At 40.7% G+C, this 56,517-nt stretch carries 48 protein-coding genes, 4 tRNA genes and 1 other annotated feature (1 of these 53 cut by a window edge); of the genes, 11 read left to right on the top strand and 41 right to left on the bottom strand.

Going from position 1 to position 56,517, the window contains the following annotated elements; genetic code table 11:
- Window positions 1–458 precede the first annotated feature (458 nt).
- The 3 genes from clpB to rluD form a co-directional block, all read right to left on the bottom strand.
- Complete coding sequence (gene clpB, locus ACIPUA_RS17135; RefSeq protein WP_042848669.1) at window positions 459–3,032, bottom strand: ATP-dependent chaperone ClpB; 2,574 nt, start codon at window positions 3,030–3,032, stop codon at window positions 459–461.
- A gap of 123 nt (window positions 3,033–3,155) precedes the next feature.
- The gene (gene yfiH, locus ACIPUA_RS17130) at window positions 3,156–3,890 is read right to left on the bottom strand and encodes a purine nucleoside phosphorylase YfiH (RefSeq protein ID WP_042848670.1); all 735 of its coding nucleotides are present in this window, start codon (window positions 3,888–3,890) and stop codon (window positions 3,156–3,158) included.
- Window positions 3,890–4,867: a 23S rRNA pseudouridine(1911/1915/1917) synthase RluD gene (gene rluD / locus ACIPUA_RS17125; RefSeq protein WP_042848671.1), complete on the bottom strand. Its 978-nt coding sequence runs from the start codon at window positions 4,865–4,867 to the stop codon at window positions 3,890–3,892. The genes yfiH and rluD overlap by 1 nt, the downstream gene beginning before the upstream one ends.
- A gap of 138 nt (window positions 4,868–5,005) precedes the next feature.
- On the opposite strand from rluD, the gene bamD reads away from it, so the two are divergent.
- The 3 genes from bamD to pheA all read left to right on the top strand — a co-directional run bounded on the left by bamD (window position 5,006) and on the right by pheA (window position 7,842).
- Window positions 5,006–5,737, top strand: coding sequence for an outer membrane protein assembly factor BamD (bamD, locus tag ACIPUA_RS17120; RefSeq protein ID WP_042848672.1), 732 nt, complete (start codon window positions 5,006–5,008; stop codon window positions 5,735–5,737).
- Between the two features lie 315 nt (window positions 5,738–6,052).
- Window positions 6,053–6,382 (top strand): ribosome-associated translation inhibitor RaiA, encoded by a 330-nt coding sequence (gene raiA / locus ACIPUA_RS17115; RefSeq protein ID WP_042848673.1) that lies wholly within the window; start codon window positions 6,053–6,055, stop codon window positions 6,380–6,382.
- A 140-nt stretch (window positions 6,383–6,522) separates the two neighbouring features.
- Window positions 6,523–6,644: a sequence feature (Phe leader region), on the top strand.
- Window positions 6,645–6,669: 25 nt separating this feature from the next.
- A complete protein-coding gene (gene pheA / locus ACIPUA_RS17110; protein ID WP_042848674.1) occupies window positions 6,670–7,842 on the top strand; it encodes a bifunctional chorismate mutase/prephenate dehydratase in 1,173 nt (390 codons plus the stop codon).
- 76 nt (window positions 7,843–7,918) lie between these two features.
- Here the strand turns inward: pheA and ACIPUA_RS17105 are convergent, their stop codons facing one another.
- The 8 genes from ACIPUA_RS17105 to ffh all read right to left on the bottom strand — a co-directional run bounded on the left by ACIPUA_RS17105 (window position 7,919) and on the right by ffh (window position 16,480).
- A complete protein-coding gene (locus ACIPUA_RS17105; RefSeq protein WP_210814616.1) occupies window positions 7,919–9,466 on the bottom strand; it encodes a methyl-accepting chemotaxis protein in 1,548 nt (515 codons plus the stop codon).
- Window positions 9,467–9,782: 316 nt separating this feature from the next.
- Window positions 9,783–10,904: a bifunctional chorismate mutase/prephenate dehydrogenase gene (gene tyrA / locus ACIPUA_RS17100; protein ID WP_042848676.1), complete on the bottom strand. Its 1,122-nt coding sequence runs from the start codon at window positions 10,902–10,904 to the stop codon at window positions 9,783–9,785.
- A 13-nt stretch (window positions 10,905–10,917) separates the two neighbouring features.
- Window positions 10,918–12,012, bottom strand: coding sequence for a 3-deoxy-7-phosphoheptulonate synthase (locus ACIPUA_RS17095; protein WP_042848677.1), 1,095 nt, complete (start codon window positions 12,010–12,012; stop codon window positions 10,918–10,920).
- Between the two features lie 959 nt (window positions 12,013–12,971).
- A complete protein-coding gene (rplS, locus tag ACIPUA_RS17090) occupies window positions 12,972–13,325 on the bottom strand; it encodes a 50S ribosomal protein L19 (RefSeq protein WP_042848679.1) in 354 nt (117 codons plus the stop codon).
- 41 nt (window positions 13,326–13,366) lie between these two features.
- Window positions 13,367–14,131 (bottom strand): tRNA (guanosine(37)-N1)-methyltransferase TrmD, encoded by a 765-nt coding sequence (trmD, locus tag ACIPUA_RS17085; protein ID WP_042848680.1) that lies wholly within the window; start codon window positions 14,129–14,131, stop codon window positions 13,367–13,369.
- A 38-nt stretch (window positions 14,132–14,169) separates the two neighbouring features.
- A complete protein-coding gene (gene rimM / locus ACIPUA_RS17080; RefSeq protein WP_042848681.1) occupies window positions 14,170–14,715 on the bottom strand; it encodes a ribosome maturation factor RimM in 546 nt (181 codons plus the stop codon).
- Between the two features lie 18 nt (window positions 14,716–14,733).
- The gene (rpsP, locus tag ACIPUA_RS17075) at window positions 14,734–14,982 is read right to left on the bottom strand and encodes a 30S ribosomal protein S16 (protein ID WP_042848682.1); all 249 of its coding nucleotides are present in this window, start codon (window positions 14,980–14,982) and stop codon (window positions 14,734–14,736) included.
- Window positions 14,983–15,118: 136 nt separating this feature from the next.
- Window positions 15,119–16,480 carry a signal recognition particle protein gene (gene ffh, locus ACIPUA_RS17070; RefSeq protein WP_042848683.1) on the bottom strand — a complete coding sequence of 454 codons (1,362 nt, stop codon included), beginning with the start codon at window positions 16,478–16,480 and terminating at the stop codon, window positions 15,119–15,121.
- 388 nt (window positions 16,481–16,868) lie between these two features.
- Between ffh and ACIPUA_RS17065 the strand changes: the two genes are divergently transcribed.
- Both ACIPUA_RS17065 and ACIPUA_RS17060 read left to right on the top strand, forming a co-directional pair.
- Window positions 16,869–17,660 carry a cytochrome C assembly family protein gene (locus tag ACIPUA_RS17065; protein ID WP_042848684.1) on the top strand — a complete coding sequence of 264 codons (792 nt, stop codon included), beginning with the start codon at window positions 16,869–16,871 and terminating at the stop codon, window positions 17,658–17,660.
- Window positions 17,661–17,699: 39 nt separating this feature from the next.
- Window positions 17,700–18,986 (top strand): CNNM domain-containing protein, encoded by a 1,287-nt coding sequence (locus tag ACIPUA_RS17060; protein WP_042848685.1) that lies wholly within the window; start codon window positions 17,700–17,702, stop codon window positions 18,984–18,986.
- A gap of 88 nt (window positions 18,987–19,074) precedes the next feature.
- Here the strand turns inward: ACIPUA_RS17060 and luxS are convergent, their stop codons facing one another.
- The 18 genes from luxS to gpt form a co-directional block, all read right to left on the bottom strand.
- Window positions 19,075–19,590 carry an S-ribosylhomocysteine lyase gene (gene luxS / locus ACIPUA_RS17055; protein WP_042848686.1) on the bottom strand — a complete coding sequence of 172 codons (516 nt, stop codon included), beginning with the start codon at window positions 19,588–19,590 and terminating at the stop codon, window positions 19,075–19,077.
- A 154-nt stretch (window positions 19,591–19,744) separates the two neighbouring features.
- Entirely contained in the window at window positions 19,745–21,304 is a 1,560-nt protein-coding gene (gene gshA, locus ACIPUA_RS17050) for a glutamate--cysteine ligase (protein ID WP_042848687.1), read from the bottom strand.
- A 183-nt stretch (window positions 21,305–21,487) separates the two neighbouring features.
- Window positions 21,488–21,564: transfer RNA gene (locus tag ACIPUA_RS17045), tRNA-Arg, on the bottom strand.
- A 93-nt stretch (window positions 21,565–21,657) separates the two neighbouring features.
- Window positions 21,658–21,734: transfer RNA gene (locus ACIPUA_RS17040), tRNA-Arg, on the bottom strand.
- Between the two features lie 139 nt (window positions 21,735–21,873).
- Window positions 21,874–21,950 (bottom strand) — tRNA-Arg (locus ACIPUA_RS17035).
- Window positions 21,951–21,960: 10 nt separating this feature from the next.
- Window positions 21,961–22,053: transfer RNA gene (locus ACIPUA_RS17030), tRNA-Ser, on the bottom strand.
- A gap of 435 nt (window positions 22,054–22,488) precedes the next feature.
- A complete protein-coding gene (gene csrA / locus ACIPUA_RS17025) occupies window positions 22,489–22,674 on the bottom strand; it encodes a carbon storage regulator CsrA (RefSeq protein ID WP_004264815.1) in 186 nt (61 codons plus the stop codon).
- Between the two features lie 228 nt (window positions 22,675–22,902).
- Entirely contained in the window at window positions 22,903–25,530 is a 2,628-nt protein-coding gene (gene alaS, locus ACIPUA_RS17020; protein WP_042848688.1) for an alanine--tRNA ligase, read from the bottom strand.
- 325 nt (window positions 25,531–25,855) lie between these two features.
- Window positions 25,856–26,923: a recombinase RecA gene (gene recA / locus ACIPUA_RS17015; protein ID WP_048608224.1), complete on the bottom strand. Its 1,068-nt coding sequence runs from the start codon at window positions 26,921–26,923 to the stop codon at window positions 25,856–25,858.
- Window positions 26,924–27,015: 92 nt separating this feature from the next.
- Window positions 27,016–27,531 carry a nicotinamide-nucleotide amidase gene (gene pncC / locus ACIPUA_RS17010; protein WP_181469122.1) on the bottom strand — a complete coding sequence of 172 codons (516 nt, stop codon included), beginning with the start codon at window positions 27,529–27,531 and terminating at the stop codon, window positions 27,016–27,018.
- Between the two features lie 14 nt (window positions 27,532–27,545).
- Window positions 27,546–28,748, bottom strand: a complete 1,203-nt coding sequence (gene lplT / locus ACIPUA_RS17005; RefSeq protein ID WP_042848691.1) for a lysophospholipid transporter LplT — start codon at window positions 28,746–28,748, stop codon at window positions 27,546–27,548.
- Window position 28,749: 1 nt separating this feature from the next.
- On the bottom strand, window positions 28,750–30,897 hold the full coding sequence (gene aas / locus ACIPUA_RS17000) for a bifunctional acyl-ACP--phospholipid O-acyltransferase/long-chain-fatty-acid--ACP ligase (protein WP_449059891.1): 2,148 nt from the start codon (window positions 30,895–30,897) through the stop codon (window positions 28,750–28,752).
- A gap of 137 nt (window positions 30,898–31,034) precedes the next feature.
- A complete protein-coding gene (gene aroL / locus ACIPUA_RS16995; RefSeq protein ID WP_042848746.1) occupies window positions 31,035–31,532 on the bottom strand; it encodes a shikimate kinase AroL in 498 nt (165 codons plus the stop codon).
- 128 nt (window positions 31,533–31,660) lie between these two features.
- Window positions 31,661–32,914: a glutamate-5-semialdehyde dehydrogenase gene (gene proA, locus ACIPUA_RS16990; protein WP_042848694.1), complete on the bottom strand. Its 1,254-nt coding sequence runs from the start codon at window positions 32,912–32,914 to the stop codon at window positions 31,661–31,663.
- A 2-nt stretch (window positions 32,915–32,916) separates the two neighbouring features.
- The gene (gene proB, locus ACIPUA_RS16985; protein ID WP_042848747.1) at window positions 32,917–34,020 is read right to left on the bottom strand and encodes a glutamate 5-kinase; all 1,104 of its coding nucleotides are present in this window, start codon (window positions 34,018–34,020) and stop codon (window positions 32,917–32,919) included.
- Between the two features lie 117 nt (window positions 34,021–34,137).
- Window positions 34,138–34,539, bottom strand: coding sequence for a sigma factor-binding protein Crl (crl, locus tag ACIPUA_RS16980; RefSeq protein ID WP_042848695.1), 402 nt, complete (start codon window positions 34,537–34,539; stop codon window positions 34,138–34,140).
- 71 nt (window positions 34,540–34,610) lie between these two features.
- On the bottom strand, window positions 34,611–35,861 hold the full coding sequence (gene frsA, locus ACIPUA_RS16975) for an esterase FrsA (protein ID WP_449059890.1): 1,251 nt from the start codon (window positions 35,859–35,861) through the stop codon (window positions 34,611–34,613).
- A gap of 193 nt (window positions 35,862–36,054) precedes the next feature.
- On the bottom strand, window positions 36,055–36,519 hold the full coding sequence (gene gpt, locus ACIPUA_RS16970; protein WP_042848748.1) for a xanthine phosphoribosyltransferase: 465 nt from the start codon (window positions 36,517–36,519) through the stop codon (window positions 36,055–36,057).
- A gap of 439 nt (window positions 36,520–36,958) precedes the next feature.
- On the opposite strand from gpt, the gene pepD reads away from it, so the two are divergent.
- On the top strand, window positions 36,959–38,419 hold the full coding sequence (gene pepD, locus ACIPUA_RS16965) for a beta-Ala-His dipeptidase (protein WP_042848697.1): 1,461 nt from the start codon (window positions 36,959–36,961) through the stop codon (window positions 38,417–38,419).
- A 50-nt stretch (window positions 38,420–38,469) separates the two neighbouring features.
- Here pepD and dinB read toward each other — a convergent pair whose 3' ends face one another.
- The gene (gene dinB, locus ACIPUA_RS16960; protein ID WP_042848698.1) at window positions 38,470–39,525 is read right to left on the bottom strand and encodes a DNA polymerase IV; all 1,056 of its coding nucleotides are present in this window, start codon (window positions 39,523–39,525) and stop codon (window positions 38,470–38,472) included.
- Window positions 39,526–39,815: 290 nt separating this feature from the next.
- On the opposite strand from dinB, the gene ACIPUA_RS16955 reads away from it, so the two are divergent.
- Window positions 39,816–40,712 (top strand): glycerophosphodiester phosphodiesterase family protein, encoded by an 897-nt coding sequence (locus ACIPUA_RS16955; protein ID WP_048608232.1) that lies wholly within the window; start codon window positions 39,816–39,818, stop codon window positions 40,710–40,712.
- 316 nt (window positions 40,713–41,028) lie between these two features.
- Complete coding sequence (locus ACIPUA_RS16950) at window positions 41,029–41,403, top strand: hypothetical protein (protein ID WP_042848700.1); 375 nt, start codon at window positions 41,029–41,031, stop codon at window positions 41,401–41,403.
- Window positions 41,404–41,630: 227 nt separating this feature from the next.
- Here ACIPUA_RS16950 and nqrM read toward each other — a convergent pair whose 3' ends face one another.
- From nqrM to ACIPUA_RS16910, 8 genes are all read right to left on the bottom strand, one after another.
- Complete coding sequence (nqrM, locus tag ACIPUA_RS16945) at window positions 41,631–41,858, bottom strand: (Na+)-NQR maturation NqrM (protein ID WP_042848701.1); 228 nt, start codon at window positions 41,856–41,858, stop codon at window positions 41,631–41,633.
- Window positions 41,859–41,876: 18 nt separating this feature from the next.
- On the bottom strand, window positions 41,877–42,908 hold the full coding sequence (locus ACIPUA_RS16940) for an FAD:protein FMN transferase (RefSeq protein WP_042848702.1): 1,032 nt from the start codon (window positions 42,906–42,908) through the stop codon (window positions 41,877–41,879).
- A 234-nt stretch (window positions 42,909–43,142) separates the two neighbouring features.
- Entirely contained in the window at window positions 43,143–44,369 is a 1,227-nt protein-coding gene (gene nqrF / locus ACIPUA_RS16935) for an NADH:ubiquinone reductase (Na(+)-transporting) subunit F (protein WP_042848703.1), read from the bottom strand.
- 15 nt (window positions 44,370–44,384) lie between these two features.
- Entirely contained in the window at window positions 44,385–44,981 is a 597-nt protein-coding gene (gene nqrE / locus ACIPUA_RS16930; RefSeq protein ID WP_042848704.1) for an NADH:ubiquinone reductase (Na(+)-transporting) subunit E, read from the bottom strand.
- Between the two features lie 4 nt (window positions 44,982–44,985).
- Complete coding sequence (locus tag ACIPUA_RS16925) at window positions 44,986–45,615, bottom strand: NADH:ubiquinone reductase (Na(+)-transporting) subunit D (protein ID WP_042848705.1); 630 nt, start codon at window positions 45,613–45,615, stop codon at window positions 44,986–44,988.
- A complete protein-coding gene (locus tag ACIPUA_RS16920) occupies window positions 45,608–46,402 on the bottom strand; it encodes a Na(+)-translocating NADH-quinone reductase subunit C (protein WP_071547816.1) in 795 nt (264 codons plus the stop codon). Before ACIPUA_RS16920 ends, ACIPUA_RS16925 begins: the two co-directional genes overlap by 8 nt.
- Window positions 46,395–47,633, bottom strand: coding sequence for an NADH:ubiquinone reductase (Na(+)-transporting) subunit B (locus ACIPUA_RS16915; protein WP_042848707.1), 1,239 nt, complete (start codon window positions 47,631–47,633; stop codon window positions 46,395–46,397). Before ACIPUA_RS16915 ends, ACIPUA_RS16920 begins: the two co-directional genes overlap by 8 nt.
- A 4-nt stretch (window positions 47,634–47,637) precedes the next feature.
- Window positions 47,638–48,981 (bottom strand): Na(+)-translocating NADH-quinone reductase subunit A, encoded by a 1,344-nt coding sequence (locus ACIPUA_RS16910; RefSeq protein WP_042848708.1) that lies wholly within the window; start codon window positions 48,979–48,981, stop codon window positions 47,638–47,640.
- Window positions 48,982–49,395: 414 nt separating this feature from the next.
- Between ACIPUA_RS16910 and ACIPUA_RS16905 the strand changes: the two genes are divergently transcribed.
- Entirely contained in the window at window positions 49,396–50,133 is a 738-nt protein-coding gene (locus ACIPUA_RS16905; protein WP_042848709.1) for a L,D-transpeptidase family protein, read from the top strand.
- Here ACIPUA_RS16905 and ACIPUA_RS16900 read toward each other — a convergent pair.
- Window positions 50,104–50,871 (bottom strand): class II glutamine amidotransferase, encoded by a 768-nt coding sequence (locus ACIPUA_RS16900; protein ID WP_042848710.1) that lies wholly within the window; start codon window positions 50,869–50,871, stop codon window positions 50,104–50,106. The genes ACIPUA_RS16905 and ACIPUA_RS16900 overlap by 30 nt on opposite strands.
- Window positions 50,872–50,898: 27 nt before the next feature.
- Window positions 50,899–51,477 (bottom strand): D-sedoheptulose 7-phosphate isomerase, encoded by a 579-nt coding sequence (lpcA, locus tag ACIPUA_RS16895; RefSeq protein WP_042848711.1) that lies wholly within the window; start codon window positions 51,475–51,477, stop codon window positions 50,899–50,901.
- A gap of 387 nt (window positions 51,478–51,864) precedes the next feature.
- Between lpcA and fadE the strand changes: the two genes are divergently transcribed.
- Window positions 51,865–54,330 (top strand): acyl-CoA dehydrogenase FadE, encoded by a 2,466-nt coding sequence (gene fadE / locus ACIPUA_RS16890; RefSeq protein WP_449059889.1) that lies wholly within the window; start codon window positions 51,865–51,867, stop codon window positions 54,328–54,330.
- 112 nt (window positions 54,331–54,442) lie between these two features.
- Here fadE and lysA read toward each other — a convergent pair whose 3' ends face one another.
- Entirely contained in the window at window positions 54,443–55,708 is a 1,266-nt protein-coding gene (lysA, locus tag ACIPUA_RS16885; RefSeq protein WP_042848713.1) for a diaminopimelate decarboxylase, read from the bottom strand.
- 141 nt (window positions 55,709–55,849) lie between these two features.
- On the opposite strand from lysA, the gene ACIPUA_RS16880 reads away from it, so the two are divergent.
- Window positions 55,850–56,517, top strand: the 5' portion of a protein-coding gene (locus ACIPUA_RS16880; protein WP_430264822.1) for a LysR family transcriptional regulator. Its footprint extends 271 nt past the window's final position; only the first 668 of its 939 coding nucleotides appear in the window; it begins with the start codon at window positions 55,850–55,852; its stop codon lies off the right edge, out of view.

Raw genomic sequence — 56,517 nt, 5'->3', positions numbered from 1 at the left:
TTCATATATATGAATTAACGTGTTAGTCACTCTTCAAGACTTAAAATCAAATATTTTTTTGATAGTGTCCTGTGAGTGCCCACACAGATTGTCTGATAAATTGTTAAAGAGCGTTGCGACTAAATCTGTTTGATTTTCGACTTCGAGGTCGTTGTCGCGAGGAGCCGTATAATACGTTTTCCTCTGTGAGAGTCAAGCAATTTTTTGCTTTTTCTTTTCAGAATCTCTCGCTACCGTTTCAGTGTTCATCGCGCTTTGCGTTGTCTTGTTCCCGGTCAGTGGTGGCGCATTATAGGGAGTCAGAAAAATCTGGCAAGTGTTTTTTGAAAAAAAAACCTCAAGTGATTATATTTTATACTTTACGCCCAATTCTCAAGCAAAAAACGCGGTTTTATACGTAATTTGATATAAAAAAGGTGGCTAATATTAGCCACCTTTTGATTCTATAATAATATCAATTACTGCTTAGCAACTATCTCGTCATTTTCTACATCTAAAATGACAGGTTTACCCGGTAATAACCTACCTGACAAAATTTCTTGTGCCAGAGGGTTTTCAATTTCTTGTTGAATAGCACGTTTCAATGGCCTTGCACCGAAGATTGGGTCAAAACCTGCCTCACCAATTTTCTCAAGTGCAGCTGGAGTCGCTGTCACTTCATAGCCGTGTTCTTCAAGACGTTTATATAAACGAGCTAACTGAATATTAGCAATATTCGTAATTTGCTCTTTACCTAATGGATGGAATACAACCACTTCGTCAATACGGTTAATAAACTCAGGTCTGAAACTATGGGATACCACTTCCATTACCATATCTTTCATTTCTGAATAACCGATCATGCCAAACCTTTCTTGGATTAAGTCAGAACCCAAGTTAGATGTCATGATAATTACCGTATTACGGAAGTCTACCGTTCTACCTTGACCATCAGTTAAACGCCCATCATCCAGTACTTGCAATAAAATATTGAAGACATCTGGATGCGCTTTTTCAACTTCATCCAATAAAATAACAGAATATGGACGACGTCTAACGGCTTCAGTTAAATAGCCACCTTCCTCGTAACCGACATAACCTGGAGGTGCACCCACTAAACGCGATACCGCATGTTTTTCCATAAATTCAGACATATCGATACGCACCATTGCGTCATCGCTATCAAACATAAAGTTCGCCAGCGCCTTACACAGCTCAGTTTTACCGACCCCTGTAGGCCCTAAGAACATAAATGAACCTATAGGTCTATTTGGATCAGATAAACCTGCGCGACTACGACGAATCGCATTAGATACAGCAACAACCGCTTCATCTTGACCAATAACACGTTGATGTAATTGCTGCTCCATACGTAACAGTTTTTCCCGTTCACTTTCAAGCATTCTTGATACAGGTATCCCAGTCCAACGCGCTAAAATTTCAGCAATTTCAACGTCAGTGACTTTGTTACGTAAAAGCTTCATGCTTTTATTTTCCGCTTTCGTTGCGGCTTCAAGTTGTTTTTCAAGCTCTGGAATGCGGCCATATTGCAATTCAGACATTTTAGCTAAATCGCCCATTCGGCGTGCTTTTTCCATCTCTATACGTGTATTCTCTAGTTCAGCTTTTATATGCTGTGTACCAGTAAGAGATGCTTTTTCTGCTTTCCATTCTTCTTCTAACGCAGAATACTCACGTTCTTTCTCTGTTAGTTCTTCCTCTAACATTTCAAGACGTTTTTTACTTGCGTCATCAGATTCTTTTTTCAGAGCTTGCTGCTCGAGTTTAAGCTGAATAATCCGACGTTCTAGTCTATCTAAGGATTCAGGTTTTGAATCCATCTGCATACGCAAACTTGCACCAGCCTCGTCAATTAAGTCAATAGCTTTGTCTGGCAGCATACGATCGGTAATATACCGATGGGATAATGTTGCCGCTGCGACAATTGCTGGGTCAGTAATTTGTACATGGTGATGTAGCTCATAGCGCTCTTTCAAACCACGTAAAATCGCAATAGTGTCTTCAACTGACGGTTCTGCGACATAGACTTTTTGGAAACGGCGTTCCAACGCAGGGTCTTTTTCAATATATTGGCGATATTCATCTAACGTTGTCGCACCAACACAGTGTAATTCACCGCGAGCTAGCGCAGGTTTTAACATGTTGCCGGCATCCATTGCACCGTCAGCTTTACCAGCACCAACCATGGTGTGTAATTCATCAATAAATAGAATGACATTACCTTCTTGCTTTGCAAGGTCATTCAAAACGCCTTTTAAACGTTCTTCAAATTCACCACGGTATTTAGCGCCAGCAATTAGTGCGCCCATATCGAGTGAAAGTACACGTTTGTTTTTTAACCCTTCAGGAATTTCACCATTAACAATACGCTGAGCTAAACCTTCAACAATCGCAGTTTTACCAACACCGGGTTCACCAATAAGTACTGGGTTATTTTTAGTACGGCGCTGCAACACTTGGATCGTACGACGAATTTCTTCATCACGACCAATCACAGGGTCTAATTTACCTTGTTCTGCTCGCTCGGTTAAATCGACAGTATATTTTTTCAAAGCTTGGCGCTGGTCTTCAGCGCTTTGGTCATTCACTTTTTCTCCACCACGCATCTGTTCTATTGCCTTTATTAAGTTATCTTTATTAACACCTGCTGCTTTGAGCATGTCTGCTAATGTTGTATTGGCTTCTAAAGCGGCGATAAGAAATAATTCTGAGGAGATAAATTCATCCCCATGCTTTTGTGCCAATTGGTCACATAAATTCAAATGACGCATTAAGTCACTTGATGGTTGAACATCCCCCGCAACACCTTGCACCTGAGGCAAACGTTCCAATGCATCTTCAATCTTTTGCTTAAACTGCACAGCATTAACGCCTAGCGTTGTCAGTAAAGGACGAACAGTGCCACCGTCTTGATTAAACAAGGCACTTAATAGATGAATTGGTTCGATAAATTGGTTTTCGCGCCCAAGGGCTAATGATTGGGCGTCAGCGAGAGCTTGCTGGAATTTATTAGTTAAACGGTCCAGACGCATAACACCTCCGATAAATGAGATTAAATTTGCTACTGGTTACTAAATGAGGTCTATTTTTAACTATTCAAGTTTTGCATGGGATTATTTTTATTATATTTGTTAATTTAGATTATAACTCTAAAATTAGTTGGATACCCATATTAGAGAGGCCATTCTGCCCGTTTTTCCTTCACGTCTATAGGAAAAAAATCTGTTTTCATCCGTTACTGTACAAAAATCACCACCATAAATGGCATTAATTCCCATCGTACTCAGTTTTTTACGTGCTAATAAATAGATATCGGCTAAATATTTTCCATTATGGGGAGTAAAAGCTGAGGCCAAATCAGACGATTGATTAACAAATGCGTCTTTCACTTCGCCGCCAACTTCAAATTTCTCAGCTCCGATCGCAGGCCCTAACCATGCCATAATTTCATTTGTTGGGCTGACAAATTGGCTCACCGTATTCTCAAGTACACCATTGCATAAACCTCGCCAACCCGCGTGTGCCGCTGCGACTTCACTACCTGCCATATTACAAAAAAGCACGGGTAAACAGTCTGCGGTCATGATTGCACAAACCTGACCTTTTTGATTGGTATATACCGCATCAGCTTGTTTATTCTTGATTTTACTGCCATCAAGATGAAGCACGCGGGTACCGTGTACTTGCTCAAGCCACACCGGTTGTTGCGGTAATTGAGCAAGTTTAACTAAACGTTGGCGATTTTCACTGACGGCCTCAAAGCGATCCTCAACGTGATCACCTAAATTTAAGCTATCAAAAGGTGGTAGGCTCACACCACCAGCACGGGTCGTACTACAGCTTGATACACTTTTAGGCTGTGGCCAGTCAGGGAAAATCAATATGCTCATTACCAGTCCATATCGTCTTTGTGAAGTTCAGTATCTGCCTTTAAGGCATCAATAAGCTTAACCATATCATCCGGTAACGGTGCATGCCACTCCATTTGAATACCTGAAATTGGGTGATACAGGCGCAACATAGTCGCATGCAGTGCTTGCCTATCAAAGCTACGCATGACTTCGAAGAACTCTTCTGTTGCGCCTTTTAATGGACGCGGACGACCGCCATATAAAGGATCTCCAATTAAAGGATGATTAATATGAGCCATATGGACACGGATTTGGTGAGTTCGACCTGTTTCCAAACGTAAACGTAAACGAGTATGAGCTCTAAAATGCTCCATCACACGGTAATGTGTCACCGCAGGTTTCCCCATTGGATGAACAGCCATGTGGGTTCTTTTGGTTGGATGGCGTGAGATTGGCTCTTCCACCATGCCACCAGCAGTCATGCGGCCTACCGCTACGGCTTCATATTCACGCGTAATTTCTCTGCGTTGTAACGCTTCAACTAAATGAGTTTGCGCAGGAACCGTTTTTGCAACAACCATCAAGCCAGTCGTGTCTTTATCTAAACGGTGGACGATACCCGCTCTTGGTACATCGGCAATTTCAGGGTAACGATACAATAATGCGTTAAGGATCGTCCCATCTGGGTTGCCAGCGCCAGGATGAACAACTAAATTACGTGGTTTATTAATAATTAGGATATCTTCATCTTCATAAATAACATTAAGTGGGATATCTTGAGGCTCCCAGCGATTATCTTCTTCGATAAGGGCATCGATTAAAATTTGTTCGCTACCAAAAACTTTTTCTTTTGGCTTATTGATAACTTTGCCATTAACCTGCACTCTATCAGCTAAAATCCATTCTTTTATGCGTGAACGAGAATAATCAGGGAACAATTCGGCTAAAGCCTGATCTAAACGTTGACCAAGCTGTGATTCAGCGATAGTTGCACTAAGTTGTACTTGTTGAGCCATAAATTAATCTACTTTTTTGGTGTTTGTATTTTGACGGCACAGCCGTTTCATTTAAAATATATGCTATTGTAACTCGAATTTTGCCGGGAGCCTTATGGATAGTCTCCCTCGAAACACTCAGAGGATAACCTACACGTGATGATACGTATGAAAAATCTGGTGGCCGCTGCCACGTTAAGTCTGGTCTTAGTCGGCTGCTCCAGTAACAATGAAGTCAGTCCTGATAGCTCCCCAGCTGAAATTTATAGTACGGGTCAGCAAAAATTACAGGACGGCAACTTTAAAGCTGCTATCAAACAATTTGAAGCACTCGATAACCGTTATCCATTTGGTCCATATGCTCAGCAGGTCCAATTAGACCTCATTTACGCATATTATAAATCAGCAGAGCTGCCAATGGCGATAGCTGCGATTGACCGTTTCATGCGTTTGAACCCAACTCACCCAAATATTGACTACGTCCTTTACATGCGTGGTCTTACTGCTATGGCATTAGATGATAGTTTACTGCAAGGGCTCTTTGGTATCGACCGCTCAGATAGAGATCCACAACATGCACGCGTTGCATTTAAGGACTTTAGCCAATTAGTTCGCTACTATCCTAACAGTTTATACTCAAATGATGCGAGTAAGCGTTTAGTCTACTTAAAAGACCGCTTAGCGAAATTCGACCTTTCCGTGGTTGAATACTACAACAAACGCGGGGCTTATGTCGCGGTTGTTAACCGTGTCCAACAGATGCTAAAAGATTACCCAGACACAGAAGCAACACGTAATGCCTTGGCATACATGGAAATTGCTTATAAAGAAATGGGGTTAAATCAAGAAGCGACTAAGGTTGCGAATATTATTGCAGCAAACCCACAATAATATAACCGAGTAATCTTAAACAGCAGCCTTGGCTGCTGTTTTTCTTTGTTTGCTATTTTGAGACTAACAATACTTTCATTGGCTTAATTTTAACCCAAAAAAAGTTCCGACTATTTGCCGTATCGATAGCCAACTTAACCAGTTTGTCTTAATCTACTCATTTTGGCAATGCTTTTTCACCCCTTTTATACGTGAAATCACACTTCAAATGTACCGACTCCCTCCCCTTAATTAGATGTGATCTATATCAATTTTTTATTAGAGATAATAGGTATTCTGGACTCATCAAAGACGGAAACAATGAGAGGTAACTATATGATAGTGAACATTACTAGCAAACAAATGGATATTACCCCAGCAATTCGCGAGCACATTGAGAACCGTCTAACAAAACTTGATAAGTGGCAAGTCTCACTCATTAACACTCACGTAGTGTTATCAAAAGAGCCACAAGGTTTCATGGTTGATGCAAACATAAAAACAGCGACAGGTAAACTGGTCGCAAGCGCCAAACATGAAGATATGTACGTTGCAATTAATGAACTAATTAACAAACTCGAAAGACAACTTAATAAAGTGCAACATAAAGGAGAATCAAGAAGAGCCAACAATAGTGTAAAAGAAGCGAACCTCGTTACGTTATAATTTTATATTATCTATCAACTTATCTTGAACCTTGTAAACGCGCCTACTATAGGCGCGTTTTTTTGTGTTCTTAACCTTTTTTATTGACATCTTATTAAGTATCGGGTCTATTTAATACAGGTCTAATAATAGGTGTTGCAGATGAATCTTAATTTTGTCTTTTTTTTCTTCTTTTTTAGTGACTCTTAAATAAGGGGCTTTTGTCGTTCGAGAAAAAAAGAAGACAAGATTAGAAAGCCCCCAGCTAGGGGGCTTTTTTATATCATGATATTTACAGGGTGGGCAGAATGGATAACAGTAATAATCTACTGAAAGTAAGAGAGAAAATCAGCCAATTGGATAGTGAATTACTTGGCCTTTTGGCAAAACGTCGTGGTTATGCCGTTGAAGTGGCAGAAACAAAGATTGATGATAACCGCCCCATTCGAGATAAAGATCGCGAACGCCAACTCCTTGATGTTTTGATTAATAAAGGCAAACCCCTTGGACTAGACGGGTTTTATATTACTCGTCTATTTCAGATGATTATCGAGGACTCGGTTCTCACACAACAAGCCATTTTACAAAAACATTTAAATCTAACGCCAAGTGATACGGCTAGGTTTGCTTTTTTAGGCCCTAAAGGTTCTTACTCACACATCGCCGCTCGTCAATACTCTGCACGCCATTTTGATCAACTAGTTGAATGTAGTTGTCATAAATTCCAAGATATATTTTCATTGGTTGAAAGTGGGCAAGCTGAATACGGTATTTTACCGATAGAAAACACCAGTTCCGGTGCAATTAATGATGTTTACGATTTACTGCAGAATACAACATTATCAATTGTTGGCGAAATTCGACTACCAATTAACCATTGCCTTTTAACAACGGGCAATACTGATTTAAGCTTAATTGATACGGTGTATAGTCATCCGCAACCATTCCAACAATGTAGTCAATATTTAGCACAATACCCCCACTGGAAGATTAAATATTGCGACAGCACATCCACTGCGATGCAAATGGTAGCAGAACAAAATTTACCTAACGTCGCGGCGCTAGGCAGTGAAGCTGGGGGGGCTTTATATAATTTAAGTGTAATAGAGCATAGCCTTGCCAATCAACAGATAAATATGACCCGTTTTATTGTAGTCGCTCCACAACCGATTGAAGTAACAGAACAAGTTCCTGCTAAAACCACGTTATTAATGACTACAGGTCAACAAGCAGGTGCTTTAGTTGATGCACTGGTTATTCTAAAAAACAATCAGATAATAATGAGTAAATTAGAATCTCGCCCAATTAACGGTAAACCTTGGGAAGAGATGTTTTACGTTGATGTGCACGCTAATTTGCGTTCAGAAAATATGCAACAAGCTTTAAAAGAGCTATCAGCAATTACACGCTCAATAAAAGTATTGGGTTGTTACCCATCAGAGAATGTTGTCCCCGTTGAGCCAGAAAAGATCACACCTTAATTGTCTATATCAAAATACGTTGGCTGCACAGGTAGTTGTGCAGCCTTATCATCAGATTTGCAACGATTCTATTGTACTAATTAATAGCTTTTATTTTAAAGTAATTCACTAGTTCTTTTAAGTGGAATGCCTGCTCATTTAATGAGTCTGCTGCCACAACAGATTCCTCTACCAAGCTAGCGTTTTGCTGCGTTGTTAAATCAAGTTGCCCGACAGCACTATTAATCTGTGCAATCCCATCACTTTGTTCTCGGCTCGCTTGGCCAATTTCTCGTAGTAATGTGTTCATCTCTTTTACACTGTCAATCATTCCATAAATTTGATCAGTGGCTTTTTCAACTAAATCCATACCGTCTTGAGTTTGGGATGAAGAATTTTCAATAAGCTCGCGAATGTCACTAGCTGATGCCGCACTTTTTTGAGCTAGCAGCCTGACTTCGCCAGCGACGACAGCAAAACCACGGCCGTGCTCCCCTGCTCTAGCGGCTTCAACTGAGGCGTTTAATGCCAAAATATTTGTCTGAAATGCAATTGAATCAATCAGATTAATAATTTCTGTCATTTGTAACGATGATGTATTGATAGCCCGCATTTTATTAGTTACTTGACTCATCATATCACCATTGTTTTGTACTATGATTGCGGCTTGATCAGCCAACATACTTGCTTCGTGAGTATGCTCTGTTGTGTTTTGGACTGTTGAAGTAATTTGTTCCATTGAGCTCGCGGTTTCTTCAACAGATGCAGCTTGCTCTTCTGTACGAGACGCTAAATTTTGGTTTCCTGCAACAATTTGCCCTGCCGCAGCCGAAATACTCTCCGAACCTTGTTGAACTTCTTGGACAATTTCTAACAAACGCCCCTTCATGTCGTTGAGTGCTTGCAGCAGCACACCAGTTTCATCTTTTGAGGTTACTTGCATATCTTTAGTTAAATCGCCGCTTGCTATGGCTTGAGCAAAATGGACTGCATTTTCTAGAGGGCGAGTAATAATGGTAGTAATAAACCAACCAACTACACAGCCAATCCCAATACTGAAGAGCGACAATACCGCAAGCAGTATCTTATTACTTTCATAGTCAGCATTCACATTACGACCGATCTCTTGCATTTGTAGGTCTTGAATAGCCATTAGCGTCTGAATTTGCTCACGGTATTCGCGTTGAATACTAGAGGTTTTTGTCATCATTTCATCAATTGCAGCTTGGCGATTATTTTGCTGCAAGAATGCATTCATACGGGCTTGTGATGCATGGAATTGCTGACGAATTCCCCGTAGATCGGCCAATATTTCTTTAGAACGATCATCCGTTACACTACTTTCCAGTTTTTCCAGTAACTCCGTTATCTTAAGTGTAATTTTAGAGAGTTCTTCACGACGTTTATCGCTACCTCTATCATCAAGCAAAATAAGCTCTTGTATCCCAATAAAAGAATAAAAGTTATCCATCATTTGCCCTGCGGTCGATGCAATTGGATAGCTTTCATAAAGCACCTGCTTCATTCCTTCGTTTGCACGGTTCATGTTTGCCAAAGAAAATATTGAGCTCAAGATAATAAGCGCAACAAACCCGCCAAATGCTATCGTTAACTTCATACTGATTTTGAGATTCTTAAAAGACATATGTTTACCACACTAGCCATCATTTAATGATTAGTGTTATCGGTAAAGCCAGCCAAACCTTTATCATTTAAATCGATCGATTTATAAATATCAATTTTAAAAATTGATTAATTTAGAATTAAATAGTGGATAACTTGCTTTTTGAGAAGCTAAGGATATTATTCGAGAGAAACTACAGAAATAAGTACAATTACTTATTTTAAATAAATAATCAGAATTAGATTGTCTAAAATTAGTATTTGTAAGGCATAACAATGCATTCGCAGAAGAAATAAAGCCTCCTACCGCAAGAAATACGATAGAAGGCGAGGAATGATTATTTACGGTTATCGTTCGCTCTTTGCAATAACGACTGACTTTCTTTCATAAAATGGTGGGCATCTTCACCAAACCATTCACTAACATGATTAAATTGGCGAATAAATTCCGCTTTATCTTTGCTTTCAAGTAAGTCAATTGAGTTTCCTAACAACTGATGGTAACGACGGATCAACTCAACATTTTCTTCAGAAGACATAATGATATCTGCGTATAGCTGCGGGTCTTGCGCGAATAACCGCCCAACCATCGCTAATTCTAAGCGATAAATAGGTGACGATAATTCAAGCAATTGCTGCAAGTCGATATTTTCTTTCGCTAAATTTTGCCCATACGTAAAGGTCGTAAAATGACGTAACGCTTGGATAAAGCTCATGTTTTTATCGTGTTCTTTTGCCGAAATTTCTTTCAGTCTAGCTCCCCAAACTAATAACTGCTCAAGGAACCATTGATAAGATCCAGCACCACGGCCATGACAATAGGCAAAGACCTGCTTTGCAACACTACCAATATCAGGACCAAACATTGGGTGAAGCCCCAATACTGGCCCATCATGAGCCGCTAACATAGCGTCTAGTGGTTGCTGCTTAATAGAAGCGATATCCACTAAGATTGTGTCTTTGTCTAGTTTGGGTAATTTGTTGATCACTTGAACCGTCAAATGAATAGGTACACTCACCATTACTATACTAGCGCCCGCGACAATCGACTCGGCCTTAGACCAATCATTTTCAGTTAATGACTTAACTTGATAGCCCGATAAAGTGAGGAGACGATGAAATAACCGCCCCATTTTTCCATCGCCACCGACAATGACTATCGGCCCTGCTGATGGGTTCAATGTTTTGAACCCTTTATCATTTTCACGAGCATAGGACTCACGCATGACCCGCCGAAGAATATCCTCGATAAGATCAGGAGGGACCCCCATTCGCTCAGCTTCAGCACGACGAGCAGCTAACATGCTTGATTCACGTTCAGGCACGTATATTGGTAACCCATGTAAGCTTTTTACCTCACCGACCTCAGCAACCAATTGCAGCCTTTTTGCCAATAAATCTAATAAAGATTTATCAACCTCATCAATTTTTTCCCGTAAATGGGATAATTCAGCAGACATACCAATACCCTGATCAGCTCACTTTACTCAGTTTTTGTGCGCGTTGTTCTAGCACTGGTAGCAGTGCTTGATGCAAATTGCGCAATACAGTTTCTGTTGTTTGCCAATTAATGCAAGCATCTGTCACAGAGACGCCGTATTTCATCATATCACGTGCTTGTTCAGACGTTTGATTACCTTCATTAATATGGCTTTCTAACATAATACCTGTAATTGACTCATTACCATTAACAATTTGTTCAATAATTGAATCAACAACCTGTGGCTGACGGCGGTAGTCTTTATTCGAGTTGCCATGGCTACAATCCACCATTAACGATGGTGCTAAGCCCGCTTTTTTCATTTCAACTTCACAAGCTGCAATATCTTCAGCTTCATAGTTAGGCTTTTTACCGCCACGTAATATAACATGGCCATTACTATTACCTTTTGTGTGTAATAAACACACTTGACCAGATTGGTTAATCCCCATAAAACGGTGAGGCATAGCAGCAGCTTTTAATGCATTGATTGCCGTAGATAAACTACCATCAGTTCCGTTTTTGAAGCCAACAGGCATAGATAAACCAGATGCCATTTCACGGTGAGTCTGAGATTCTGTTGTTCTAGCACCAATTGCAGACCAGCTAAATAAATCCCCTAAGTATTGTGGATTATTAGGGTCTAATGCTTCAGTTGCTAATGGCAGCCCCATATTGACTAAGCTGGTTAATAAATCACGAGCAATATGTAACCCCTTTTCCATTTCAAAAGAACCGTCCATGAATGGGTCACTAATTAAACCTTTCCAGCCTACTGTAGTACGAGGTTTTTCAAAGTACACGCGCATCACAATATATAAGCTATCACTTAATTCTTCGGCTAATTTTTTCAGGCGCTCACCATATTCAATAGCGGCATCCACATCATGGATTGAGCAAGGACCACATACCACGAGTAAGCGAGGGTCACGTTGGTGAATGATGTCGGCAATCACTTGGCGCGATGTCGCAATGGCATGCAGGCTGCTGTGACTCAGCGGATATTTCTGTTTCAGACTCTCAGGAGTAATTAATACCTGCTCATCTTGAATATTCACATTGTTGAGTACATCTTTTTGCATGATCATTTTTTACCTACTTATTAGCTTATATTTGTTTATTGTGATTAAGTGCGTGTTAATAACATACCATGCATCGTAAACAATTCAATCCATTTATGTAAAATATTTCCACTTTCGTATAAAATTATTTACACCAATATAAAATATTGAATAAATTGAATTTTTACATTAATTTAACATTTCAATACTTTAATAAATCAAATAAAAACAAACAATGTGTAATTATTTATTTACATATAGGGTAAATTATCAGCTATATTCTAAATAGTTCGAGGTGTAGCAAGGCGGCAAAGGAATGAGGCGCTAGGAGCATACACAAGTATGTGACTAGTGCGAATGAGTGCTGCCAACACAACTACAACTTGAGATAAACTCTCTCAGCTATATTCTAAATAGTTCGAGGTGTAGCAAGGCGGCAAAGGAATGAGGCGCTAGGAGCATACACAAGTATGTGACTAGTGCGAATAAGTGCTGCCAACACAGCTAGGACTTAAGATAAACTCTCTCAGCTATATTCTAAATAGTTCGAGGTGTAGCAAGGCGGCAAAGGAATGAGGCGCTAGGAGCATACACAAGTATGTGACTAGTGCGAATAAGTGCTGCCAACACAGCTAGGACTTAAGATAAACTCTCTCAGCTATATTCTAAATAGTTCGAGGTGTAGCAAGGCGGCAAAGGAATGAGGCGCTAGGAGCATACACAAGTATGTGACTAGTGCGAATAAGTGCTGCCAACACAGCTAGGACTTAAGATAAACTCTCTCAGCTATATTCTAAATAGTTCGAGGTGTAGCAAGGCGGCAAAGGAATGAGGCGCTAGGAGCATACACAAGTATGTGACTAGTGCGAATGAGTGCTGCCAACACAGCTACAACTTGAAATATGACGAATATAGTGACAAATATAAAAAGGCCCGCATCTGCGGGCCTCTCTCATAACATAACTTTCGGATGTAGCGAAAGCGTATTACTTGGCGTTCAGACGCTCTTTGATACGAGCTGCCTTACCAGAACGCTCACGCAGGTAGTACAGTTTAGATCTGCGAACAGCACCACGACGTTTAACAGCAATGCTATCTACGACTGGAGAGTGAGTTTGGAATACACGCTCAACACCTTCGCCGTTAGAAATTTTACGAACAGTGAATGCAGAGTGCAGACCGCGGTTACGAATAGCGATAACCACGCCCTCGAATGCCTGCAGACGTTTTTTAGAGCCTTCAACGACCCATACCTTAACTTCCACGGTGTCACCCTGACGGAACGAAGGTACGTCCTGCTTCATTTGCTCGTCTTCAAGTTGTTTAATAATATTGCTCATAATAACTCTCTTACCCTAGGTAAACTGATATGTTTAGACAATTAATTGTCTGGATTCATTTGTTGCTCGGACTGATATTCATTTTGGAATTCAGTCAGCAACATCCTCTGCTCGTCAGTCAGAGCTAGGCTTTCCAGAAGCTCAGGTCTTCTAAGCCAGGTACGACCAAGTGATTGTTTCATGCGCCAACTATCTATTTTGGCATGATTCCCTGAAAGCAGTACCTCAGGAACTTGCATGCCATCTAACACTTCAGGGCGGGTATAATGTGGACAATCTAACAAGCCATCAGCAAAAGAATCTTCTTGTGCAGAAGCTTGATGACCAAGTACCCCCGGAATAAACCGCGAGACTGAGTCTATCAACACCATAGCAGGGAGTTCCCCACCACTGAGAACGTAATCACCAATTGACCATTCTTCGTCAACTTCGGTTTGAATAATACGCTCATCAATACCTTCATAGCGACCACAAACAAGAATTAGCTTCTCATTGGTTGCTAGTTCGCAAACGCCGTCTTGACTTAATTTGCGCCCTTGAGGTGAAAGATAAATAACCTTTGCACCAACACCGGCCTCAGTTCTTGCTGTGTTGATTGCATCCTTTAAAGGTTGAACCATCATCAGCATACCTGGACCACCTCCATAGGGGCGATCATCGACTGTTTTATGCCTATCATGGGTAAAATCCCTAGGATTCCAGCACTCAACAGTCAGCAGGCCATTTTTCACTGCCCGACCAGTTACCCCGTACTCGGTTATTGCGCGGAACATTTCGGGAAACAGGCTAATTACACCAATCCACATAATTTAGTCCCACTTATCAAAACCGTTCAACCGGAGATTTAAAAACCAGGATCCCAATCCACTTCAATAAGTTTGGCATCGAGATCGACTTTCTTGATAACCTGCCCATCAAGAAACGGAACTAACCGCTCCTTGATGCCAAATGCATCTTTTAAATTCGCCTTAATAACTAGTACATCATTTGAACCAGTTTCCATCATGTCAGTAACAATACCAAGGCCATACCCTTGTAACGTAACAACTTGGCAACCCATAAGGTCTTTCCAGTAGTATTCGTTTTCTAACTCAGGAAGTTGGGTTGAATTCACCGCAATTTCAAAGTTAGTCAAGAGTGCTGCTGCGTCGCGGTCATCGACCCCACCCAGCTTAACAATGATATCCTTGTTATGATGTTTCCAATCTTCAATTTCAATGTGTTGCCATTGACCTGAACGTTGGATAAACCAAGGCTGATAATCAAAAATACTTTCAGCATGTTCGGTGGACGAAAAAACTTTGAGCCAACCGCGAATACCGTATGCTGCACCTAATTTGCCCAATACAATTGGGTTTTCAGGTGGCAGTAACTTAGTTTGCTTGCTCATTGTTACCACCGTGACAGATTAAGCTACTTTCTTAGCTTGTTTGACCAGTTGTGCAACACGGTCAGAAATAGTTGCGCCTAAGCCAACCCAATGCTCAACACGGTCCAGATCTAAACGCAGTTCTTCTGCTTGACCTGCTGCGATCGGGTTGAAGAAACCGATACGCTCAATGAAACGACCGTCACGCGCATTGCGGCTATCGGTTACAACGATTTGGTAGAACGGACGTTTTTTAGCGCCGCCACGAGATAAACGAATTGTTACCATAACATCCTCATTAGTTAACAAAACAACCAGACTCCATCGAGGGATAGAGTCCGGCTGTCATATAAAAAGCCCGAAAAGTTTACTCACTTTGACGCAAAAATCAATCAAAAGTACGTTTTGTTTGAGGCTTTATTGTTTAACGCCCCGGAAAACCCGGAGGCATCATACCCTTCATACCGCGCATCATCTTGGCTAAGCCGCCTTTTTTCATTTTCTTCATCATGCGCTGCATATCATCAAATTGTTTTAAGAGGCGGTTCACCTCTTGTACTGTTGTACCAGAACCTGCTGCGATACGACGTTTACGTGAACCTTTAATAATTTCCGGTTTCTCACGCTCTTTACGCGTCATAGAATTAATCATCGCTTCCATTCGAACAGTGATTTTATCATCCATTTGCGATTTGACGGCATCAGGTAATTGGGACATCCCCGGCATTTTACTCATCATACTCGCCATGCCGCCCATATTACGCATTTGCTTTAATTGGCTCAGGAAGTCATTTAAATCAAAGCTATCACCCGTTTTTAGCTTTTTCGCTAATTTTTCAGCTTCATCACGGTCAACTTTATGTTCGATCTCTTCAATCAGAGAAATCACATCCCCCATACCAAGGATACGGGAAGCGACACGCTCAGGGTGAAAAGGCTCTAAGGCATCAGTTTTTTCACCAACCCCTAAGAATTTAATTGGCTTGCCTGTGATAGCACGGATTGACAGTGCCGCACCGCCTCGAGCATCCCCATCAACTTTGGTTAATACAACCCCTGTCAGTGGTAATGCTTCATTAAACGCTTTTGCAGTATTTGCCGCATCTTGACCTGTCATTGCATCAACGACAAATAAGGTTTCAACGGGTTTGATAATGCGGTGAACTTCTTGGATTTCCTCCATCATCGCTTCATCAACGTGTAAACGACCGGCGGTATCCACTAACAACACATCATAGAATTGTAACTGTGCATGTTTTAATGCTTTTTGTACGATGGCTGCGGGTTTTTCCTGTGCATCGGAAGGGAAAAAATCAACCCCAACAGATTGAGCTAATGTTTCTAGCTGTTTGATCGCCGCAGGGCGATAAACGTCAGCTGAGACCACCAGTACCTTTTTCTTTTGTTTTTCTTTTAAATGCTTACCAAGCTTGGCAACACTGGTCGTTTTACCCGCACCTTGCAAGCCGGCCATTAAGACTACCGCAGGCGGTTGCGCAGATAAATTAAGCTGATGGTTTTCATCCCCCATCGACCTAGTCAGTTCATTTTGAACAATTTTAATAAATTCTTGGCCAGGTGTTAGGCTTTTATTAACATCTTGACCAACAGCACTTTCTTTGACTTTTTGAATAAATTCACGGACAACTGGCAAAGCAACGTCTGCTTCCAGTAAGGCCATGCGAACTTCGCGTAATGTGTCTTTAATATTGTCATCAGTAAGGCGTCCCCGCCCACTGATATTGCGCAACGTGCGCGATAGTCTGTCAGTTAAATTATCAAACATATGTCTTAGCTCAATTCTGTTGATGGGCCGATGCTCAGCCTGATCTGGTTGCTAATACAGCTAATTTCAAGTGTATTGGTTATAACGACTTGAATTATAAGTATCAATCCTTTCATAATCATGAAAGAAAAACCAACGCTAAAATAATTCGGGCAAAATAATTATGCTATTGTAACATGCCCATTGTTTTTTCGCTGCCCCCTGTTTGAAACTGATGATACAGGTTATTATGGTTCTAATTTATGGTGATAAATCAAATCAGTTGGCGCATGAAGTGCTATCAACAACGAATATGCTGTGATTAGCCCGTCCAATGGTTGGAGCCTACACCCGTACAAGTTATACTATGTAATAACTTTCCACTAACCAAGAACAACGACACTATACTATGCCCGTATTTGCAGTCATAGCAGTTTGTACATACATGGTCAGTCTGCTACTGATCGTCCCCGGTCAAGTGCGTAAGCAGCCATTCTATCGTCGCCTAGCGATTTTGCTTGCTGTTATTGCGTTAGTGACTCATGCAATAACACTGAAATTACTTATTTTCAGTGAGGCCGAGGGGCAAAATCTCACACTGTTGAATCTAGGTTCTGCGGTTAGCTTGCTTATGTGTGTGATTATGACCGTTGTGGCTTATTGGGGAAAAGCCTGGTACTTAACTCCGATTGTATATAGTTTTGCTATCATTAATTTAATGTTATCCACCATCATGCCCGGTGAGTTTATTACTCATCTAGAAGCGAGCGTCCCTCTATTCGTTCATATCGGCTTAGCTTTATTGAGCTATGCAACGTTGCTCATTGCAGCGTTATATGCTCTCCAAGTGGCGTTGATTGACCACCAATTAAAAAATAAAACCTTAAAATTTAGCCCAGATATGCCACCCATGATGGTTGTAGAACGCAAGATGTTTCATATCACTCAGGTTGGTGTGATTTTGCTTACATTAACCTTATGCACAGGCTTTATTTATATGGATAATATTTTTGGTAAAGAAAATATCCATAAATCAGTATTATCTGTTATTGCTTGGTTTGTTTATATTACTTTGCTTTGGGGGCATTTCCATGGTGGATGGCGGGGTAAACGCGTGTTGTTTTTCCACGTTGGGGGCTCCATTATCTTAACAATGGCTTTTTTTGGTAACCGCCTTATACAGGAATTTATAATATTTTGACAACTAAACCACCATTAGCCTCATATAAGGAACCTTGTTTTGGATGATGTGTCTACCAGTACGCTAATCATCATATTGATTGTTTTAATTTTTATGTCGGCCTATTTCTCTGCTTCCGAAACAGCGATGATGACATTAAACCGCTATCGTTTAAAACATTTAGCAAAACATGGCAATAGCTCTGCGATCCGCGTCGAAAAATTACTCAAGCACCCCGATAAACTCTTAAGTTTAGTGCTTATTGGCAATAATTTGATCAATATTGTCGCCTCTGCATTAGCGACGATTATCGGCATGCGTTTATACGGTAATGCCGGTGTAGCAATGGCGACGGGGATTCTAACATTTGTGATCCTTATATTTGCCGAGGTTATGCCTAAAACACTCGCTGCGCTGTATCCAGAAAAAATTGCGTTTCCTAGCAGCTACCTTTTAAAGCCACTACAAGTCATTATGATGCCGATTGTGTTGGCATTTAATACCATTTCAGCCTTGTTGTTACGTTGTATAGGTATACGGTCGCTAACTGCCCGTACGGATGCCGTCAACAAGGAAGAATTGCGGACCATTGTTAACGAATCAAAGCATAAAATTAGCCGTCGCAACCAAGACATGCTGATTTCAATATTGGATTTAGACAAAGTCACCGTTGGCGATATTATGTTGCCAAGAAATGAAATTGTGGGCATTGACGTAAATGATGACTGGAAATCAATTATTCGACAGCTAACGCATTCACCTCATGGACGTATAGTGCTTTATCGTGATTCCCTTGATGATTCCATTGGTATTTTGCGTGTTCGAGAAGCCTATCGTTTGATGATGGAAAAACGCGAGTTCAACAAGCAAAATCTGATTAAAGCAGCTGATAATATCTATTTCATCCCGAATAGTACGCCACTTAATATTCAACTTGTTAATTTTCAGCATAACAAAGAAAAGCTAGGCATCATTGTTGACGAATATGGTGAAATTCAAGGTCTTATTACTGTCGAAGATATCTTAGAAGAAATTGTAGGGGACTTTACAACATCTATGTCGCCATCACTAGCTGAAGAGGTTTTGCCACAAAGCGACGGTAGCGTACTTGTAGACGGTTCTGCCAATATCCGTGAGCTAAATAAGGCATTCGATTGGAATCTCCCTATTGATGGCCCTAGGACGGTTAATGGCATGGTATTAGAGGTGATAGGTGATATCCCTCAACCTGAAGAGCAAATCGTGGTAGGCCATTACCTTATCGAGGTATTAGTCATGAGCGAAAATATTGTTAAGCAAGTCAGGATAACCCCTCTGGCATTTAGCTCCCAAATCCCAGACCTTTAATTTAAACTGCCACTCTTAGCTCACAACCTAAAAAGAGCCAGATATTGGCTCTTTTGTTTTATATATAGATCAACTAAAAAATAGATAACTAGACGTGCAGTTGCTCTAGTTTGTCTGCTGGTAACGCTAATTCATCATTTTTATTGATACCAATCTCGGAAGCGAGAACATTACGTGCAATTTGTTGCGCTTCTTCTAATGAATGCATTTTATATGTACCACACTGATATACATTCAATTCAGGAATTTTGTTTTGATCTTCAACCTTCAAAACATCTTCCATTGCCGCTTTCCACGCATTAGCAACACGCTGCTCCTCTGGTTGGCCGATTAAGCTCATATAAAAACCTGTACGGCAGCCCATTGGAGAGATATCAATAATTTCTACACCATCACTGTTGAGATGATCACGCATAAAGCCTGCAAATAAGTGCTCTAAAGTATGCGTTCCTTTCTCTGTCATGGCTTCTTCATTTGGCACGGTAAAACGTAAATCAAACACTGTGATAGTATCATCATTCGGTGTTTTCATGGTTTTTGCCACACGTACAGCAGGCGCTGACATGCGAGTATGATCGACAGTAAAGCTATCTAATAATGGCATTTTGTGACCTCCTCAAAAATATAAAAATTATTTCTAAAAATAAATGAAACTATTTTGAAAATGCAGAGTCTGAAATATTGAAAGACGCGCAATTTGTTATCATCCCTAATTCTCTAAGAGATTTTTATTTGGCCACCTAGTGTGGCCATTTCTTTTAGCGTCCTGCATGGATGCGCAGATAGTCTTCAAAGCTTTCAGTTTCACTTTGCTCCATCTTTGCTTGCTTCTCAATTGAAGCTAACCGTGCTTGTTCAAATTGCTCTTCAGTAATCACTTCATAAGGTTCATTAACTAACTGTTCAAAATACTTCTCAGCTAATTCTAGCCCATAACCACCAATGCCTTTTTCCAACATCTCATCCATAACGAGCGCTGAGTATGTCAGTGTTGGATCTTCAAACATGGCAACAAACTGGTGGCAAGCTTCTTGATACCTTTCATCACAGCAAGTATCAAGCACTTCAGCAACCCGAATTAAATCATTAAATAATTGCTGACCAACCTCAACTAATGGTTTGACTTCACTACCACAACCAAAACCAATCACTTGTCCAGGTTTACGCCCTTCAAGGATCACCCTGTTCCAATTTTGGCGACAGCAATCAAGCTCTTGAGCATTCATTTCAGGTGCATCTGCAAGCACACACCATATTAAGAATAGATCAACAAACCGAGCTTGTGTTTCATTTACCCCAATTGCACTGAACGGGTTGATATCCAGTGAACGAACTTCAATATACTCAATACCACCACGCATTAGAGCATCTGAAGGTGATTCATTACCTTTAGGTACACGTTTCGGCCGTATAGGGGCATACAGCTCATTCTCTATCTGTAATACATTCGTATTTAACTGAACATATTCGCCATCTTTTTTTACTCCTAGCTTTTCAAACTCAGCGGAAGGTTTATGAATGGCTTTTTTCAAGTTTTCTATATATTCATCCAGTTTATTGAACGTAATATTTAGATCACTTTGCGACTTATTTGTATAGCCTAGGTCACTCATGCGCAGTGATGTCGCATAAGGTAAGTAATAGGTGCCACAATCTGTTTTATCAAATGATAACGCTGTGTCTCTATCCTTTAAGAAAGAGCCACAAATGGCTGGAGATGCGCCGAATAGATACGGAATAACCCAACCGAAGCGGTAATAATTTCTGATCAGACGTAAATAGCCCTCTGAAATTTTTTCTTTACCGCTTTCTTCATCTTTTACACCAGCCCAAGCCTGCCAAAATTCAATTGGCAAAGAAAAGTTATAATGCACCCCTGCTATCGTTTGCATTAGCGCACCATAACGATTTTTTAAGCCCTCTCGATACAGGGTTTTAAAACGCCCGACATTAGAAGAACCATATTGAGCAAGAGTGATTCTATCTTCACTTTCAATAAAGCACGGCATACTGAGCGGCCACATTCTTTCATTTTTAAGTTGGCGCGCAGTATAACGATGTAAATCCCGAAGAAAGGCCAAATTATGGCTGATGCTTTTATCTACAGGAGTAATAAATTCGAGTAAGGACTCCGCAAAATCTGTCGTGATCCATTTATGTGTTAAAGCTTTTCCCAGCCCTTCTGGATGCAATGTTTCTGCTATCGCACCTGTTGGGGACACACGCAATGTTTCGCGCTCAATACCACGTTGAATTCCATTTAGTGCTTCTGGGTGCGCCTCTAACCATGAGAGCGCTTTTGATACGTCCGGGATCAAATCGACCTCCCGCCTGTGATGTTAATTTATTTTATTGAGGCAATTACTTTAGCTTAAATCACATAAATTGTCGCTGTCTAGATGTGTGGTTTATCGAGGATTACATACAAAGATATTAGGTGAATGGCATTTTTTCTAATTTTAGGCAAAAAAAAACTCCTCAAAGTGAGGAGTTTCTAATGATGGTGCATCCGGGAGGATTCGAACCTCCGACCGCTCGGTTCGTAGCCGAGTACTCTATCCAGCTGAGCTACGGATGCAAAATTCTTTCGATAATAAATCGATGTTCCAATAACTTTTTATGAATTAGATTAAAATGTATTATTGATATGCTAAATTTAGCAACTAAGAGATGGTGCATCCGGGAGGATTCGAACCTCCGACCGCTCGGTTCGTAGCCGAGTACTCTATCCAGCTGAGCTACGGATGCATGTTTAGTGCAAGACTGATTTTTATCTCAAAATTTTTATCAACTACTAAAAACTAACTTCTAAGTTACTGCATGTTTTGGTTTCCAATATTCTAGAACCAAAACAAAACCCCATCAGATACTCTTATAGGGTTAAATATGGTGCATCCGGGAGGATTCGAACCTCCGACCGCTCGGTTCGTAGCCGAGTACTCTATCCAGCTGAGCTACGGATGCATATCTAAAATGGCGGTGAGGGAGGGATTCGAACCCTCGATGCAGCTTTTGACCGCATACTCCCTTAGCAGGGGAGCGCCTTCAGCCTCTCGGCCACCTCACCATATTTTAGTTACACACGATTTGTTTTTTCAAACATCTCGTTGCTGTGTGGCGCACATATTACTTTCCTAGACTTAGAAGTCAAACAATTTTTCCAAACTTTTTGCATTCCGTAGTCTGTTTGCACATTTCACAAGCAAGATGATTAGTTTAGCACCGAAAAAGATCTTTTTCAGCCCTTATCTCACTAAGTTTATAAACAAAAAGCAGGAAAAAAAATGATGATAGCACTCAACAAAAAGTATATTTTTTAGCCAAATGAAAAATAAACATGCAATAAAAAAATAAATCGAGCACGATGAAAATTAATGCTCAGCAAAATACAGTCGCTAAACACTAAAAAACTGCATATTAGATTAACAAAAGGGAATAATAGAATAGGAAAGACAAGCGTCCATTCTTGCTGTGTGGTCAATCATTGGACGCTTCTTTTTTATTATTGATTATCTGGTTGAGTTTTTTCAGCCTGGATCCGTTGATAAATTTCTTCACGGTGAACAGAAACTTCTTTTGGGGCGTTAACACCAATACGAACTTGGTTGCCTTTGACACCCAATACAGTAACTGTTACCTCATCGCCTATCATGAGTGTTTCACCAACTCGACGAGTCAGAATAAGCATTCTTTGCTCCTTGAAATATTAAAAGAGTCGGGTCTTTAGGTATCCCCCGCTATTGTCCATCACACACCGTGAAAACGTAAAGCAATGATATTCACCTAAAGCATTGATGCCATCAATGCAAGCATTCTAATTATTTACAAGCAAAATATAACACTACAAGCGATACATTAACAATGCCGCAACAGCTTAAAGTTGCCTCATATTTTAATGAGGCAACTTTGTCGACGCTTATAGCCGTGATTCAACCCATTCTTCGACACTTGCCATCGCAGCAGGTAATGCATTCACGTCAGTACCCCCTGCCTGTGCCATGTCTGGTCGCCCACCACCTTTACCGCCAACCTGCCCTGCAATAAAGGAAATCAAGTCACCTGCTTTAACTTTAGCAGTTAAATCATTAGTCACCCCAACGATCATACTGACTTTATCACCACTTGTTGTTGAAAGCACGATAATCGCAGATTTCAGCTGGTTCTTGAGATCATCTACCATAGTTCTCAGTAGCTTAGGATCAGTATTGCTCAGTTGAGTTACTAACAACTTGATGCCTTTCACATCTTTCGCTTTACTACCTATTGAAGCACTTTCTTGCGATGCTTGCTGATCTTTTAGTTGCAAAATTTCTTTCTCGAGCTGACGAGATTTGTCTAATGCAGCTTTAACTTTTTCCACAAGACTATTGGAGTCACCTTTTAATAGGTGAGCAATTGCTGAAAGTTGCTCGGATTGATTGTGAATATTTTCAATCGCCATCGCCCCCGTTGTTGCTTCGATACGACGAACGCCAGCAGCAGTGCCTGATTCGCTAAGAATACGGAATAAACCAATATCCCCAGTTCGACTAGCATGTGTACCACCGCATAATTCAATAGAAAAATCACCCATACTCAAAACGCGTACACGTTCTTCATATTTTTCACCGAATAATGCCATAGCGCCTTTCGCTTTAGCTCCCTCTAAATCCATCAACTCAGTTTCAATTTCTGAGTTTTTTCGGATTTGAGCATTCACAATATCTTCTACCTGACGTAGCTCTTCCTGTGTCATCGCTTCAAAATGGGAGAAATCAAAACGGAGATATTTATCGTTAACCAATGAGCCTTTTTGTGACACATGCTCACCCAATACCTGACGTAATGCAGCATGAAGTAAATGTGTCGCTGAGTGATTTAAGCGGATAGCATCACGCCTCGCGCTATTAATCAAAGCAGTAATACGATGGTTAACAACTAATGTACCTGACTCTACTTTACCTATGTGACCAATCGCTTGGCCGTATTTTTGAGTGTCTGTTACATTAAAGCTTGCACTGTCACTATTTAAATAACCAGTGTCACCCACTTGCCCACCGGACTCTGCATAGAATGCAGTTTTATCTAGGATAACCAACCCTTCTTCACCCTCTTTAAGGGTATCAACAGGTTGACCATCTTTATACAAAGCCGTGATTGTTGCTTGTTGCTCATCGTATTGATAACCAGAGAATTCGCTACGCTTATCAACTTTGATTAATGAGTTATAATCTGCGCCAAAACCGCTCGATTCTCTAGCACGACGACGTTGGTCTTCCATCGCATGCTCAAAACCTTGCTCATCGACTTTAATATTGCGTTCACGGCAAACGTCCGCCGTTAAATCGATAGGGAAGCCATAGGTATCATATAAACGGAATGCAGCCTCACCATCAAGTGTATCGCCTTTTAGGGAAGCAAGTTCTTCGTCTAATAATTGCAAGCCGCGTTCTAAAGTACGAGCAAATTGTTCTTCTTCAGTTTTAAGAACTTTTTCTACCATTGCTTGCTGACGTGCAAGCTCATCCGCAGCAGAGCCCATCACGTTAATTAGTGGAGCAACTAATTTGTAGAAGAAGGTATCCTTTGCACCAAGCATGTAACCGTGACGCACTGCTCGGCGAATAATACGCCGTAAAACATAGCCACGCCCTTCATTTGATGGAATGACACCATCACTAACAAGGAATGCACAAGAACGAATGTGGTCAGCAATAACACGCAATGATTTATTTTCCAAATCAGTTGCCCCTGTTGCTTTCGCAGCAGCAGCAATGAGTTCGCGGAAAATATCAATCTCATAGTTAGAATTTACGTGTTGAAGTACCGCAGAAATGCGTTCTAAACCCATCCCTGTGTCGACTGAAGGTTTTGGCAGTGGCTCCATAGTACCGTCTGATTGACGGTTAAATTGCATGAAGACAAGGTTCCAGATTTCAATATAACGGTCACCATCTTCTTCAGGGCTCCCCGGAGGACCACCCCAAATATGCTCACCATGGTCATAGAAAATCTCTGTACATGGACCACAAGGGCCTGTATCACCCATTTGCCAGAAGTTATCTGACGCATATGGTGCACCTTTATTGTCACCAATACGAATAATACGCTCAGCTGGAACACCAATTTCTTTGTTCCAGATATCATACGCTTCATCATCTGTCGCGTAGACAGTTACCCACAGCCTTTCTTTTGGTAAATTAAACCACTCTTCGCTAGTTAATAGTTCCCAAGCAAAGCGGATAGCATCATGCTTAAAGTAATCACCGAAGCTGAAGTTACCTAGCATTTCAAAAAATGTATGGTGACGAGCGGTATAACCCACATTTTCTAAGTCGTTATGTTTACCACCTGCTCGAACGCAACGTTGCGCAGTTGTCGCTCGGGAATATGCTCTCTTATCCAGGCCAAGAAATACATCTTTGAACTGGTTCATCCCTGCGTTTGTGAACAGTAGTGTAGGGTCATTATTTGGCACTAGCGAACTGCTGGTGACCACTTGATGACCTTTCGTATGAAAAAAGTCGAGAAACGCTTGACGGATCTCAGCGGTGCTTTTACTCATATTTATCCCGATATCAAGCTGGAAACAGAATTACGAATTGTTGAGATGGTATGTAACATCACCTCTAATCAACTCTCCGATTAAAAAGTGACTGATAAGATAAAGTCTCTTTATGCAGAAGTAAAATATAGATACATCCATTAGCAGCTTTCATTGTAAAGCGTCTAGATATTTTCTGAAAGCATGTTTATACCCCGCGCTGGGGTATTTTTCCACAGAAAAACTGTTCGATAAACTATTAATGTAATAGGCCAAAATAAAAATGGCGCCCCCTTATGAAAGGTGCGCCACTAATTTAGATGATAATCAAATAGTTACACTTGAATTAAATTTCTTCTGGTGTTTCTTCTTCATCAGAACCACTGACGAAATCTTCCGCAGCGCTACTAAATTCACCAGTATGATTTAATAACATTTCGCGTAGTTTCGTATCAATTTCCTGTGCTATTTCAGGATGCTCTTTTAAATAAGTTGTTGAGTTAGCTTTACCTTGACCGATTTTGTCCCCGTTATAGCTATACCAAGCACCCGCTTTTTCAATTAATTTATGTTTTACACCTAAGTCAATAAGCTCACCGAAGGTGTTAATCCCTTCACCATAAAGAATTTGGAATTCAGCTTGTTTAAATGGTGCTGCGACTTTATTTTTCACAACTTTAACACGGGTTTCGCTACCTACAATTTCTTCACCGTTTTTCACCGCACCGATACGGCGAATATCTAAACGGACAGATGCGTAGAATTTCAATGCGTTACCACCTGTAGTGGTTTCCGGATTACCAAACATAACACCAATCTTCATACGAATTTGGTTGATAAAGATCAGTAAGGTATTTGACGTTTTTAAATTCCCCGCCAATTTACGCATTGCTTGGCTCATCATACGGGCTGCTAGACCCATATGAGAATCACCAATCTCGCCTTCAATTTCAGCTTTAGGTGTTAACGCAGCAACAGAGTCAACGATAATAACATCAACCGCCCCTGAGCGTGTTAATGCATCACAAATTTCAAGAGCTTGTTCACCTGTATCGGGTTGTGAACATAATAAGTTATCAATATCTACGCCTAATTTTTTCGCATAGATAGGGTCTAAGGCGTGCTCTGCATCGATAAATGCGCAAGTTTTACCACTGCGTTGTGCCGCAGCAATAACCTGTAAAGTTAATGTTGTTTTACCCGAAGCTTCAGGACCGTAGATTTCAACAATACGACCTAATGGCAAGCCACCAGCGCCTAATGCAACATCAAGGGATAAGGAGCCTGTTGAAATCGTTTCAACATCCATAGAGCGGTCTTCACCAAGACGCATAATGGAGCCTTTACCAAATTGTTTTTCAATTTGGCCTAATGCTGCTGCAAGTGCTTTTTGTTTGTTTTCATCAATAGCCATGATTACTCCCTAAGTGCAATGGCTTGACCACTGCGAATAAAACGATTGAATTGGGTTTGTTAAAATTAATTATACTGTATAATCATACAGTATCAAGAAAATTTTTCATTTAACAACTTTAAAAGTGTTTCTAGGACATAACCTGTTGATTGTAAACGAACTTGGTTTCTATCCCCTTGGAATACACAGTGCTGTGTTGTTACGGTTATGGTTTTATCAGCCTGTTTTTTAGCAAAACCAAACCAGACTGTCCCAACAGGCTTTTCTTTACTACCGCCGTCGGGGCCCGCAATTCCACTGATTGAAACAGCAAAATCGGCCCTCGCTTCCCGCAATGCCCCTAAAGCCATTTCTGCGACAACTTGTTGGCTTACTGCGCCATATTGTTGTAAAGACTCCTCTTTAACACCAATCATTTGGTGTTTGGCTTCATTGCTATAAGTGACGAAGCCACGCTGGAAGTAAGCTGAGCTCCCTGCGATATCGGTCAATACCTTAGCAACCCAGCCACCAGTACAAGATTCAGCAGCGGTGACTGTTTTACCTTGTTCTGTTAGTTTCTGACCAATTTGAATACTCAATATTTCGAGTTGCTTCTCATCTATCATGATGCTACCTACCTTTACTTCATTTTTTTACGAGCGCGATCCCAAACCCACAAACCCGCAATAGCTATCGCAAATACAGCACCAAAGCCAATCCCTGCATTCACTACTGACAAACCAGCTTTAATTGCCAAAGAGTACAAGCCTAACATAATTAGCATTGCACTGTTTTCGCCTAAGTTTTGCACAGCAATGGCATTCCCTGCTCCAACAGTCTCTTTCCCCTTTTCTTGAAGTAATGCATTAAGTGGAACCACAAATAAGCCACCAAATACCCCAAGTATTATCAGAATAAAATATGCTGGAATAATATTAGTTTGCAATGAGAGTAAAACCACCATGATACCGATGATAACCCCAGCAGGAATACAACGATAAACCGTTTTTAAGGTAATAAATTTAGCAGCAAGCCCCGCTCCAACGACAATCCCTATAGCAACCATCGCATTGAGGATTGTTGGGGTTGTGTTGTCTTGTAAGCCTAAAGCGACAGGTACCCATGCCACTAATAAAAAACGTAAGGTGACACCCGCCCCCCAAAATAAACTGGTCCCCACAAGTGAGAAGCGACTTTCTTGGTTAGACCATAGAATACGGCAAGCACCGAAAAAATCAGTCACTAATAGTTTAATATTCCAGCCTTTGCCTGGCCGTGCAGCCACTAGCGGTGGGATAAAGAAATTGGCAATAACAGCTAATGCATACAATACAGCACAAGTTCCGAGCGCTAATATAAGGTTAATATCGGAAAGCACCCCACCGACCACTGAGCCCACTAGAATAGCCGCGATTGTCGATGCTTCCATAACTCCATTTGCTTTAACAAGGTTATCTCCCCCTGTTAATTCCCCTAAAATACCGTATTTAGCAGGGGAATAAGATGCAGCGCCTACCCCCACTAGACCATAGCAAAGGAAAGGGTTTAACCCCAAACAAATACCAAGAGCCCCAATAAATTTAAAAATGTTAGAAAACAACATTACGCGCCCTTTTGAGAACCTATCGGCGATTTGCCCTACAAAAGGTGCCAGTACAATATAAGTAAATACAAACACCATTTGCAGAATAGGATGGCTCCACTCAGGGTAAAACTCTGCTTTAAGCTGTGCAAGTATTGCAAATAATAATGCATTATCAGCAAATGCAGAGAGGAATTGAGACGCCAATACGGCTTTCATTCCTCGGCTCATTAATGGCGCATTTTGCATGCTTTCTTGCATATTATTCATCCTTTAACGCCATCTGTTTTAGTGTAACAAAGTCCGTTTTACCACTTCCCAAAACTGGCAGTTCTTTTACTAAACGAATATCACGCGGGACAGCTAATTCAGTTAAGCCTTTGCTTTTCGCTGCCGCAGACAATGCGCTGCGGTCTAATTCTTTATCTGTCGTGAATAAAACAAGCGCCTCACCCTTACTACTATCAGGCTTAGTGACAACGCCATGATTCTCATTTGGTGAAATACCCGCGACCATTTGTTCAATACTTTCAAGAGAAACCATTTCCCCTGCAAGTTTTGCAAAACGCTTAACACGACCTTTAATAGTACAGAAGTTTTGATTGTCTAAAGTAACGATATCACCCGTGTCATACCAGCCATCTTCTAATTCACCTTGCTCATTTTCCGCTTTAGGCGTTTCTAAGACACCAGGGGCTTCAACACGTAAATACCCCTTCATGATATTTGGCCCTTTTAGCTGTAATTTCCCCCCCTGTTCAATACCTGGGATAGGGATAATCCTCGCCTCCATTTCGGGTAAAATTTGACCTACTGAACCTTCTTTAGCGGCCATTGGTACGTTAATTGAAACGATAGGAGCACATTCAGTCACCCCATACCCTTCAAGGATACGAATACCAAATTTATCAAACCAGATTTTTTTAGTTTTATCAGAGAGCTTTTCAGCGCCAGCAACGACATAGCGCAAACGTGCAAAATCATACTGATGCGCAAAACGCGCATAATTACCTAAAAATGTCGAAGTCCCAAAAAGCACTGTACAATTTTTGTCATAGACCAATTCCGGAATGACTCGATAGTGCAAAGGGCTTGGATAAAGAAACACTCGGCTTCCTGAAAATAGAGGAATGAACAAACCAACAGTTAGACCAAATGCATGGAATAATGGTAATGATGACATAAAACGGTCACGAGGAGTGAAGTCAGCAATGGTCTTAATTTGCTCAACATTCGCCATTAAGCTCCCGTGGCTATGAACCACCCCTTTCGGTGTTCCCTCTGACCCTGAAGTGAATAGCACGATCGCTTCATCTGTCGTTTTGCGCGGGATAACGGCTTTACGTGGATTAAATAAATGCTTAACAATCCAAAGTTTATCTTGCCATGTCACTGTATCTTTTAAATCTTCAAGGTAAATCCAGTTAGCTTCAGTAACTTGCTCGGGAATATGCGTTAAATGACCTTTTTCTAAAAATTGGCGAGAGGTAAATACGACAGTGGCTGCAGATGCTTTTAATGCATTACTGATCCCATGGCTTCCCGCAGTATAATTCAGCATCGCAGGGACTCGTCCCCTCATTAGGACCCCAAAAATAGCCGCAGCCGTAACTGTTGTATTTGGCAATAATAAGCCTACACGCTCATTTTCATGGGTATAACGTTCTATAATACGCCCGACTCCCAGAGCTTTTTTCAATAAGCTTTGGTAGGAGTCTTCTTTAAAAGCGATATCTTCAATACAGGGCGTATATCGACCAAACTTATGAACACTTTGAATAAACTCTTCGACCAATGTGACTTGGGGCAAACAAGCCATACGCGCAGATTTCATAATTTGGTACAAATGCTCTCCAGCTAAGGCTCGGCGCTCAACAGCTCGAGGGGCTTGAGGCATAGGAATGCTTTGTGCAGGCAAAATATGTAATGTGATTTTTGGGAACCATTTTAATGGAATAATGCCTTTTAACCGACCAAAGTGACTGCGCTCCGCACCTTCAATACGAATAGGAACAACTTTTGCCTCCGACTTTGCAGCAACAAATGCAGCCCCTTCATAGATTTTCATTAAAGAACCATGCACAGTAATACGCCCTTCTGGAAAAATGACGATTGGGCGCCCTTTTTCCACCTCTTTAACAAGGTGACGTATCCCTAAAGGGTTAGCAGGGTCAAGAGGAACAATATCCGCATAAGGTTTAAGACGCTTCACCATTTTTGGTGTCGCAAATGATGAATACACAGCAAATACAGGTTTTACAGGTAAAAAAAGTGCAATCAAAACACCATCAAGGAAAGAAACATGATTGGGTGTAATCAAGCATTTATCTTGATTAAATTCTTTTGCATCACCGGTAACTTGGACGCGAAATAAAAATTTAAGTATTGCCTTGATGATGTTTGCCAACATAATGAATCCCTATATTATGATTATGTTTTATATGCAAATAAGTGAAGTATTTCCGTTATCATACCTATCTTACTTAGCTCTGCTCTTTCTACTAAGCGGTATATTCCGAAAACGTACTTTACTGATACCTAATTAGTTTAAGTCAAATCATTAAGTTGCGCGATAATATCATCAATGGATTGTGTGGCATCAATAACATGGTGTGCCGTCGCACGGTAGATAGGTTCTCTTTGCTGCATAACTTCTTCAATTTCTTCAACTAATGATTTGCCTGTTAAGCTTGGCCGCTGGTCAGCTTGTGGCTCTGCGGCTAGGCGTTTAGCTAAAACGTCAGGCTTAGCATTTAAATAAATCACTGTCCCGTTATCACGCATGATCTTCTGGTTTTCCTCAGCAAGAACCAGCCCGCCCCCTGTTGAAACAATCGTTTTATCTTGAAGAATTGATTTTAACGTTTCCGTTTCTAATTGACGAAAATATTCCCATCCGTACTGTTCAACAATTTCTGCTATCGTTTTACCCGCTCTTTCGAGTATCAATTTATCTGTATCAACAAACTGGTAGCCTTTAGATTCAGCCAATTTTTTACCAATTGTCGTTTTACCCGAACCTCTTGGACCGATAATGTAAAACATTAATTTCCACCCCATCATCATGAATACTAAGCAAAACTGGTTATGTATCTGCTTATGAAAGTTGCCTAATGCGGCAAATAATAAAAAATAAAGCCACACAAGTGTGGCCTATTAATCTATTTTAGTCTTTATGGGCGATTTAAAAAATCGCCATAACCAACCCATTTATAGGTTGTTAAGGCATCTAGCCCCATAGGGCCTCGAGAATGTAATTTCTGAGTGCTAACCGCAACCTCTGCCCCTAAACCAAATTGTCCACCATCTGTGAAGCGAGTACTCGCATTCACATAAACAGCCGCCGAATCGACACACTGTACAAAATAATCTGCTTGGCGGATAGACTCGGTCAAAATAGCATCAGAATGCGCAGTACCATATTGGCGAATATGGTTAATAGCGGCGTCAATGTCATCAACAATCTCTACGTTGAGGTCTAAGGATAACCATTCATCAACCAAATTTTCAGGTTTTACATCAACAACTGTTGCTGGGCCTTGTTCCAATAATGGCATTGCTTTTTCACTAGCGTGCAGTGTGACTTGCTGTTCAGCCATTTTCTCACTTAAAAATGGTAAGAAATTACCCGCAATATCTTTATGAACTAGCAAAGTTTCCAGTGAGTTACAAGCACTTGGGCGCTGTACTTTTGCATTGATGATTACGTTAATCGCTTTATTAAAATCAACTGACTCATCGACAAAGGTGTGGCAAACACCTATACCGCCGGTGATCACAGGGATCGTTGATTGCTCACGACATAATTTATGTAACCCCGCACCACCACGAGGGATCAGCATATCAATATAACGATCTAATTTTAATAATTGAGAAACTAATTCACGATCAGGGTTATTGATAGCTTGTACAGATTCTTCTGGCAACCCACTATTTTTGAGTGCTTTTTGGATAACACTCACCACAGCAAGGTTCGTATTATGGGTTTCTTTACCACCACGTAGAATGACTGCATTACCGGTTTTTAAACATAACGAAGCCACATCGACAGTGACGTTTGGACGCGCTTCGTAAATCACCCCGACAACACCTAGAGGTACGCGTCGGCGCTGTAAGTTTAAACCGCTATCAAGCTGGCTACCATCAATGATTTGCCCAACAGGGTCAGCAAGCTGACAAACCTTTCTGACATCATCAGCAATGCTTTTCAAGCGTTCTGGAGTCAGCAATAGACGGTCTTGTAAGGCTTCTGCCATACCACTGGCTTTTGCCTGTTCCATATCCTGCTGGTTAGCAGATAATATCACCGCGCTTTCTTTTTCTAGTAATTCAGCAATTTGCAATAGTGCCGAGTTTTTTTGTTTGGTGCTTAGCTGAGCTAATTGCCATGACGCTGCTCGTGCAGCCTTACCCATTGTTTCTAACATAATTAACTCACTATCATATCGTCACGATGAACAGCGACTGAGCCGTGTTCATAGCCAAGTATTCTGCCAATTTCTTGTGAATGATGACCTGCTATCATCCTTAGTGCATCACTATTATAGTGACTAACACCGTGTGCAAGGTCTTTCCCCGCCATATTTAGAATGCGGATCACGGCGCCTCGGGAAAAATCACCTTCAATCTTTTTAATTCCTTTTGGTAACAATGAGCTACCTTTTTCTATAATTGCTAATTGTGCACCATCATCAATATACACATCACCCGCAGCTGGCGCCCCGAAAATCCAACGTTTACGATTTTCCATGGGGTTTTTCTGCCCATAAAAACGAGTCCCCACTGGAATATTTTCAATCACAGCGCTAATGACATCAGGTTTATTACCTGCTGCGATAATAACATCTATCCCTGCGCGGCCAGCAACATCAGCCGCTTGTAGCTTAGTTGCCATGCCCCCTGTACCTAAACCGCTGACACTTCCCCCTGCCATTTGACGAAGCTCGTCGTTGACACCATAGACTTCAGGAATTAATTTCGCATTTGGGTTGCTACGGGGGTCTGCATCATATAGACCTTCTATATCAGTCAGTAGCAACAGTTTATCAGCATCACCAAGAATAGCGGCTAATGCGGATAAATTATCGTTATCACCGACTTTTATTTCTGCTGTCGCAACGGCATCGTTCTCATTAATAACGGGAATAATGCCATTATTCAGTAATGCTTGTAAGGTATCTCGAGCATTTAGAAAACGCTCACGGTCTTCTAAATCTGCACGTGTTAACAGCATTTGCCCTATGTGGATCCCGTAAATGGAGAACAACCTTTCCCACAACTGAATAAGACGACTTTGGCCGACTGCCGCAAGCAACTGTTTAGATGCTATAGTAGCCGGCAATTCGGGGTAATTTAAGTGTTCGCGACCCGCGGCAATTGCCCCTGATGTCACAATGATAATACGGTGCCCTTTTTCATATTGCTGCGCACACTGCCTGACTAACTCAACAATATGAGCTTGATTCAAACGGCGCGAGCCCCCTGTTAGCACACTGGTTCCTAGCTTAACAACCAGCGTCTGGCTATTTTTCATCATTTTTCTGCCATTAGGATTAAGAAAACAAAAAAGTAGATACCATTTTTATCAGGAGAAGCGCGTTATGCCAACAGGCATAACGCAAAATTCAACAAAAGTTGGTTTAAAACAAATTTATGCGCTTAATTCCAGTTTTAATTCTGCCATTAGTGGCGAAGGGAAGAGGCTTAACTCAAGCTCAAGTAATTGCTTAGTAAGTGCTTGATGAAATGATACTAAATTTTTTTCAACGGCTTCAGTGGTAGCCGCATCTTTGAATGCTTTGACTTGCCAACTACCATGGCTATTATAAATACCAAAATGATAAGTGAACTCAAAGCCTTTTTCAGTTGCAACTAATTTTAACCACCACCCCCAAAATTCACGTTTCTCAGGCGCAATACTCGCATTAATACAAACAACAAGGCTATCGAATATATAACAGCCATTGATACATTGTTTTTCGCGTAAATAAGGCCCCATTGCAGCAAATTTCTTTAAATACTTTCCATTTGAATAATCAGTCGGTAAAGCCATGTTAAGGATCTCCTTCTTGGGTAGACCCCTTTTTAACAAATGGGAAAAAATAAGCAAGATATTAAATATAATTAAAGTATTTTTGCTTTCAGCCAATTAGTAGTTTCACTTAGTGCCTTTTCAAAATTAGCAAAAACAGGCTGACTTGGTAGTATTATTGTATCTGCATCCATTGATGAACGCCGAATTAGATCCGATTCTGCTTTCGGACTATAGATATCATCTTTTAAGCTTACCGATAACATCGGAACTTTGCTTCTTTTTCCTAAAAGGCCCTGATTTTTAAGTGAATAACAACTCAATTCATGACGTAAAGCGGCACCATCAACCTGATAAATTCCCAAACGACTCGCGAACACATCCAAAACTACCCGAGGAATATCTTGTTGATATTTCTCTTCGTGCAATAAACTATGCACAATTGGACCTATGACAGCGACTGCTTTAATTTTTTCTGGGCACATATAAGCTAATCTTAAGGCTATATTGGCACCAAAGCGCATCCCGACGATACCGAAGCGGGTATGGTCAATCCATGCAATATCCTCAAGCTGGCGAACAATTTGCTCATGCAGTGTTGTTGTTTCTTGTGTCAATTTATGTTTTATCGAATAACCAATAGAAGGCATATCAAGCGTTAGCATCGCAATACCTAGTGGTTCGAGATAATCGCGAAAATAGCGACAAAAATCGATTTGTAAGCTGTCTAACATGCCGCAAATCATGACGGTAGGATAAGGCCCCTGACCGTGGGATGGGATATGTAAAAAGCCACAAACTTCTTTCCCATCATCCACTTTGAATGCAACTTTCTTTAACCGATATTCTGAAAATTTGGCAGCATTATCATAGGCTTTACACGCTAATAAAATAGCTTGGTCTGCTAGTTCATCCCCTTTAATAAAAGGGTATGCTGCAATACTGTATAAATTTGCGGCTCGCAACCATGCATTACCCGCGTCCGGCCCTTGCTCGAATTCCAAAGCTTTCTGTTGCCAGCGCATAGCCTGCTGTGACCATTCGAAGCACCAATTCCCACACCTATTACCAATGACGGTATCCAACTGGGTTTCATTACTGCGTGGCGCATCGGAAACTGCTATTCGGCTAAGTACCTCTTCAATTTCTAGTGCATCAATACCACGCCAAATCCAAATTAGCCGGTTGATCATACGATACCAGCCAACATGATGAGAACCACTTAGAACGCTATGAGCTTTTATCAGAGGAGTCGTTTCTGACGAGTAGGATACAAGTGTCGACGTTTCAACTTGTCTGACTCTAGGTTTGAAAAGTTTTTCTGAAAGGTTTTGCTGAGTCATCCCTATTTCCTTGTCTACCTGAGCTGAATTGTGCCAAAAAACCAAAAATAAGGGGAATGCAAAAATGCACTCCCCCCGAGATTATATCGCGTTTGACTCAAAAATTTTAGGTATTTATGTGTTATGCCTATGAGGAAAAACCCCAAAGGCTGTTAATGACAATCTATTACCAGAAAATAAGTTTAACTTCGATTTATTTGTCTTGTTCACACAATGGCTTTATAAAAGCAACGCCCATATCCCAAGGCTGCTCTATCCATGTGTCTTGCGGGATATCAACCACATAGTCATCAACTAATGGACGACCAGCTGGCTTAGCGAAGATAGTAACAAAGTGTGCTTTTGGATACATATCACGAATAGCTTGCGCTGTACCACCGGTATCGACCAAATCGTCAATGACGATATAGCCTTCGCCATCACCTTCAGCGCGCTTTATAATTTTTAATTCGCGTTGATTATCATGGTCATAGCTAGATATACATACGGTATCAACGTTACGAATGCCCAGTTCACGTGCAAGAAGCGCGCCTGGAACAAGACCACCACGGCTAACCGCGATAATACCGGTCCATTGTTCTACTGGTAATAAACGTTGTGCGAGTTTACGGGCATGTATTTGCAACATATCCCACGTTACGACATATTTTTCGCTCATAAAATTCGGGTCCCGACTGCTGAGTAAATCTGAAATGTGTCTTGCGGAAAAAAGGTTGCGCGAGATTATAGTGATTTGGCGCGTTAAAAACCAGTAAAAAGCATCATTCGCCATTAATTATTATCATTTACACTATCCATTCTTCAAAAGAAAGTGTTATCCTGAGATTATAAAAGATGCAGCCTTTAATTCGAAACTTCAGGCTGTTAGGTCATAATTACAGCAATATTCCTTTTAAAAATTGAAGCTGAAATTAACGTTGGTTGCCAATCAGTTCCTACATGGGTTATTCAGGATATTATTCCTAAATAGTTCAATTTGTAGCTAGGCGGCAAATGAGTAAATCCTTTGAGGATACATAAGTATATGCTTGGAGTTTACGAGTGAAGCCAACAATGCTACAGATTGAAATATAAAGGGAAAATAAAAGGAGAGAAACGTGTCTGAGCTAGCTACATTATCCCCCCAACCGCTATGGGACATCTTCGCTACCATCTGCTCTATTCCGCACCCTTCATATCATGAAGAAGCTTTAGCTGCGCATATTATCGACTGGTCAAAACAAAAAGGTTTTCATGTAGAACGCGACGAAGTTGGTAATATTTTGATCCGTAAACCTGCAACAACGGGTTACGAAAACCGCAAAGCAGTAGTCTTGCAAGCACACCTAGACATGGTGCCACAAAAAAATAATGACACCGTGCATGACTTTAAAACAGACCCAATCCGCCCATATGTTAATGGTGAATGGGTGACCGCTGAAGGTACAACTTTAGGCGCAGATAACGGTATTGGTTTAGCTTCTGCATTGGCGGTTCTGGCTGATGACAGTGTCGAGCATGGGCCTATGGAAGTTTTACTCACCATGACTGAAGAAGCTGGCATGGAAGGTGCGTTTGGTCTAAAAGCAGGTTGGCTACAGGCGGATATTCTGATTAACACCGACTCTGAAGAGGAAGGTGAGATCTATATGGGTTGTGCTGGAGGGGTTGATTTCACAACAACATTTGATCTACTGCGTGAACCTTTACCACAAGGTTATCAGACGTTTACTTTAACCCTAAAAGGGTTAAAAGGTGGTCACTCCGGTGGTGATGTTCACTTAGGCTTAGGTAATGCGAATAAATTACTCGCACGCTTCCTTGCTGGACATGCAGAAGACTTAAGCCTGAAATTGTTAGAATTTAGAGGCGGCACCGTACGTAATGCTATCCCACGTGAAGCGCATGCAATTATCTCTGTTCCGACAGAAAAAGTTGCTGAACTGACAGCATTAAGAGAACGCTACGAAGGTATTTTAAAGAATGAGTTAGCCGTTATAGAACCTAACCTTGTTCTACTCTTAGATGAAACACAAAGTGACTTGAAAGCACTGTCTGATGATTGCCAAAAACGTTTTACGTTCTTCTTAAATGCTGCACCTAATGGCGTAATTCGCATGAGTGATGTGGCTGTAGGTGTCGTAGAAACATCGCTTAATGAGGGCGTTGTTCGCATGACAGAAGACCAAGCGGAGGTTATCTTCCTTGTTCGCTCACTGATTGATAGTGGCAAAAACTATGTTGTTAACATGCTCACTTCTATTAGTAAATTAGCACAAGCACAGTACCGCGCTGAGGGGAGCTACCCAGGTTGGCAACCAGATGCCGATTCAGCCGTAATGCACTTAGTGAGTGAAACTTATAACAAGCTATTTGGTAAAATCCCAAATGTGATGGTGATCCACGCAGGCCTTGAGTGTGGCTTATTCAAAAAGCCTTACCCAGATATGGATATGGTTTCAATTGGGCCAACCATTCGTGGTGCTCACTCTCCTGATGAAAGAGTGCATATTGCAAGTGTTGGTGAATATTGGAAACTGTTGACCGCTGTTTTAAAAGCAATCCCGGTTAAAGGTTAAAACCTGATCATAACTGAAACATCTGCCATTCATTATGGTAGATGTTTTATTTATAGTTCTAATAACAATTGCCTTTCCAATTGAGGGCTTTGTAACATAACATGCAACCCAACTAATCGTACCCCTCGCTGTTCACGTCGATTAACCCAAACTTGTTTTGCCAACTGGACTAAATCTTGCTTATTAAGCATTGGGTAAACATGCTCTTGTGTTGTTTGTTGAAAATCATCAAATTTAAACTTTACGCCTTGGCGCGCAATGCGTAAATCAGGCTTCACTTTAGCTAAACGCAATTGCAGTTCATCATAAAGTTTATCTAATAATAAAAGGCAATCATTCCATTCATGAATATCTTCAGCAAGAGTCCGCTCAACACCAACGGATTTCCTTAGTCTATCTGGGTTTACAGGCCGTTCATCGATACCGTGACAACGCTCCCATAGTACCTGCCCAAACTTCCCCATGCTTTTAATCAGTGTAACAACGTCATAGTTTTGCACATCAGCACAAGTCGTTAGCCCCATATCTGCTAGCTTTTGTGCGGTGACTTTTCCCACTCCCGGAATTTTTCTTAGTGGTAAAGTCAGAATGAATTGATCAATATTTTGCGGGGTGATCACAAATTGCCCATTTGGTTTATTCATATCAGAGGCGATTTTAGCAAGGAACTTGATAGGGGCAATCCCCGCTGAGGCTGTCAATTGTAATTCATCAAAAATTTGCTGACGAATTGCCTCTGCGATTAACGTAGCTGAACCATGTAATTGTGAGCAGTCAGTCACATCAAGATAAGCTTCATCGAGGGAAAGCGGCTCGATTAAATCTGTATATCGCGCAAAAATCTTACGTATATGAATGGACGTTTCTTTATATAACGCCATTCTCCCTGAAACGACTTTAAGTTGAGGGCAAAGCCTTAGAGCAATAGCGGTAGACATGGCACTATGTACGCCATAACGACGAGCTTCATAGTTTGCGGTGCTGATCACACCACGGCGATCGGCACTTCCTCCTACCGCAATAGGGATACTACGCAAGCTTGGGTCATCACGCATTTCGATGGCTGCATAAAAGCAATCCATATCAATATGTATAATTTTACGCACAAGTTAGCCCACACAATCAATCAACTGATTAAATATACAGTATTATTATTAGCCGTGCAATCTGGGCCTATTCGCTGACATCAATTCTAAAATAGCAGATAACCTAATGATAATAAAAATAATTAATATTATTGAAATAATAGTCTGCCACACTATATAACAGCATTTGTTATTTAAAGTTTGTCTTAAAAACAATCGTAAATACTTACTTTACCGTGAAAATGTAATAAAACAGATGCGTCCTTTTCACTCATTATATTTTATAAAAAATTCTTTTATGGATGATACCTATGGCAATTCTATCAACATCAAAATATGTTAAAACTATGGCGTCAGTTATTCTACTTCTTGCAAGTCAAACTGCTTTAGCATTATCACCACAAATTGTTGCACACAGAGCCGGTACTGCTGATGCACCGGAAAATACTATTTATGCAATTGATTTAGCAAAAGAAAATAAAGCCGATGCTATTTGGCTAACAGTACAATTAAGTAAAGATAATCAATTAGTTTTGTATCGCCCAAGTGATTTAGACTCGTTAACAGAAAAAAAAGGGCCAGTATCTGCTTATACCGCAGAGCAATTAAGTCATATCAATGCTGCCTATAAGTTTAGTAAAAAACATAACCAACAATTCCCTTTGCAAAAAACAACAATTAATACATTAGAAGCTGTTCTACAGAAATACCCTAATACCACTTTCTATATTGACTTAAAATCCCCTGATGCCGACCCTGCTCAGCAAGCACAAGCTATCCTTACATTATTAAATAAGACTAAGGCATTTAAACAAGTCCGTTTTTATTCAACTAATGATGCCTTTCTAACGGCATTAAAGTCTCTTTCACCTCAATTCCAATTATTTGAAAGCCGTGATGAAACAAGAACAATGCTAGCGAATAGTGTTATGAGTCGCCAATGCCCTATAGAAAATGATAAAGATAATACTCGCTGGTATGGTTTCGAGCTTCATCGTAAAGTTGAAGTTGTTGAAAAGTATACTTTAGGTGAAGCTCGTTCACCTGCAACCTTATCATGGGATAAAAACGCTATCGATTGTTTTAGAAAAAATGGTAAAGCGTATATTATTGTATTTGGTGTCAATAACGAAAAAGACTATCAACTCGCAAAAGAAATTGGTGTTGATGCCGTAATGGTTGATTCCCCAAAAAACTTCAAAAAATAATCTAATAATTAAGCTATTTTATTTTGAATTATGTTTAATCAAATAAATTAGCTTAATTTCCTTACCTAAACTACCTCCTATTTTATTTTTATAACACTTTAATGTTAATCATTATTTACATCTACTTTAAATAAAACCAATATTAAAAAGTGCAATATTTTCTTGACTTCTATTTTTAGAAAAAATTAAAAATACCAGTTTATAATAATACTATTTTTTATTTAAACTACTAATTTAATTTCAATAATTACCTTTAAAAACTAACTAGCCCTATTCTTACAAAATGACCTTTCATTATAAATATCAAGAGGATAAAATGTCCAAATCAAAAGGAACAATCTCTATTGAAAATAAATGGGATGAAGACTTTAAAAAAGTCGAAATTATTTATCAAAGCAGTGAAGATGATGTAGATAAGGCTTTTATTACCTATAATATAAGGGCTCAACAAACGCATAATGATGTATTTGATATCGAATACTCATCCACGGGGAAAAGTTCATGGATAGGAACAGTTACCACTTCTAGCGGCCAAAAATGGAGTAGTGGAAGTCCCCTAAAATGTAATGCAAACAAAGCCGAGAATTGCAAAATTATCATTAAATTTGATGGATACCGTAAAGAAATGGGTGTCATATATACCCCAAAAAATTCATGCCATAAGAAAATGAGTCAACTAAAATCTATATAATAAAATAGAAGAATAATGCTGTTTAAATATTATACGAATAGTATATTCGGCTATTATTGCTGTCATTGACACTAGAAATAAAACCGCATTGATATACCTTAACTCCCTTCCATTATAGCTAGTTATACGACAAAAATGCGGATACCGTTTTAACTGGCTAATGCTATAAAAAAACCTTAGCCATATACTTTATATGGCTAAGGTTTAGAAAACAGATAGATTAAATACTAAAGTATGCGGTTTTTTTCCAGCATCTTTTGGCGAGCTTCTTCACGTGCCATGCGTTTTTTGCGGGCGTCACAAGGCTCAGGGCAATCGCATACTTTATCAACCCCGATACTACTTAAGCCGCCACAACTACCTTGAATACTTTTACGCTTGAAAATATACCCAAGAGACATTCCTAAAAACGCCAGCAAAAACAGTGCAAAGGCGGCAATAAAAATATTTAGCATTCCTTTATCCTCCCCGAATTACTGCTTCTTGGTTAAAAATGGTTCGAATGCTTTAGTATAACGCTCTTCAAAACCTTTATCTGTCTTAACAATCATAAAAACAGGAATATTCATTTTCTCAGCTAAGGCAAAGCCAGCTTCAGGCCCTAGCACATTTAGCCCTGTTGATAGCCCATCGGCACTCATACAGTTATCTGCAATAACCGTAATAGAAACTAGATTATGGGTAATCGGTCGCCCTGATTTTGGGTCAATAGTATGAGAAAAACGAACTCCATCCTGTTCAAAATAGTTACGGTAATCCCCAGAGGTTGCAATTGAGCTATCTCCAGGCTCGATAACTTCTTGCACTGTTTGGCTTACACCATCTGCCGCAGGTTTTTCAATGGCAATACGCCAAGGCGCCTCTTTACCATTGGTACCTTTAGTGCGCACTTCACCACCAATATCAACCATGTAGTTGTTGATACCCGCTGACTCTAAGTATTCAGCAACAACGTCTACACCATAGCCTTTCGCAATTGATGAAAGATCTACATATAGTTCAGGAATGGTTTTGACTAGGTTATTGTCTTGAACGGATAATTTGTCAATCCCTACCCATGCTCTGCGCTTGGCCAATTCTTCATCTGAAGGGGCTTTAGTGACTCTCCCTTCTGGGCCAAACCCCCATAAGTTAACTAAAGGCCCAACAGTTACATCTAAAGAGCCATCTGTGATTTTATTAATCTCAATAGCTTTTTTAACAACTGTTGCAGTTGCTGCGGAGACAGGGAATGGTGTATTTATGTCTTTAGACTGGTTAAAACGACTTAACTCAGAGTCAGGTCGGTAAGTTGACATCTGGTCATTAACTTCTTCTAAGCGCTTATCTATCTCAGCTTGAATCGCTTCAGGTTTTGCCCCTGAAGAATCCGTAACATATTTAACCGAGTAATAAGTGCCCATTGTTTGTCCCTGAAGATTTTGTTGCTCTGGCCCACCACAAGCAGCAAGAAACAGGGTCGCGACAAACAGAAGTATTGGGGTATAAATTCTTTTACTTAGCATCGTTTTCTCCGCGTCAATCATGAGCGAGTCTGTAGAAGTCGCTCAGACTATTAACACACTTTACATCGTCACCCATGCAGAGAATGTTTCAGTCAAAATAATTATTAACTTACTAATTACCAATTAGATAATTAGTAATTAGCCATCATTGTTAAATTACAAAGAGGGAAGTAGCTTCCCTCTTTAAAGTGTTATCACTGTACTAACCTTGTTAAGTACAATAAACCTAATAACTTAACCACCAAAGTCATCTAGTAAGATGTTTTCATCTTCAACACCAAGGTCTTTAAGCATCTTAATTACAGCAGCATTCATCATTGGAGGCCCACACATATAGAACTCACAATCCTCTGGTGCTGGGTGATCTTTTAAGTAATTGTCATACAGAACATTATGGATAAAGCCGGTATAACCATCCCAGTTATCCTCTGGTAAAGGATCTGAAAGTGCAATATTCCATGTAAAGTTTTCGTGTTCCGCGGCAAGTTGGTCAAAATCTTCTGTATAGAACATTTCGCGAACTGAACGAGCCCCATACCAGAAACTAATTTTACGCTTAGAATTTAAACGGCGCAATTGGTCAAATATGTGGGAACGCATTGGCGCCATACCCGCACCACCACCGATAAACACCATTTCAGCTTCAGTTTCTTTTGCAAAGAACTCACCAAATGGACCGGAAATTGTCACTTTATCCCCTGGTTTTAATGACCAAATATAAGAGGACATAATTCCTGGTGGAACATCTGGGTTACGTGGCGGAGGCGTTGCTATCCGCACGTTTAACATAATAATGCCGTATTCTTCAGGGTAGTTGGCCATTGAATAGGCACGTACAGTAGGCTCTTTAACCTCTGAAACATAACGGAATAGGTTAAATTTATCCCAGTCTTCACGATACTCTTCAGGTACATCGAAATCTTCATATTTAACAATATGTTCAGGGCATTCAATTTGAATAAAACCACCGGCACGGAAAGGAACAACCTCCCCTTCTGGTATCTTCAATCTCAGCTCTTTAATGAAAGTGGCTTTATTGTCATTAGAAATAACTTCGCACTCCCACTTTTTCACACCAAAGATTTCTTCTGGAAGCTCAATTTTTAAATCTTGCTTAACGTTAACCTGACAAGCTAAACGACAACCTTCTTTTGCTTCTCGCTTATTAATGTGGGAAAGTTCTGTCGGCAGAATATCACCACCACCCTCTTTGATTGTCACACGGCACTGGCCGCATGAACCACCACCACCACAAGCAGATGAAACAAAAATACCTTGGTTAGATAGCATACCTAACAGCTTATCGCCAGCTGGAGCCTCAAAGCTTTTGTCAGGGTCGCCATTTACTTCAACTTTGATGTTCCCTGTATTGACTAACTTGGATTTTGCAAACAGGATTAAGCCTGTAAGCACCAAGACAATCAGGGTAAACATCACTACACCTAAAATAATAATTTCCATGAATTCTTCTCGCCTTTATAGCTGCACACCGGAGAAGGACATAAAGCCCAATGCCATCAAGCCGGTTGTCACAAAGGTGATACCTAACCCTTTTAGACCCGCTGGAATATCTGAGTACTTCATTTTCTCACGGATAGCTGCCAACAAGACAATGGCAAGCATCCAACCGATCCCCGAGCCAAACCCATACACTATCGATTCGCTAAAGTTATAATCGCGTTGAGCCATGAAAGAAACACCACCGAAAATTGCACAGTTAACAGTAATCAATGGCAAGAAGATACCAAGTGCGTTATACAGTGATGGGAAGTAACGATCCAAAATCATCTCAAGGATCTGAACCAATGCAGCAATAACACCGATAAAGGTGATGAAGTTCAAAAAGGATAAATCAATACCCTCTGCTATTGCCCCATCACGCAACACTAAGTTATACACCAAGTTATTAGCTGGAACAGAGATACCAAGAACGACAGTTACTGCGATCCCCAGTCCAAAGGCTGTTTTAACATTCTTTGAAACAGCGAGAAAAGTACACATACCTAAAAAGAATGCTAACGCCATATTTTCAATAAAAATGGATTTAACAAATAGGCTAATATAGTGTTCCATGTGATTAGTCCTTCTCTACCTGAGCTGGTTTCAGGATACGTAGTCCCCAAATCAGCATACCGATGATAAAGAATGCACTTGGCGCGAGGAGGAACAAGCCATTAGGCATGTACCAGCCACCGTTTTGCAGTGATTCAAAGACAGTGATACCAAACAGTTTGCCGGAGCCAAATAATTCCCTAAAGAAACCGACTAATACAAGGATCACACCATAGCCAAGACCATTACCGATACCATCCATAAAGCTTTCTATTGGTGGCGCTTTCATTGCATAAGCTTCAGCACGCCCCATTACGATACAGTTAGTAATAATCAAACCAACGAATACTGAAAGTTGCTTTGATATTTCATAGGCATACGCACGTAAAATTTGGTCAACCACGATGACGAGAGAAGCGATGATTGCCATCTGTACAATAATACGCACACTGCTTGGAATATAATTTCTAATCAGTGAAATAAAGAAGTTAGAAAATGCCGTAACTAATGTTACCGCAATGGTCATAACCAATGCTGTTTCTAACTTAGTTGTTACTGCTAATGCAGAACAGACCCCCAGTATTTGCAAAGCAATTGGGTTGTTATCTAATAGTGGTCCAAGTAGGACGCGTTTTATTTCTTTTGAATCAGCCATTATTCAGCGCTCCTTCACGTACTTTTTTCAGGAACGGACCAAAGCCGTTATCCCCTAACCAAAAATCAAACATATGTTGAATTCCGTTTGACGTTAGGGTTGCACCTGAAAGGCCATCGATACCGTATGGGCTATCTGTGGCACCACCACGTACGATTTTAATTGCCGGAATACCCTGTTCATTGAACAGTTTTTTACCCGGCCATTGGGCTTTCCATTGTGGGTTATCGACTTCGCCACCTAAACCTGGTGTTTCACCATGCGAGTAGTAAGTGATACCGCGTGAGGTTACCCCATCAACATCGATTGCCACAAACGCATACATTACAGACCACAAACCTGAACCATAAACAGGTAAAATAATTTGTGATACTTTGCCGGCATCATCTTTCACTAAATAGATTTCAGCACTATTGGCGCGACGGCGAATTTTTGCGATATCCTCTGCTGGAGAAAGGGCAATACTGGTTTCATCGCTACGTAGCTCAGCATTTAGGTCATAACGGCTAGTGCTGTCAGATAGTTCATTCGTTTTGAAATTCAAAAGCTTAGGTTCGATGCGCTCCCCATAAATTTTTTGGATTTCTTCTGCGGTCATTTTAGGCTGCATTAAACCTGCCACGCTTAAAATATTACGCTGAGTATCTAACTGAATTTGTTCTTGCTGCTTCGGCTTCAAACCAACTGCAGCACCTGCGACAACAACAGAACAAACTAGACAAAGGATAAAAATAACTAGAAATGTTCTACCGACGCTATCTTTATTAATTGGTTTATCATTAGCCACGAGCTTTTCTCCGCTTAATATTTGCTTGAACGACCAGATAGTCAAACAAAGGAGCAAACAGGTTGGCGAACAGAATAGCCAGCATCATCCCTTCAGGATAAGCCGGATTTACTACCCTGATAAGTACACACATTACGCCGATCAGAATGCCATATGCCCATTTACCTTTATCAGTGAATGAAGCGGATACTGGGTCTGTCGCCATAAAAATCATACCAAATGCAAAGCCACCCAGAACCATATGCCACCACCAAGGCATGGCAAATAACGGATTGGTGTCTGAACCAATAGCATTAAATAGGTAAGACATGGCAATCATACCAACCATGACACCCGCCACAATACGCCATGATGCAATGCGGAAGAACATGATGAGTGCGCCACCAATAAACAACATCAGCGTCGAAACTTCACCGATCGAGCCTGGCATATTACCTAAGAACGCTTGCATCCAAGTGATAGGCTCACTTGTTACTGTGTTCATTAGCGCGTGTTCGCCACCTGAAGCCCACTGTGATAATGGAGTTGCTCCCGAGAAACCATCCGCTGCAGTCCAAACCAAGTCACCGGAGATTTGAGCAGGGTAAGCAAAGAATAAAAATGCACGACCCGCTAACGCAGGGTTTAAGAAGTTACGCCCTGTACCACCGAATATTTCCTTAGCAATCACGACACCGAAGGTAATACCAAGAGCCGCTTGCCATAAAGGAATTGTTGGAGGCACAATCAAAGCAAACAAGATAGAGGTTATAAAGAAGCCTTCGTTGATTTCATGACCACGGATCATGGCAAACAACACTTCCCAGAACCCACCGACAAGGAAAACAACGGCATAAATAGGAAGAAAATAAACTGCACCAAGCAGCATTTTACTTCCCCAACCAGCATCCATTGACAGCGAGGCACCTAAAAATTGTGCCAAACTATAATGCCAGTCACTCGCGAGTACTTGCTGTAGCTCTGCTCCACTATACAGTTGATGAAGTGCAGGGATAGCTTGGTTGCCTACGTTGTACATCCCCCAGAACATTGCAGGGAAAACAGCAAGCCAGACTAAAATCATCATGCGCTTCAGGTCAATAGTGTCCCTGACATGAGAACGACCTTTCGTCACCGTTCCCGGTGTATAGAACACTGTAGAAACTGCTTCATACAATGCATAGTATTTAGCGAGTTTTCCACCGGGCTCAAAATGGTGTTCATACTTTTCAAATAAATTTTTCAGACCCATGGAATCACCCTTCTAGCTCAATCTTGGTCAGAACATCACGTAATACAGGACCATACTCGTACTTCGCTGGGCAAACATAGGTACATAAACCTAAATCTTCTTCGTCCAACTCTAAACAGCCCAATTCTTGTGATGTATCGGTATCTCCAGCGAGGAGATCGCGCAACAAATGAGTGATCATGATGTCAAGAGGCATAACACGCTCATAGTTACCAATTGGTACCATTGAACGCTCACCGCCGTTCATTGTTGTCGTAAAATTAAAGCGCTTATTTTTCAGGAAATGCCCGATCGTAGTACGAGTGATCGTAAATTTATTAACACCAGGCATAATCCAGCCAAATAGTTCTTTATCGCGACCTTCGGCTAATACAGAGACTTGATTGTGAAAACGACCAAGATAATGATGGGTATCATCACAAGTTACGCCCCAAAGGACAGAGCCTGAAATAATACGGTTTTCGCCCGCTTTAAGCTGGCCTTGAGTTAATTCATATAAATCAGCGCCAAGGCAAGTGCGTAATAAACGCGGCTTTTCAACCTGTGGCCCTGCCAATGAAACGATACGGTCAGTATAAAGCTGCCCAGTGACAAACAGCTTACCAATCGCAATAACGTCTTGGTAATTAAGGCTCCATACCTTTTTCTTGATGCTTACTGGCTCCAAGAAATGGATATGAGTCCCCGCTAACCCAGCAGGATGAGGACCCGCAAACTGGGTGTATGAAATCTGGCTATGAGCCTCAACTTTTGGTAAATCCCCCTCTCCATGACATACATGGATTTTACCTTCTGTTAAATGGCTAAGGACTAATAACCCATCGTTAAATGCCTGTTCTTGTTCACGAATAACCAAAACGGCATCAGCAGCAAGAGGGTTTGTGTCCATTGCAGTAACAAAAATAGCGCTAGGTGAAGAACCTGGTTGTGGCGAACGACTAAATGGACGCGTTCTTAAAGAGGTCCACAAACCTGATTTAATCAGATTATCTTCGACTTGTTCTCTGGTTAATGCAGATAACTCAGTACGAGTATAAGCTGCAAAGTTTTCCTGTTCATCACCGTCAATTTCAATGACAACAGATTGAAGCACACGACGCTCACCACGATGAATAGCAACAATTTTACCACAGGCTGGACTTGTAAAAACAACCCCCGGATTCTTTTTATCTTCAAAAAGAACCTGCCCTTTTATGACACGTTCACCTTCTTTAACCAGCATCGAAGGACGCATTCCGACATATTCTTCACCTAGCACAGCTACGTGTTGAATTTTCGGGCCGTCTTCTATCACTTGGGCTGGCTCACCTGCGATGGGAAGGTTAAGGCCTTTTTTAATTTTAATCATAAGATCTGCACAAGTTTATCAGTTAAACCCTAAGCTAACGATTCAGCAATGAATGATAGCGACTCAGTAATAAAAACAGCTCAAGCCACTTTCGCCACTTAAGCAGGTATTTTCACATAATTGTTACTAAATTTTTTCTTCTGCCGGACGTAATTTTATCAGTTCCCACTCACTATGTCCGTCTATAGAAGTGACATAGTTCAAGCAAATTGCATTAATATTTAAATTTTTCTGTTAACAATTCGAAATTGCCGAACTATAACATCACCTTTATCGATTGCTGATTACTATTTAACCGATAAAGATTCATCTAAAAACTATTAACAAGCTATATTAATTTTCTATTTACTCGTCTAAAATGCATAAATTCTGTATTCTTTTTAATCAGTGAAAACTTCTACATTTGGCCTTAGTATGAAATTAAGTAAATTTTTTAGTGCAATTTTTCCATTTGTACTCATATATCCACCTGTAATTCAGGCGAGCAACTCTTCATTTATACTTAAGAATAATGCTTTGGATAATCAAAATTCATCTATTTTTATTCAAATATTTAAGCAAGAGGGTTTACTCGAACTCTATCAAAAAACCCCTTCTGGAAAATATAAGCTGACCAAAACTTACCCAATTTGTAAGTTTTCTGGGGGCCTTGGCCCGAAAAAAATAGAAGGAGACCTCAAAAGCCCTGAGGGATTTTATCAAATTACCGCAGAACAGCTCAACCCAAATAGTCGGTATTACCGATCTATCAATATTGGATTCCCTAATGAATACGATAAAGCACAAGGTTACAGCGGTAGTTACCTAATGATCCATGGCAGTTGCGTTTCTGTAGGATGCTATGCCATGACAGATAAATATATGGGTGAAATTTATCAAACCGTCGAAACTGCCTTATTAAATGGCCAGCCAACCATCAATGTCAGCATCTACCCATTTAAGATGACAAATGAAAATATGACGCGCTACAGAAACTCAAGTCACTATTCATTTTGGAAACAGCTACAGCCTGCTTACGAATACTTTAACCAAACAGGAAGACCCGCAGAAATTTCAGTGACATTAGGTAAATACGCGGTAGTTAGCTTACCAGATACCCCAACGAAATTATTAGGATCTAAATCACAATATGCGCTCACCAAGATGGAATAATACAAAGTTACCTGGCTCGATCCGCTGCCAATTTTCATTTCCCGTTAAAGGTTGAGTTGCAATAACAGAAACAATATCAGTGGGTGTGGTGCATTGCTCGAAATCAATTTCAATATCTTGATCTAATAATTTCGCTTTACCAAAGGGTGCTCTACGCGTCAACCAATGTAAATTCGTTGAACTAAACGCCATCAAATATTGCCCATCAGAGAGCAACATATTAAACACCCCTTTATGACGTAGCTGATCCGCCAATGTCGCGACAAAACGAAACACGCTTTTCCAATTGGAGGGTTTTCGTGGGTACTTTTCACTTAACTGATGTAAAATCCAGCAAAATATCCATTCGCTATCAGTTTCACCGATAGGCCAATAACGCCCTGTTTTCAATGAACGATAGCCCTTTAATTGGCCATTATGAGCATAAGTCCAATTGCGCCCCCACAATTCACGCGTAAAGGGATGTGTATTGACTAATGATACATCACCTTGATTTGCTTGCCGAATATGCGCAACAATCGTTTCTGATTTAATAGGATATTCCTGCACAAAGCGGGCAACGGGTGATAAAAAACTTGGTTGAGGATCTTTAAATGTGCGACATCCCAAGCCTTCATAGAACGTAATTCCCCAGCCATCTTTGTGTGGACCGGTATGCCCACCTCGAGAAATTAACCCACTAAGACTAAACGTAATATCAGTTGGAACATTGGCACTCATGCCAAGTAACTCACACATTTAAAGGCTCCTAAACCGGTTAAAACTTTACTTCACCATCTCTTTTTCAATCAACTGAATTAAGATATGGATAACTTTAATATGAATTTCTTGAATGCGATCAGCATAACCAAAGTGTGGGACACGGATTTCAATATCTGCGGTACCTGCCATTTTCCCGCCATCTTTACCTGTTAGCGTGATTACTTTCATCCCTTTCTCACGAGCAGCGCTAATCGCTTTGATAATATTCCCTGAATTACCAGATGTTGAGATGCCCAGTAAAACATCACCTTTCATCCCTACTGCTTCAATAAAACGTGAAAAAACATATTCATAACCGAAGTCATTACTGACACAAGACAGATGACTAACATCTGAAATTGCAATCGCTGGATAACCGGGACGATTTTCACGATAGCGCCCTGTTAACTCTTCAGCAAAATGCATCGCATCGCAGTGTGAACCACCATTACCACAAGACAATACTTTGCCACCAGCTTTAAAAGAATCGGCTAACAATACGGCTGCTTTTTGAATAGCTTCAATATTTGCGTCATCGCTAAGGAAATTTGATAGCGTGTCGGCAGCTTCTGTTAGCTCGCCACGGATCAGGTCTTGATACATGAGGTTTCCTCTTAATTAAGAACATGTTACAGAGAGTATGATTAATTTATATTTAAAATAGCCTAAATAAAAATGCCATCTAATGGCAAAGAGCAGATAGGTATCCACAATTAACCTTTAATACTCAGATTGTTGCACAGGGATTGTTTTGTTTCTACTTTTGATTGTGCTGTCTTAGCTTCGTAGAAAAAGACCTCCTTTTTCCTTACTAGTAACCATAATTTTTTAATGGCCTTAATGTAAATTACCTTAACCATTTTCATAATTTGGTGTTTTTGTGAGCCAAGTTGTAATTAGGATGTAAATACATTGCTAATTCTTTATTAATGGGTATAGATTAAGATAACAAACAGGTCAGACCTCTTACAAGTGGACAGGAGCTTAACTATGATCCTTCTCAGCATTGTGTTATTCCTAGCCTTAATTGGCGTACTTTGTTATCACAAAACATCGTTGGTTTTTAGCGCAATATTATTATTGGCTTATACTGCTGTTATGGGTGTGATAAATATTTGGAGCTACTGGATGTTATTGCCAGTCGCCTTAGTATTATTTCCATTTGTTTTCAGCCCAATACGCCAATCATTATTTTCCGCCCGCGCTATGAAAATGTTTCAAAAAGTCATGCCACCAATGTCAAGAACAGAAAAAGAAGCCATTGATGCAGGGACAACTTGGTGGGAAGGCGACCTTTTCCGAGGAGCCCCTAATTGGAATAAGCTTCATGACTACCCAAAACCACAATTGACTGCCGAAGAACAAGCATTTATTGATGGTCCCGTTGAAACAGTTTGTGGCATGGTCAATGATTTTGAAGTGAGTCATGAGCTCGCAGACCTCCCTCCTGAAGTGTGGCAATATTTACGCGATCACCGTTTCTTTGCAATGATCATCAAAAAAGAATACGGAGGTCTTGAATTTTCTGCCTATGCTCAATCACAAGTATTACAAAAACTTGCCGGAGTTTCGGGCATACTGGCAATAACTGTCGGTGTTCCTAACTCTTTAGGTCCTGGTGAACTCCTACAACATTATGGTACCGATGAGCAAAAACAGCGTTATTTACCGGGTTTAGCTACTGGTGAAGAAATTCCATGTTTTGCTTTAACAAGCCCTGAAGCAGGGTCTGATGCAGGTGCGATCCCAGATACTGGTATAGTTTGCATGGGTGAATGGCAAGGTGAACAAGTCCTTGGTATGCGTTTAACATGGAATAAACGCTACATTACCTTAGCACCAATCGCGACCGTGTTAGGGCTAGCCTTTAAATTATCTGACCCAGATAAACTATTAGGCGGAGAAAAAAACCTTGGTATCACTTGTGCTTTAATTCCAACCAATACACCGGGGGTCGAAATTGGCCATCGCCATTTCCCTCTTAATGTGCCATTTATGAATGGCCCGACTCGCGGTCAAGATATCTTTGTTCCTATTGATTACATCATTGGTGGGCCAAAGATGGCGGGGCAAGGTTGGAGAATGCTTGTCGAGTGTCTCTCTGTCGGACGCGGTATTACATTACCATCTAACTCAACAGGAAGTCTGAAGAGCATCGCTATTGCAACAGGGGCTTATTCCTATATTCGTCGCCAGTTCAAATTATCAATTGGTAAAATGGAAGGGATTGAAGAACCATTAGCACGCATTGCTGGTAACACTTATTTGATGGATGCAGCAGCAACTTTGATTACGTCGGGGATTATGTTAGGCGAAAAACCCGCGGTTCTCTCTGCTATCGTAAAATACCATTGTACTCATAGAGGTCAACGCGCCATTATTGATGCAATGGATATCACTGGTGGTAAAGGAATTTGCCTTGGCGATTCAAACTTTGTCGCCGGAGCCTACCAAGGTGCGCCAATCGCTATTACGGTTGAAGGGGCCAATATTCTCACTCGTAGTATGATCATCTTCGGCCAAGGTGCTATTCGTTGTCATCCATTTGTATTAGACGAAATGGCTGCTGCAAAAGATAATAATTTGCATAAATTTGATAAAGCTGTATTCGGGCATATCGGTCATGTGATTAGTAACCAGTTCCGGAGTTTCTGGTTAGGCTTGACTAACGGTCGTGGCAGTAGCGCGCCAACAAAAGACGAAACACGCCGTTATTATCAAATGTTAAATCGTCAAAGTGCTAACTTAGCTTTATTGTCTGACGTGGCAATGGGGGTGTTAGGCGGAAGCTTAAAACGCCGTGAGCGTATTTCGGCACGCTTAGGGGATATTTTAAGTAACCTGTACCTTGCCTCTGCAACCCTAAAACGCTATGAGGATGAAGGTCGCCAAAAAGCAGATTTACCGCTAGTAAAATGGGCTGTTGAAGATTGTCTCTATCAGTCAGAAAAAGCCATGGATGATTTATTGAAAAACTTCCCTAATAAAATGGTAGCGGCGATAATGCGAGTGACACTCTTCCCTGTTGGCCGTTCTATGTCGATGCCATCTGACCGACTTGACCACAAACTGGCGCAGCTACTGATGGAACCTTCTGAAACACGGGATAGATTAGGTCGTGGTCAGTACTTAACGCCAACAGAAAACAACCCGCATGGCTTAGTAAACCAAGCACTACTCGATATTATTGCTGCTGAGCCAATCTTCGACCGTATCTGCCGTTTAAAAGAGCGTAAACTCAGCTTTACTCGCTTAGATGAACTAGCAGACCAATTACTCCCTGAAAATGTAATTACGCAAGAAGAAGCTGATATTTTACGTAAAGCGGAAGCTAGCCGGTTACGGACTATTAATGTGGATGAGTTTGAGTTTGATGACTTAGGGGTACTTCCGTCAAAAAAGTCTCCTGACGAACCTTCAAGTGAAGATACAAGTAAGAAAAAGAAAGCAGCTTAATTTATAAAGTAAATTATAAAAGGTTATCTTCTTAGAAGTGAGTTTAAGTGTAACAACAAAAAGCCAGCTAGTTATTATAGCTGGCTTTTTGTATGTAAATTATATTTAAAACTTATAATTCCAATTCTAATGCTAATAATTCTTCAATCGTTTGGCGGCGACGGATCAGCGTTGGCTTGCCATCTACAAACATGACTTCCGGTAATAATGGACGACTATTATAATTCGAAGACATAGATGCACCATAAGCGCCAGTATCGTGGAAAACTAAATAATCCCCTACTTTGACCTCAGGTAATGCGCGTGTAACAACTAAACCACCCTCTAATTGAGTAAATACATCCCCTGACTCACATAGAGGGCCTGCAATAATAGTATCGATGAGTTGAGAGCTATCAGCACAACTGCCATCCGCAGTTAGAACAGATACATGATGATAGCTGCCGTACATCGCAGGGCGCATTAAATCATTAAAACCGCTATCCACTAACACATAATGGCGGCTCCCCATATCTTTAACCGCACGGACTTCCGCCAGCAAAACACCGGATTCAGCCATTAAATAACGCCCCGGTTCTATCTCAAGTTCGACTGAGTGCCCTAAATGCTGCTCTATACGCTGACGGGCGTTATTCCATAAACTATAATAATGTTGTACATCTATTAATTCATCGCTTTCACGGTAAGGGGTTGATAACCCTCCCCCTGCCGAAATCGCATGCAGGTCAACCCCAGCGGTGGTGACCAATGCCACCATTGAATCACACACATCAGCAAGATGTTGGTAATCAACGCCAGAACCAATATGCATATGAATGCCCACTAACGATAAATTATAGTGACGAATTTTTTCTAACGCGGCTGGTAAATCTTCATGCCAAATACCGTGCTTGCTATTCTCACCACCCGTATTAGTCTTTTGGCTATGGCCATGACCAAACCCCGGGTTAATCCGCAACCAAACTGGGTGACCAGATTTTTTCTGACCAATCTGGTCTAACATGTCAATCGACCCTGCATTTACCGGAATATCCAGAGCCGTCACTTTTTCTAATGTTGCTCTGTCCAATACATCTGCGGTAAAAACAATTTCTGAGTTTTCACGCCCTGCTTGGAAGCCAGCGACCAGCGCACGCTCTATTTCACCTAAAGAAACAGAATCTACTTTGACCCCTTGCTCTTTCATTAAACGGAGGATATGAATGTTAGAGCTTGCTTTTTGTGCAAACCTAACAGTATCAAAGACTTGTAATTGCTTAATACGCTCAATGATTACAGCGCTATCATAAACCCAAACAGGGGTTCCATACTGGGCTGGTAATCCACGCAAATGTTCAGGTGTTAAATACTGGCTTGTAGTAGTTGCGAATGAAGTCATTGTCTTTCTCGTTTGCAAATTTTTATGGTCTTAATAATTTATTGTATTGAAATCTATTATTCAGAGAAAAAACGGGAAAAAAAATATCCATTTTGCTAAAGTCTATTCATATTTGATATAGCATTTATTTAGAGGCTAAACATGCAAGCTATCTCTTGGCGTCATATTGAAATATTCCGTGCCGTCATGACTACCCCAAACTTAACGGAAGCTGCTACATTACTGAGTACATCACAGCCCACCATCAGCCGTGAACTTGCTCGCCTTGAATATCTATTACAATTTAAATTATTTGATAGGGTAAAAGGCCGATTACAACCAACTGCGCAAGGCTTACGTTTTTTAGAAGAAGTCGAGCGTTCTTATTATGGATTAGAGCGGATCAAAAATTCGGCTAAAACTATTCGGCGTTTTGAACACGCACAAATATCCATTACTTGTTTACCGGCTTTTGCCCAGTCTTTATTACCTCTGGTTTGTCAGTCATTTATGGAAAGTTACCCTGATGTAAATATCACGGTGATCCCACAAGAATCCCCAGTTCTGGAAGAATGGCTTTCTGCTCAGCGTTATGACTTTGGCTTAACAGAACACCTTCAACTACCACCCGGCACTGAACAGCAAACGTTAGGCTGTTTAAATGAGGTGTGTGTGTTACCTGCAGGGCACCCCCTTGAACTAAAACAGGTTTTAACGCCTACTGACTTTCAACATCAACGGTTTATCAGTTTGTCATTAACAGACAGTTACCGCCAGTTAATTGATTCAACCTTTACAGAACACCATATTGAACGAAAAATGGTGATGGA

This window comes from Providencia sp. AGC89 (assembly GCF_053543535.1).
Note: the sequence above shows the minus strand (reverse complement) of the source record. Positions and strands in the feature narration are given on the sequence as shown.

Bases quoted from the DNA above. Each gene is read 5' to 3' on its own strand.
- rpsP (WP_042848682.1), bottom strand. From the start codon at position 14,982: ATGGTAACAATTCGTTTATCTCGTGGCGGCGCTAAAAAACGTCCGTTC.
- yfiH (WP_042848670.1), bottom strand. From the start codon at position 3,890: ATGAGCATATTGATTTTCCCTGACTGGCCACAGCCTAAAAGTGTATCA.
- nqrE (WP_042848704.1), bottom strand. From the start codon at position 44,981: ATGGAACACTATATTAGCCTATTTGTTAAATCCATTTTTATTGAAAAT.
- ACIPUA_RS16950 (WP_042848700.1), top strand. From the start codon at position 41,029: ATGTCCAAATCAAAAGGAACAATCTCTATTGAAAATAAATGGGATGAA.
- frsA (WP_449059890.1), bottom strand. From the start codon at position 35,861: ATGACTCAGCAAAACCTTTCAGAAAAACTTTTCAAACCTAGAGTCAGA.
- ACIPUA_RS16925 (WP_042848705.1), bottom strand. From the start codon at position 45,615: ATGGCTGATTCAAAAGAAATAAAACGCGTCCTACTTGGACCACTATTA.
- ACIPUA_RS16910 (WP_042848708.1), bottom strand. From the start codon at position 48,981: ATGATTAAAATTAAAAAAGGCCTTAACCTTCCCATCGCAGGTGAGCCA.
- rluD (WP_042848671.1), bottom strand. From the start codon at position 4,867: ATGGCTCAACAAGTACAACTTAGTGCAACTATCGCTGAATCACAGCTT.
- crl (WP_042848695.1), bottom strand. From the start codon at position 34,539: ATGGCTTTACCGACTGATTATTCAAATGGAAAGTATTTAAAGAAATTT.
- nqrF (WP_042848703.1), bottom strand. From the start codon at position 44,369: ATGGAAATTATTATTTTAGGTGTAGTGATGTTTACCCTGATTGTCTTG.
- ACIPUA_RS16905 (WP_042848709.1), top strand. From the start codon at position 49,396: ATGAAATTAAGTAAATTTTTTAGTGCAATTTTTCCATTTGTACTCATA.
- clpB (WP_042848669.1), bottom strand. From the start codon at position 3,032: ATGCGTCTGGACCGTTTAACTAATAAATTCCAGCAAGCTCTCGCTGAC.
- alaS (WP_042848688.1), bottom strand. From the start codon at position 25,530: ATGAGTAAAAGCACCGCTGAGATCCGTCAAGCGTTTCTCGACTTTTTT.
- luxS (WP_042848686.1), bottom strand. From the start codon at position 19,590: ATGCCATTATTAGATAGCTTTACTGTCGATCATACTCGCATGTCAGCG.
- aas (WP_449059891.1), bottom strand. From the start codon at position 30,897: ATGTTGGCAAACATCATCAAGGCAATACTTAAATTTTTATTTCGCGTC.
- proA (WP_042848694.1), bottom strand. From the start codon at position 32,914: ATGTTAGAAACAATGGGTAAGGCTGCACGAGCAGCGTCATGGCAATTA.
- csrA (WP_004264815.1), bottom strand. From the start codon at position 22,674: ATGCTTATTCTGACTCGTCGAGTTGGTGAAACACTCATGATAGGCGAT.
- raiA (WP_042848673.1), top strand. From the start codon at position 6,053: ATGATAGTGAACATTACTAGCAAACAAATGGATATTACCCCAGCAATT.
- rplS (WP_042848679.1), bottom strand. From the start codon at position 13,325: ATGAGCAATATTATTAAACAACTTGAAGACGAGCAAATGAAGCAGGAC.
- ACIPUA_RS16940 (WP_042848702.1), bottom strand. From the start codon at position 42,908: ATGCTAAGTAAAAGAATTTATACCCCAATACTTCTGTTTGTCGCGACC.
- rimM (WP_042848681.1), bottom strand. From the start codon at position 14,715: ATGAGCAAGCAAACTAAGTTACTGCCACCTGAAAACCCAATTGTATTG.
- lpcA (WP_042848711.1), bottom strand. From the start codon at position 51,477: ATGTATCAAGACCTGATCCGTGGCGAGCTAACAGAAGCTGCCGACACG.
- lplT (WP_042848691.1), bottom strand. From the start codon at position 28,748: ATGCAAGAAAGCATGCAAAATGCGCCATTAATGAGCCGAGGAATGAAA.
- pncC (WP_181469122.1), bottom strand. From the start codon at position 27,531: ATGATAGATGAGAAGCAACTCGAAATATTGAGTATTCAAATTGGTCAG.
- trmD (WP_042848680.1), bottom strand. From the start codon at position 14,131: ATGTGGATTGGTGTAATTAGCCTGTTTCCCGAAATGTTCCGCGCAATA.
- aroL (WP_042848746.1), bottom strand. From the start codon at position 31,532: ATGTTTTACATTATCGGTCCAAGAGGTTCGGGTAAAACGACAATTGGT.
- ACIPUA_RS17095 (WP_042848677.1), bottom strand. From the start codon at position 12,012: ATGATCATGCAAAAAGATGTACTCAACAATGTGAATATTCAAGATGAG.
- fadE (WP_449059889.1), top strand. From the start codon at position 51,865: ATGATCCTTCTCAGCATTGTGTTATTCCTAGCCTTAATTGGCGTACTT.
- nqrM (WP_042848701.1), bottom strand. From the start codon at position 41,858: ATGCTAAATATTTTTATTGCCGCCTTTGCACTGTTTTTGCTGGCGTTT.
- tyrA (WP_042848676.1), bottom strand. From the start codon at position 10,904: ATGTCTGCTGAATTATCCCATTTACGGGAAAAAATTGATGAGGTTGAT.
- recA (WP_048608224.1), bottom strand. From the start codon at position 26,923: ATGGCTATTGATGAAAACAAACAAAAAGCACTTGCAGCAGCATTAGGC.
- ACIPUA_RS16900 (WP_042848710.1), bottom strand. From the start codon at position 50,871: ATGTGTGAGTTACTTGGCATGAGTGCCAATGTTCCAACTGATATTACG.
- lysA (WP_042848713.1), bottom strand. From the start codon at position 55,708: ATGACTTCATTCGCAACTACTACAAGCCAGTATTTAACACCTGAACAT.
- ffh (WP_042848683.1), bottom strand. From the start codon at position 16,480: ATGTTTGATAATTTAACTGACAGACTATCGCGCACGTTGCGCAATATC.
- gpt (WP_042848748.1), bottom strand. From the start codon at position 36,519: ATGAGCGAAAAATATGTCGTAACGTGGGATATGTTGCAAATACATGCC.
- pheA (WP_042848674.1), top strand. From the start codon at position 6,670: ATGGATAACAGTAATAATCTACTGAAAGTAAGAGAGAAAATCAGCCAA.
- proB (WP_042848747.1), bottom strand. From the start codon at position 34,020: ATGAAAAATAGCCAGACGCTGGTTGTTAAGCTAGGAACCAGTGTGCTA.
- ACIPUA_RS17065 (WP_042848684.1), top strand. From the start codon at position 16,869: ATGCCCGTATTTGCAGTCATAGCAGTTTGTACATACATGGTCAGTCTG.
- bamD (WP_042848672.1), top strand. From the start codon at position 5,006: ATGATACGTATGAAAAATCTGGTGGCCGCTGCCACGTTAAGTCTGGTC.
- ACIPUA_RS16955 (WP_048608232.1), top strand. From the start codon at position 39,816: ATGGCAATTCTATCAACATCAAAATATGTTAAAACTATGGCGTCAGTT.
- ACIPUA_RS17105 (WP_210814616.1), bottom strand. From the start codon at position 9,466: ATGTCTTTTAAGAATCTCAAAATCAGTATGAAGTTAACGATAGCATTT.
- ACIPUA_RS16915 (WP_042848707.1), bottom strand. From the start codon at position 47,633: ATGGGTCTGAAAAATTTATTTGAAAAGTATGAACACCATTTTGAGCCC.